Annotated in this window: 34 protein-coding genes and 1 tRNA gene (1 of these 35 cut by a window edge); 11 read left to right on the forward strand and 24 right to left on the reverse strand. The window is 64.1% G+C overall.

The features are described from left to right. Together BCL93_RS03555 and BCL93_RS03560 are read right to left on the reverse strand one after the other, a co-directional pair. Nucleotides 1–46, reverse strand: the start of a protein-coding gene (locus BCL93_RS03555; protein WP_112053740.1) for a 3'-5' exonuclease. 572 nt of this gene lie to the left of the window's left edge; only the first 46 of its 618 coding nucleotides appear in the window; the start codon lies at nucleotides 44–46; the stop codon falls past the left edge of the window. Nucleotides 47–60: 14 nt separating this feature from the next. Next, on the reverse strand, nucleotides 61–1,878 hold the full coding sequence (locus BCL93_RS03560) for a putative nucleotidyltransferase substrate binding domain-containing protein (protein WP_112053741.1): 1,818 nt from the start codon (nucleotides 1,876–1,878) through the stop codon (nucleotides 61–63). A gap of 669 nt (nucleotides 1,879–2,547) precedes the next feature. Between BCL93_RS03560 and BCL93_RS03565 the strand changes: the two genes are divergently transcribed. From BCL93_RS03565 to BCL93_RS03580, 4 genes are all read left to right on the forward strand, one after another. Further along, a complete protein-coding gene (locus BCL93_RS03565; RefSeq protein WP_112053742.1) occupies nucleotides 2,548–2,808 on the forward strand; it encodes a DUF4212 domain-containing protein in 261 nt (86 codons plus the stop codon). A 4-nt stretch (nucleotides 2,809–2,812) separates the two neighbouring features. Continuing rightward, complete coding sequence (locus BCL93_RS03570) at nucleotides 2,813–4,609, forward strand: sodium:solute symporter family protein (RefSeq protein WP_112053743.1); 1,797 nt, start codon at nucleotides 2,813–2,815, stop codon at nucleotides 4,607–4,609. 94 nt (nucleotides 4,610–4,703) lie between these two features. After that, nucleotides 4,704–5,219 carry a hypothetical protein gene (locus BCL93_RS03575; protein ID WP_112053744.1) on the forward strand — a complete coding sequence of 172 codons (516 nt, stop codon included), beginning with the start codon at nucleotides 4,704–4,706 and terminating at the stop codon, nucleotides 5,217–5,219. 240 nt (nucleotides 5,220–5,459) lie between these two features. After that, nucleotides 5,460–9,413, forward strand: coding sequence for a hybrid sensor histidine kinase/response regulator (locus tag BCL93_RS03580; RefSeq protein ID WP_112053745.1), 3,954 nt, complete (start codon nucleotides 5,460–5,462; stop codon nucleotides 9,411–9,413). 190 nt (nucleotides 9,414–9,603) lie between these two features. On the opposite strand, the gene BCL93_RS03585 is transcribed toward BCL93_RS03580, so the two are convergent. The 3 genes from BCL93_RS03585 to BCL93_RS03595 all read right to left on the reverse strand — a co-directional run bounded on the left by BCL93_RS03585 (nucleotide 9,604) and on the right by BCL93_RS03595 (nucleotide 13,240). Then, nucleotides 9,604–10,266, reverse strand: coding sequence for a response regulator (locus tag BCL93_RS03585; RefSeq protein WP_112053746.1), 663 nt, complete (start codon nucleotides 10,264–10,266; stop codon nucleotides 9,604–9,606). Nucleotides 10,267–10,557: 291 nt separating this feature from the next. Further along, complete coding sequence (gene acs / locus BCL93_RS03590) at nucleotides 10,558–12,507, reverse strand: acetate--CoA ligase (RefSeq protein ID WP_112053747.1); 1,950 nt, start codon at nucleotides 12,505–12,507, stop codon at nucleotides 10,558–10,560. A 157-nt stretch (nucleotides 12,508–12,664) separates the two neighbouring features. Next, a complete protein-coding gene (locus BCL93_RS03595) occupies nucleotides 12,665–13,240 on the reverse strand; it encodes a SprT-like domain-containing protein (protein WP_112053748.1) in 576 nt (191 codons plus the stop codon). 80 nt (nucleotides 13,241–13,320) lie between these two features. Here BCL93_RS03595 and BCL93_RS03600 point away from each other — a divergent pair, with 80 nt between their 5' ends. Then, entirely contained in the window at nucleotides 13,321–13,971 is a 651-nt protein-coding gene (locus BCL93_RS03600; RefSeq protein WP_112053749.1) for a YecA family protein, read from the forward strand. 17 nt (nucleotides 13,972–13,988) lie between these two features. Here the strand turns inward: BCL93_RS03600 and BCL93_RS03605 are convergent, their stop codons facing one another. Beyond that, nucleotides 13,989–15,110 (reverse strand): phospholipase D-like domain-containing protein, encoded by a 1,122-nt coding sequence (locus BCL93_RS03605; RefSeq protein WP_112053750.1) that lies wholly within the window; start codon nucleotides 15,108–15,110, stop codon nucleotides 13,989–13,991. Between the two features lie 253 nt (nucleotides 15,111–15,363). Between BCL93_RS03605 and plsB the strand changes: the two genes are divergently transcribed. Next, complete coding sequence (gene plsB, locus BCL93_RS03610; RefSeq protein ID WP_112053751.1) at nucleotides 15,364–17,901, forward strand: glycerol-3-phosphate 1-O-acyltransferase PlsB; 2,538 nt, start codon at nucleotides 15,364–15,366, stop codon at nucleotides 17,899–17,901. A gap of 71 nt (nucleotides 17,902–17,972) precedes the next feature. Here the strand turns inward: plsB and BCL93_RS03615 are convergent, their stop codons facing one another. The 6 genes from BCL93_RS03615 to ampD all read right to left on the reverse strand — a co-directional run bounded on the left by BCL93_RS03615 (nucleotide 17,973) and on the right by ampD (nucleotide 26,460). Next, nucleotides 17,973–18,752, reverse strand: a complete 780-nt coding sequence (locus BCL93_RS03615) for a class I SAM-dependent methyltransferase (protein WP_220086230.1) — start codon at nucleotides 18,750–18,752, stop codon at nucleotides 17,973–17,975. 41 nt (nucleotides 18,753–18,793) lie between these two features. Next, nucleotides 18,794–19,498, reverse strand: coding sequence for a tRNA (adenosine(37)-N6)-threonylcarbamoyltransferase complex dimerization subunit type 1 TsaB (gene tsaB, locus BCL93_RS03620; RefSeq protein WP_112053753.1), 705 nt, complete (start codon nucleotides 19,496–19,498; stop codon nucleotides 18,794–18,796). Nucleotides 19,499–19,657: 159 nt separating this feature from the next. Further along, a complete protein-coding gene (gene adk, locus BCL93_RS03625) occupies nucleotides 19,658–20,314 on the reverse strand; it encodes an adenylate kinase (RefSeq protein WP_112053754.1) in 657 nt (218 codons plus the stop codon). Nucleotides 20,315–20,585: 271 nt separating this feature from the next. Next, nucleotides 20,586–22,631 carry a pyruvate dehydrogenase complex dihydrolipoyllysine-residue acetyltransferase gene (gene aceF, locus BCL93_RS03630; RefSeq protein WP_112053755.1) on the reverse strand — a complete coding sequence of 682 codons (2,046 nt, stop codon included), beginning with the start codon at nucleotides 22,629–22,631 and terminating at the stop codon, nucleotides 20,586–20,588. 127 nt (nucleotides 22,632–22,758) lie between these two features. After that, a complete protein-coding gene (gene aceE, locus BCL93_RS03635) occupies nucleotides 22,759–25,446 on the reverse strand; it encodes a pyruvate dehydrogenase (acetyl-transferring), homodimeric type (RefSeq protein WP_112053756.1) in 2,688 nt (895 codons plus the stop codon). Nucleotides 25,447–25,899: 453 nt separating this feature from the next. Then, entirely contained in the window at nucleotides 25,900–26,460 is a 561-nt protein-coding gene (ampD, locus tag BCL93_RS03640) for a 1,6-anhydro-N-acetylmuramyl-L-alanine amidase AmpD (protein WP_112053757.1), read from the reverse strand. Nucleotides 26,461–26,627: 167 nt separating this feature from the next. Between ampD and nadC the strand changes: the two genes are divergently transcribed. Continuing rightward, complete coding sequence (gene nadC / locus BCL93_RS03645; protein WP_112053758.1) at nucleotides 26,628–27,482, forward strand: carboxylating nicotinate-nucleotide diphosphorylase; 855 nt, start codon at nucleotides 26,628–26,630, stop codon at nucleotides 27,480–27,482. A gap of 89 nt (nucleotides 27,483–27,571) precedes the next feature. Here the strand turns inward: nadC and BCL93_RS03650 are convergent, their stop codons facing one another. From BCL93_RS03650 to BCL93_RS03665, 4 genes are all read right to left on the reverse strand, one after another. After that, a complete protein-coding gene (locus BCL93_RS03650) occupies nucleotides 27,572–28,105 on the reverse strand; it encodes a GNAT family N-acetyltransferase (RefSeq protein ID WP_258395975.1) in 534 nt (177 codons plus the stop codon). Continuing rightward, entirely contained in the window at nucleotides 28,092–28,823 is a 732-nt protein-coding gene (mtnC, locus tag BCL93_RS03655; protein ID WP_112053760.1) for an acireductone synthase, read from the reverse strand. Before mtnC ends, BCL93_RS03650 begins: the two co-directional genes overlap by 14 nt. Further along, nucleotides 28,820–29,416 (reverse strand): 1,2-dihydroxy-3-keto-5-methylthiopentene dioxygenase, encoded by a 597-nt coding sequence (locus BCL93_RS03660; RefSeq protein WP_112053761.1) that lies wholly within the window; start codon nucleotides 29,414–29,416, stop codon nucleotides 28,820–28,822. Before BCL93_RS03660 ends, mtnC begins: the two co-directional genes overlap by 4 nt. A gap of 65 nt (nucleotides 29,417–29,481) precedes the next feature. Continuing rightward, entirely contained in the window at nucleotides 29,482–30,099 is a 618-nt protein-coding gene (locus BCL93_RS03665) for a methylthioribulose 1-phosphate dehydratase (RefSeq protein ID WP_112053762.1), read from the reverse strand. Nucleotides 30,100–30,219: 120 nt separating this feature from the next. Between BCL93_RS03665 and tsaA the strand changes: the two genes are divergently transcribed. After that, nucleotides 30,220–30,951, forward strand: a complete 732-nt coding sequence (gene tsaA, locus BCL93_RS03670) for a tRNA (N6-threonylcarbamoyladenosine(37)-N6)-methyltransferase TrmO (RefSeq protein WP_425339110.1) — start codon at nucleotides 30,220–30,222, stop codon at nucleotides 30,949–30,951. 220 nt (nucleotides 30,952–31,171) lie between these two features. Here the strand turns inward: tsaA and purC are convergent, their stop codons facing one another. The 4 genes from purC to dapA form a co-directional block, all read right to left on the reverse strand. Continuing rightward, nucleotides 31,172–31,885 (reverse strand): phosphoribosylaminoimidazolesuccinocarboxamide synthase, encoded by a 714-nt coding sequence (gene purC / locus BCL93_RS03675; RefSeq protein WP_112053764.1) that lies wholly within the window; start codon nucleotides 31,883–31,885, stop codon nucleotides 31,172–31,174. A 103-nt stretch (nucleotides 31,886–31,988) separates the two neighbouring features. After that, nucleotides 31,989–32,771, reverse strand: a complete 783-nt coding sequence (locus BCL93_RS03680; RefSeq protein ID WP_112053765.1) for an MBL fold metallo-hydrolase — start codon at nucleotides 32,769–32,771, stop codon at nucleotides 31,989–31,991. After that, on the reverse strand, nucleotides 32,771–33,712 hold the full coding sequence (locus tag BCL93_RS03685) for a hypothetical protein (RefSeq protein ID WP_112053766.1): 942 nt from the start codon (nucleotides 33,710–33,712) through the stop codon (nucleotides 32,771–32,773). Before BCL93_RS03685 ends, BCL93_RS03680 begins: the two co-directional genes overlap by 1 nt. Nucleotides 33,713–33,747: 35 nt before the next feature. Next, nucleotides 33,748–34,632 (reverse strand): 4-hydroxy-tetrahydrodipicolinate synthase, encoded by an 885-nt coding sequence (gene dapA / locus BCL93_RS03690; protein ID WP_112053767.1) that lies wholly within the window; start codon nucleotides 34,630–34,632, stop codon nucleotides 33,748–33,750. A gap of 337 nt (nucleotides 34,633–34,969) precedes the next feature. Between dapA and BCL93_RS03695 the strand changes: the two genes are divergently transcribed. Further along, nucleotides 34,970–35,443, forward strand: a complete 474-nt coding sequence (locus BCL93_RS03695; protein ID WP_112053768.1) for a peroxiredoxin — start codon at nucleotides 34,970–34,972, stop codon at nucleotides 35,441–35,443. A 53-nt stretch (nucleotides 35,444–35,496) separates the two neighbouring features. On the opposite strand, the gene BCL93_RS03700 is transcribed toward BCL93_RS03695, so the two are convergent. After that, a complete protein-coding gene (locus BCL93_RS03700) occupies nucleotides 35,497–36,597 on the reverse strand; it encodes an AI-2E family transporter (protein WP_112053769.1) in 1,101 nt (366 codons plus the stop codon). Then, nucleotides 36,594–36,845 (reverse strand): sulfurtransferase TusA family protein, encoded by a 252-nt coding sequence (locus BCL93_RS03705; protein WP_112053770.1) that lies wholly within the window; start codon nucleotides 36,843–36,845, stop codon nucleotides 36,594–36,596. Before BCL93_RS03705 ends, BCL93_RS03700 begins: the two co-directional genes overlap by 4 nt. Nucleotides 36,846–36,988: 143 nt before the next feature. Between BCL93_RS03705 and BCL93_RS03710 the strand changes: the two genes are divergently transcribed. Then, nucleotides 36,989–38,446, forward strand: coding sequence for a M48 family metalloprotease (locus BCL93_RS03710; RefSeq protein ID WP_112053771.1), 1,458 nt, complete (start codon nucleotides 36,989–36,991; stop codon nucleotides 38,444–38,446). Nucleotides 38,447–38,659: 213 nt separating this feature from the next. Here BCL93_RS03710 and nadA read toward each other — a convergent pair whose 3' ends face one another. Further along, complete coding sequence (gene nadA, locus BCL93_RS03715; protein ID WP_112053772.1) at nucleotides 38,660–39,688, reverse strand: quinolinate synthase NadA; 1,029 nt, start codon at nucleotides 39,686–39,688, stop codon at nucleotides 38,660–38,662. Nucleotides 39,689–40,150: 462 nt separating this feature from the next. Between nadA and BCL93_RS03720 the strand changes: the two genes are divergently transcribed. After that, nucleotides 40,151–40,372, forward strand: coding sequence for a glycine zipper 2TM domain-containing protein (locus BCL93_RS03720; protein ID WP_112053773.1), 222 nt, complete (start codon nucleotides 40,151–40,153; stop codon nucleotides 40,370–40,372). Between the two features lie 241 nt (nucleotides 40,373–40,613). Here the strand turns inward: BCL93_RS03720 and BCL93_RS03725 are convergent. Continuing rightward, nucleotides 40,614–40,689 (reverse strand) — tRNA-Lys (locus BCL93_RS03725). Nucleotides 40,690–40,691: the final 2 nt, after the last annotated feature.

The following is a 40,691-nucleotide window of genomic DNA, read 5'->3' on the forward strand; positions in this document are numbered from 1 at the left end:
CGGCCTGGCGACGACGATCGGTCACACGGCGCCACGCTTTTAACATCCTGCCTCCTGCCGTCAATATTCCAGATGAAAACGCTGGGTCAGACGCTGTTTGAAGTCCTTGACGATATGCAGCGCCTCACGCAGCAGGTCACGTTCCAGTGACGACAGCTGCTGCACGACGACCCGATTGGCGTCGCGCTCGGCATTGACGCCGTCCAGGTGCTCGAGCTGCTGCTTGAGGCGCAGCTCGGTGAACAGCGACAGAGCCTCGCCCAGATCCTCGGCGAAGCGCGCATCCAGGCGGCCATCGGCCACCAGGGCATCCAGCCGCTCCAGCGTCGACGTGGCGCGAATGCCCCGTTCCAACGCCAGAGTGCGCACCCCATGCACGATGGGGAAGATGCCCCCCTTCTTGATATCGATGCCGTGCTGGGGTTTCTTCAGGGTGCCAAACAGGCTCAGCGGCGTGGAGAACTGCAGCGCCGCTCGGGCGAAGTACGTCAGCAACAGCTCGTTACCCCCGCAGGCCTCGAACAACCCATCACGTACCTCGTCGAGCAGGGCCGAATTGCCGGCCACCGCATGGGCGTCGAGGATGATCGCAAGCTTCATCAGGCTTTCGCCGTCGCGGCGCTCGACCCACCGGATGATGCGCTCCCGCCAGTCCTTGACCCGCCCGACCCAGGCCGGGTTGGAGACCATGATATTGCCCAGGCAGCGCGGATAGCCGAGCGCCACCAGGGTCTCGGTGAAGTTCTCCATCTCGACGCTACAGTCGGGCCAGTCGGCGTCGTCGGCAAGGATCAAGCCGTTGTCCTGATCCGTCTTGAGAATCTGCTCGCCACGTCCTTCGCTGCCCATCACCATCAGGCAACTTTGATGCTGGCGCGCCTCATCGATCTTAAACACCCAGGCCTTGTGCATGATGCGACCGTTCAGCGCCGCCAGCAGGTCCATGGCGAAACGCAGCTTGACGCCCTGTACCATCAGCGCCTTCACAAGCTCTGGGGTGCGCGCGCTGGCCGCGGCAAGCTCCTCGAGGCTGTCCGCCTGCTCGACCTGCAGGCTGACCACATAGCTGCGGCTCGAGAAGTAGCTCAGCACGTCGGTGAGCTCGACCACCCCCACCGCCTGAGTGCCCTCGATCACCACCACCCTCGCCACCTCGTGGCGCGTCATATTGACCAGCGCCTCGAACAGATACTGATCGGGACGAGCACTGACCAGCGAGAAGTGAGCGATTTCGACCACCAGGCTTTGCTGATCGCCGCCGTCGATCACCAGAGCATTGAGCAGGTCGGTCTTGGTGACCATCCCCAGACGCGGCCCCTGGCGAACCAGCAGGCTGTCGGCACGGCTGTCGTTGAGGGTGCGCACCGCCGTGGCGATGCTGGTGTCTTCCTCGACCAGTAGCGGCGGTCGCATGCATTCGGCGATACGCGCCAGCATGAAGCCGGCCATGCTCACGCCACCCTCGGCACGTCGTTCGGTCATCAACCGCGTCTTGTCGGAGAGGCGCTGGCGGAAGAACTCGGCGAAAGCAGGGTAGCGCTCGCACAGTCGTTCGAAGAGCGTGTGCGGCAACAGGTAGCAAAGGCATTCCTGTTCGGCCTTGAAGCGGTAGCGGCTCTTACCGTTGAGAATGCTGATTGCGCCGAACAGATCCCCCGCCGTGTAGTGGCCGATGCGAGCCGTAGCACTGGGTTCGGAGGTATCCAGCTCGGCGACCTCACCCTTGTGAATCAGGTAGACGTATTCGCCGGGCTGGCCCGCGTCGAGCAGTACCTCGTCGCTTTCGTAATAAGCCAGATCCACGCCACGCCGCACCAGCTCACGCCCGTCATCATCGAGCAGCGAGAAAGGCGGTTGGGAGAGATCGACATCGACCATGGCGATGACCTCGTTGTGCGGCGGCCATGTCACCGCGGATAACGACTCAGCTCACCGGCCGCATGGCGCGACCTTCGTCTTATCTGTATCGAGAGCGAGTGCAAGCGCCTTTTCACGTCACGACAGTGATGGCTGATCTGACGGCGCCCGCCAAACATCATTTCACTGTCAGGCAGCATAGCAACAGCTTCTCACGGACCGACACCTAGACCATCGTTCAACCTTTTTCCTTTTGGATGATGTCGATCAAAACCGGGCTATACCATCGTCCTAACCGAACGACTAAAGACAGGTTAATAAAAACCACAATAAACAGTAAAACATTGAATTAAAAGGAATTTAGAAAAACCTTTCACAACGCCTGCGTGCCCTGATACCAAAGTCTGGGATTGTTTTTCCAGGGTTATTGACCAGTATCAGGGCTGATGAATGCAGTGACATCAGCGCGCATTCCACCAAAGACAAAGAAACAATAAACCAACGTCTTATCGAGGCACCGAGAGAAGGCCGATGATGAGGACAATTCTGATGACATCTCGCCCTAACCTCGCAATTTCATCCACGACTGGAAACGCGACTCGGGGTGATGCTCGAAGAATGATCGACCTGATACATCGCGCTTAATGTCGGTACAACAACTCAACCCTGGAACATCCGGAGAGCATGACTATGGCAGATGAAAAATCCAATGCTGCTGCTTACTGGTCGGCCAACGTGCGTCTAATCACCGGCTGCCTGATCGTCTGGGCGCTGGTGTCCTATGGCTTCGCCATTCTGCTGCGTCCGCTGCTGGCGGGCATTCCCGTGGGCGGGACTGACCTGGGCTTCTGGTTCGCTCAGCAAGGATCGATCCTCACCTTCATCGGCATCATCTTCTTCTACGCATGGAAGATGAACCGCCTCGACAAAAAGTTCGGTCTCGGGGAGTAATCGCATGAGTCAATTTGCCATTAACCTGCTATTCGTGGGCGCTTCCTTCGCCCTGTATATCGGGATCGCGATCTGGGCCCGAGCGGGTTCCACCAAGGACTTCTACGTCGCTGGCGGCGGGGTACATCCGGTCACCAACGGCATGGCCACGGCCGCCGACTGGATGTCGGCGGCATCATTCATTTCCATGGCCGGCCTGCTGGCTTCTGGCGGCTACGCCAACTCCACCTTCCTGATGGGCTGGACCGGCGGCTACGTCATCCTGGCGATGCTGCTGGCCCCCTACCTGCGCAAGTTCGGCAAGTTTACCGTGCCGGACTTCATCGGTGACCGCTTCTACAGCAACACCGCGCGCCTGGTAGCGGTGATCTGCCTGATCGTGGCCTCGATCACCTACGTCATCGGTCAGATGACTGGTGCCGGCGTTGCCTTCTCGCGCTTCCTCGAAGTCAGCAACACCTGGGGAATCTGGATCGCCGCCTTCATCGTGTTCCTGTATGCGGTCTTCGGCGGCATGAAGGGCATTACCTACACCCAGGTGGCCCAGTACGTGGTGCTAATCATCGCCTACACCATCCCGGCGGTGTTCATTGCGCTGGAACTGACCGGCAATCCCATTCCCGGGCTCGGCATGTTCAGCACTCACACCGCATCCGGTGTGCCGCTGCTCGAGAAACTGGATGATGTGATCAATGCACTGGGCTTCCGCGACTACACGGCAGACGTCGACAACAAGCTGAACATGGTGCTGTTCACCATGTCGCTCATGGTCGGTACCGCGGGCCTGCCCCACGTCATCATCCGCTTCTTCACCGTGCCCAAGGTCGCCGATGCGCGCTGGTCCGCCGGCTGGGCACTGGTCTTCATCGCCCTGCTCTACCTGACCGCCCCGGCCGTGGGCTCCATGGCACGCCTGAACCTGATGACCACCGTCTATCCGGACATGGCCGGCCAGGTCGAGAGCTACGAGGACGCCGCCAACAACCCGATCCTCTATGCCGACCGTCCCGAGTGGATCAAGACCTGGGAAGAGACCAATCTGATCACCTTCGACGACAAAAACGGCGACGGTCGCATCCAGGTCTACAACGACAGCAACGCCGACTTCGCCGAGACTGCCGCACAGCGTGGCTGGAACGGTAGCGAGCTCAACGTCAATAACGACATCCTGGTACTGGCTAACCCGGAGATCGCCAACCTGCCCGGCTGGGTCATCGGCTTGATCGCTGCAGGTGGTATCGCGGCAGCCCTGTCCACGGCCGCCGGCCTGCTGCTGGCCATCTCGTCGGCGGTCAGCCATGACCTGATCAAGACCATGATCAACCCGCAGATCACCGAGAAGGGCGAGATGCTGGCGGCACGCATCTCGATGGCCGGTGCCATCCTGCTGGCGACCTTCCTGGGCTTGAACCCCCCGGGCTTCGCGGCGCAGACGGTGGCCCTGGCCTTCGGCATCGCCGGTGCCTCGCTGTTCCCGGTGCTGATGATGGGCATCTTCTCCAAGCGGATGAACAACCATGGCGCCGTGGCCGGCATGCTCTCGGGCCTGGTCGCCACCCTGCTGTACATCTTCACCTACCTGGGATGGTTCTTCATTCCGGGCACCAACACTCTGCCTAATACTCCGGATAACTGGATCCTGGGCATCTCGCCGCTGTCCTTCGGTGCGGTAGGCGCGATGATCAACTTCGCCGTGGCCTTCAGCGTCTCCCGCGCCACCAAGGCGCCGCCGCAGGAAATCCAGGACCTGGTGGAAAGCGTCCGCTATCCGAAGGGTGCTGGCATGGCGGTGGATCACTAAGTCATAATGCACGCCTGACAGCGCCACCCGGCGCCACGGCATCACCCAATCGGGCTTCCAGCAGGAAGCCCGATTGCTTTGAGGAAACCCGAATATGATGTGGCACCTGATCGCGGCGGTCTTCGCCGGTCTCGGCGCGGCGGGCATCGCCCTGCTGCTGAGAAAGCTCAGCGGCAAGCGGCTGCCGCGCTGGATCATCCCGGCCTTTGGCGGACTCGGCATGCTGGCCTACCAAATCCATGCCGAATACAGCTGGTTCGATCACAAACAGCAGCAGCTGCCGCCCTCGGCCAAGGTGGTATCGAGCGAAAAGAGCGAGGTGTTCTGGCGGCCCTGGACCTATTTCTTCCCGATGACGACAGCCTTCCAGGTCATTGACCGGGAGAACCTGATCCGTCGCCAGGCAGGTGATGATCAGCTCGTCGAGTTCATTCGCTATCGCTTCGAGAAACAGGCCATTGACCATGTCACCACGCGGTCCTACCTGATGAACTGCACCACCCGCGAGCGGCTGCCGCTTGACGAGTCTACCGGCGAACCGAAGCTTGACGAACTCGTACGCCTCGAGACCGACGACCCGGTCTTCAAGGCGGTCTGCACCGCCTCCTGAGGGCCATACCAGTCGTCCCCGCCACTCCATCTGCCGTCCAGGCCCCACCGGGGCCTTTCCTGCACTGATCGACTGCCAAGCGCTCCATATCTTGAGCTACCGAGCCTGTGAGCCTCATCGAGACTTATGCTCGACGGAGGGCCTGGTCCTCGGACCATTGGCCTGATCCGATGCCCCTCACCGGCTGCCTTCCGGGGCGGCATTGCCCTAGAATGGGTCGACATTCGAGGGAGAGCAGGCATGTTCCACGGCTGGCTACTGATCGCCATATCGCTTCTGTATATCATCGTCCTCTTCGCCATTGCCTGGCGGGGCGACCGTCATGCCCAGCAGCATGGGCCAAGCCAACGACGCCCAATCATCTACAGTCTGGCGCTGGCCATCTACTGCACCTCCTGGACCTTCTATGGTGCAGTGGGTGAGGCCGCCACCTCGGGCTGGTCGTTTGCCAGCATCTTCGTCGGCCCGATCCTGACCTTCCTGCTGTTCTGGCCGGTGCTGGCCAAGATGATCCGCGTCGCCAAGCATCAGAACGTCACCTCGATCGCCGACTTCATCGCCTCCCGCTACGGCAAGACCCAGTCGCTTGCCGCCTTTGCAAGCCTGGTGGCGCTGATTGGCACCCTGCCCTACATCGCCCTGCAGCTGAAGGCGGTAGCGGCCGCCTTCCAGGTGCTCACCGACAGCACCGACGTGACCCGCGCCCCGCTGTTCGCCGACACCGCCTTCTACGTAGCGGCGGTGATGGCGCTGTTCGCGATCCTCTTCGGCACCCGCCATACCGATGCCACCGAACATCACGAGGGCCTCATCCAGGCCATTGCCTTCGAGTCACTGGTCAAGCTAGCGGCCTTCCTGATGCTCGGCGCCTACGTCACTTGGGGGCTCTTCGACGGCCTGGGTGACCTGCTGGCACGGGCCGACATCCAGCTCGAGCTGCAGCGCCAACTGGCCGAACAGGACTTCGGCAACGGCTTCTGGGCGCAGACCCTGCTGGCGATGCTGGCGGTCTTCTGCCTGCCGCGTCAGTTTCACGTTGCCGTGGTCGAGAACACGCACCGCGACGATGCGCGGCGCGCCCGCTGGCTGTTCCCGCTCTACCTGGTCGCCTTCGGGGTCTTCGTGCTGCCGCTGGCCGCCGCCGGCCTGACGCTGTTCGCCGGCACCAACATCGAGCCCGATACCTATGTGCTGGCCATTCCCATGGCGGCCGACAATGTGCCGCTGACGCTGCTGACCTTCATCGGCGGCTTCTCGGCGGCCACCGGCATGGTGATCGTCGCCACCGTGGCGATCTCGATCATGATCTCCAACGAGATCGTCATTCCGCTGCTGTTCCGCCTGCGCTGGTTCGATACCAAGGCTCGGGACTATGGCCGACTGGTGCTGCGCGCCCGCCGCGTCACCATCGTGATCATCCTGGGGCTTGCCTACGGCTTCTATCAGCTGACCGCTGAATTCAGCACCCTGGCCTCCACCGGCATGCTGTCGTTCGCCGCCGCCGCCCAGTTCGCCCCGGCTCTGCTCGGCGGCCTGTACTGGAAGCGCGGCAATCGTCTGGGCGTGATCGTCGGCATGAACATCGGCTTCGCCATCTGGGCCTACACGCTGCTGACGCCTGCCCTTATCCAGGCCGGGGTGCTGCCCGGCGATTGGCTCGCCGGCGGGCCGCTGGGCATTGGCTGGCTCTCGCCCACTGACCTGTTCGGCCTCAATGTCAGCGATAACTTCACCCACGGCGTGATGCTGTCACTCGGCCTCAACCTGTTCGGTTATATCTTCGTCTCGCAGATGACCCCGCAGCGGGTGGTCGAGCGCATCCAGGCGTCACTGTTCGTCGACAGCGTCGAGACCCGCCAGACACCGGTCAACAGGCCCTGGGCGGGCGCCACCACGGTGGGCGATCTCAAGGTACTGTGTGAGCGCTTCCTCGGCGCCGATCAGGTGCAGCGCGCTTTCGATGACTACGCCCGGCGCAACGGCAAGAACCTCGAGGACCCGCAGCGCGCCTCCATCGATATCATCCAGTTCACCGAGCGCTTCCTGGCTTCGGTGCTCGGCGCCTCCTCGGCGCGCATCGTCGTCAACTCTGCACTGCAGGGGCGCGGTATCGGTATCTCGGACGTGATCTCGATCGTCGATGAGGCCTCCCAGGTGCTCGAGTTCAACCGCGCCCTGCTTCAGGCCACCATCGAGAACATCAACCAGGGCATCAGCGTGGTCGACCAGAACCTGCGCCTGGTGGTGTGGAACCAGCGCTACCTGGAGCTGTTCCGCTTCCCCGACCATCTGATTCGGGTCGGCGCTCCCTTCGACAAGGTACTGCGCTATAACGCCCACAACGGCGAATACGGCCCGGGCGATCCCGAAGAGCATGTCGAGTTGCTGGTCGACAACATCCGCGAGGGTCAGCCCCACCGCTATGTGCGCTATCGCCAGGACAGCACCGTGCTCGAGGTGCAGGGCATGCCGATGCCGGGGGGCGGCTTCGTCTATACCTACCAGGACATCACCCGCCAGAAGCGCACCGAGGAAGCGCTGATCCGCTCGGAGAACAACATCCGCATCTACACCGACAACGTGCCGGCGTTGATCGCCTACTTCGACAAGGAATGTCGCTACCTCTTCACCAACCGTGCCTATGAACAGGTCTTCGGCATCGACCGCAATGCGGTGATCGGCAAGCGCTTCGAGGAGGTGATGCCGCGGCACGTCGCCGACGAGGGCCTGCCCTGGATGCGCCGCTCACTGTCCGGCGAGCGGGTCAGCTTCGAGATTTCCCAGCGCGATGACGAGGGCGGCACCCGCTACCTGCTGGTCACCTATACGCCGCACTTCGGCGACAGCGGCACCATCCTCGGTTTCTTCGCCCTCTATCAGGACATCACCGAACGCCGTCTAGCCGAGATTGCCCTCAAGGAGACCAACGAGAACCTCGAGGAACGAGTGCGCGAGCGCACCCTGGCGCTCTCGGATGCCAACGCCGCCCTGCGCCAGGAGAACCGGGTACGCGCCGAGGCCGAGCAGGCCCTGCGCCAGGCCAAACAGGTGGCCGAAGATGCCAACGCCTCCAAGACCCGCTTCCTGGCGGCGGCCAGCCACGACCTGCTGCAGCCCTTGAACGCCGCGCGCCTGTTCACCTCGGCACTGGCCCAACAGGACGACGCCGAAGACCTGTCACGCACCATCGGCCATATCGACAACTCGCTGCAGGCGGCCGAGGAGCTGCTCAGCACCCTGCTCGACATCTCCAAGCTGGACGCCGGGGCCCTGACCCCGCGCCGCAGCCACTTCGCACTGGCCGATGTCTTCCGTCCGCTGCGCGCCGAGTTTGAAGTAATGGCCGAGGAGCGGGGCCTGGACCTGGTGGTGGTTGCGACCGAACAGTGGGTCGACAGCGACGCCCAGATGCTCAGGCGCATCGTGCAGAACTTCCTCTCCAACGCCATCCGTTACACCCAACAGGGTCGGGTGCTGCTGGGCTGTCGCCGCCGCGAGGGACAGCTGGTCATCGAGGTCTGGGATACCGGCCCCGGCATTCCCGAGGCCAAGCAGGCCGAAATCTTCCAGGAGTTCCGCCGCCTCGATCAGGCCTCGCGGCACAAGGAAAGCGAGAAGGGACTGGGCCTGGGGCTGTCGATCGCCGACCGCATGAGCCGGGTGCTGGACCATCCGATCCGGGTGCGTTCCTGGGAGGGCGTCGGCACCGTCTTCTCGGTGGCCGTACCGATGGTGGCCGCCCAGCAGGTAAGCACTCAGGAAGAGCCCTCTCCGCGGCGCGCCGGCAACAAGCTCGCCGGCACGCGCGTAGTCTGTATCGACAACGAGACGCTGATCCTCGAGGGCATGAAGGCCATGCTCACCGGCTGGGGCTGCGAGGTTTTCACTGCCACCTCGATCGGCGGCGCCAAGTCGATCCTGCGCCACCTGCAAAGTGATCCAGATGCAATACTCGCCGACTATCATCTGGACAACGAGGTGACCGGCCTGATGGCCCTGGACGCCCTGGCCGAACGCAGCGAGGGCCCGGTTCCCGGCATCGTGATCACCGCCGATCGCACCGAAGAAGTCGCCGAGGAGATCAAGCGAGCGGGCTACCAGCTGCTGCTCAAGCCGGTTCGCCCCGCCGCCCTGCGCGCGCTGCTGACCCGCACCCTGCAGGCCAACCGCGCCAGCAGCCGCCACGAGAGCTGATCAGCGCCCCCGTTTTCGGGTCATCCGAGCCTTCAGCAATAAAACGAGCATTAACCAATAAAAAAAGCCCGCCGAGATGGCGGGCTCTTTCTTGTCGGGAAGACCGGCGAGGACGGCCTGTCGGCGACACGCCTGGCGGGGCTTCGGTGCCGCTCTCAGACGCTGGTCTCAGGAACGGCCTGGCCGGCGATCAGGACTCGACCTTGGGCGGCTCGACCTCGAGCTTCTGGGCAGCGATCACCGCCTGGGTGCGGGAGTGAACGCCGAGCTTGCGCAGGATGGCGGTCACATGCGCCTTGATGGTCGCCTCGGAGACATTCAGCTCATAGGCGATCTGCTTGTTGAGCAGCCCTTCGGTGAGCATGTTGAGGACCCGAAACTGCTGCGGCGTCAGCGACGCAATGGCCTCGGCGAAGCGCGACTCTTCCTCGTTGGCCTCGCCGAGCACGTCAGCAAGCTCGGCGGGCAGCCACACTTCACCGTCGAGAATCTCACCCACCGCCTCGGCGATCAGCGACAGAGAAGAAGACTTGGGAATGAAGCCGGAGGCGCCGTAGTCGATGGCGCGACGCACCACATAGGGTTCATCGCTGCCGGAAACGACCGCCACCGGCACATCGGGATTCTGGCCGCGCAGCTGGATCAGCCCAGAGAAGCCATGGGCACCCGGCATGTGCAGGTCCAAAAGGATCAGGTCGGCATCCGGGTGGCGAGTCACCACCTCGGTGGTGGCTTCCATGGTGTCGGCTTCCACGATCTCGGCCTGGGGCGCCAGCTGCCTCAGCGCTTGAGTGAGGGCAGCGCGGAACAGCGGATGATCATCGGCGACGATGAATTTCTGGGCAAAGGCCATTGAGACTCCTCCGGATCCTCTTGTCAGCGACCAACGTACCGGTAGACGCTGGTGAGTTCGCCGTTGTTTTACGGCATGTTACCCCATGGTAGCGGGTATTCCCAAGCTTACCGGGGAATTGTCGACATTTACTTGCCACAGCACAAAAAACCGGCCCGAAGGCCGGTACAAGACAGGAAAGAACCCCGGGCTGGCGTGTCCCCTGACCCCGCGGATCCCGGCAGGCAGCAACGCCTGCCAAGCTCCGACGACGGGTCGGCGTTCCTCCCTGATACGTCGGTTCAGAAGACGTCAATTGGCCGCGCGATTGGCGATCAACTCCTCGACCACCGAAGGATCGGCAAGCGTGGAGGTATCGCCCAGGCCATCGGTCTCGTTAGCGGCGATCTTGCGCAGGATGCGGCGCATGATCTTGCCCGACCGCGTCTTGGGCAGCCCCGGCGCCCACTGGATCACGTCCGGCGAGGCGATCGGCCCGATGTCCTTGCGCACCCACTGGGTCAGCTCCTTCTTCAGGGCGTCGCTTGGGTCAATGCCATCGTTCAGGGTCACGTAGATGTAGATGCCCTGGCCCTTGATATCGTGGGGGAACCCGACCACCGCGGCCTCGGCCACCGCATCGTGGGCCACCAGCGAGGACTCGATCTCGGCGGTCCCCATGCGATGCCCGGAAACGTTGAGCACATCATCGACACGGCCGGTGATCCAGTAATAGCCGTCCTCGTCACGACGACAGCCATCGCCAGTGAAGTACATATTGTCGTAGGTCGAGAAGTAAGTCTGCACGAAGCGCTCGTGATTACCCCAGATCGAGCGGGCCTGCCCCGGCCAGGAGTCGAGGATCACCAGGTTGCCGTCGGTCGCGCCTTCCAGCACATGGCCTTCATTGTCGACCAGCGCAGGCCGCACGCCGAAGAAGGGCCGCGTGGCAGAGCCCGGCTTGAGGTCGGTGGCGCCAGGCAGCGGCGAGATCATGATGCCGCCGGTCTCGGTCTGCCACCAGGTGTCGACGATCGGACACTGGGAGTTACCGATCACTCGGTAGAACCATTCCCAGGCCTCTGGGTTGATCGGTTCGCCCACTGACCCCAGCAGGCGCAGGCTGTCGCGCTTGCTGGAGGCCATCACGTCGTCACCGTGTGCCATCAGCGCCCGCACCGCGGTGGGCGCGGTATAGAGAATGCTGACGTTGTGCTTGTCGACGATCTCGCCCATGCGCCCGTGGGTCGGGTAGCTTGGCACGCCCTCGAACATCAGGGTGATGGCGCCATTGGCCAGCGGACCGTAGACGATGTAGCTGTGGCCGGTCACCCAGCCCACGTCGGCGGTGCACCAGTAAACCTCGCCTTCTTGATAGTCGAAGACGTACTGGTGAGTCATGGCCGCATAGGTCAGGTAGCCACCGGTGGTGTGCTTCAGGCCCTTGGGCGTGCCGGTGGAACCGGAGGTATAGAGGATGAACAGCGGATCCTCGGCGTTCATCTCCTCTGCCGGGCAGTCGGTGGACTGACCATCGACACGCTCGTGGAACCAGACGTCGCGACCCTCGTGCCAGTCGATGTCGCCGCCGGTACGCTTGACCACCAGCACCGACTCGGCCACCTCGGCACCCTTGCGGGTCAGGGCCGCATCGACGTTGTCCTTGAGCGGCACCTGCTTGCCGCCGCGCACCGACTCATCGGCGGTGATGATCAGCTTCGACTCGGCATCGATGACACGCTGGGCCAGGGCGTCCGGGGAGAAGCCGCCGAACACCACCGAGTGGACGGCGCCGAGGCGCGCACAGGCCAGCATGGCCATCGCCGCTTCGGGAATCATCGGCATGTAGAGGGTGACCACATCACCCTTCTTCACGCCCATCTCCTTCATGGCGTTGGCCAGCTGACAGGTGCGGGCATGCAGCTCGCGATAGGTCAGGGTCTTGGACTCGCTGGGGTCATCGCCTTCCCAGATGATCGCCGGCTGATCGCCGCGGGTCTCGAGATGACGGTCCAGGCAGTTGGCACTGACGTTGAGCGTGCCATCCTCGTACCAGCGGATGTCGACATTGTCTCTGGCGAACGACGTATTCTTGGCCCGGGTCGGCGCCTTGATCCAGTCGAGCCGCTTGGCCTGCTCGGCCCAGAACCCTTCCGGATCGTCTACCGATTGCTGATACATGGCCAGGTATTTGGCGTTATCGATCCAGGCGTTGGCGGCGATATCATCGCGCACCGGATGGACATGTGGCTGTTCGGTCATTGAGGAACCTCGTCCAGAAGAGTGCCAGAAATGGAGTGTCGCCGGCCGCGGTTTACCTATCGCCGCCGACCCGGAAAACTAGTCCAGCATATACCCGTGCTTGCGGCCGCGCCTTTTAGACATTGGTAGACACTCAATCTTATTGAATAACAAAGGCTTACTGGCTTTTCCCGAATGCCTGCGCGGATTGATAGACCAAGGTCTCGGCACATTGTCGACAGCGATACGCCTGGCCGCGCATGGCCCGGCGGTGCCGACGCAGGCTGAAGAAGTGCGCCTGGCAGCCACAAGCATAGCGATAAGGCGCAGGGCTCGCCCGGGCCACATCGAAACGATGGGTGGTGCTGGGCGAGAGCCCAAACAGCTGGCGCATCACCGTCTTCCACTCATGGCCATGGGGGCGCAGGCGAGGGCCTTCGTCGAGGTGCCAGACCAGCCAGTGCGCCATCTCGTGGGGCACCACCTCGACGAGGAATGCCTGACGGTTCTCGGCGAAAAGTTGGGCATTGAAGCGCAGACCGCCGCGGCCGAAATGCGCCTGGCCGGCGCTCTTGCCACGCAGGTCGAGCCACACCTTTGGCCGAGGCAGGCCAGGATGGACCTCTCGACACAGTTGCCAGGCGGCCTCGACCCGCCGATGAAGACACGCCTGGAGCGCAGCGGCATCCAGCGGCTCTAGCTCCTCGGGGGCCGGGGTTGGCAGAACGGGAGCGGAAGAAGATGGGGTGGTCATGGGATGCTAGAATGGCGCGCCATGGCAGGCGCGTAAAGTGCCTCTTATTCTCCCTGGCGAGACCGACGACGAGATTTCCGATGTCCGAGACCCCCGTTCCCACGCCCCTGATCGACGACGAGGCACTCGACCGCCTCGATGACTTCCTCGAATCCGAGCGCGTCGATGCCGACGCCCTGGATGTGATTGGCGCCCACGGCTTTCTGGTGGCCCTGGCCGTCGCCCCCCGCGAGACGCCCGCCACCACCTGGGTCGGCGAGCTTTTCCACGGCGAACCGGACTTCACGGACAGCGCCGAGCGCGACGAGATCCTGGGGCTCCTCGAGGCCCTGAAGGCGAATGCCATCTCGACCATGGAGCAAGGTGGTCTGCCAGAGCTGCCCTTCGACCTGGAGCTTGGCGGCATCGCGCCCGCGGAAACGCCGATCGGCGACTGGTGCGCGGCCTTCATGGAGGCGGTATTCCTCGACGAGACCGCCTGGTTCGAGGGTGACGAAGAGAGCGCCGCCACCCTGCTGCTGCCTTTCATGGCGCTATCGGGGCTGTTCGACGACGAGCCGGACATGGCGGAGCTGGCAGGCGACGAGGCGCGCCTCGAGTCACTGGTGCGCCAGCTGCCCGAGCTGGTGCTGGATCTCTACCTCAACTATCGAGTACCGCCGGAAACCGCCAAGCCGACCCCGCGCAAGAAGAAGCCGGCCGGCAAGGGCGGCAAGGGGCGCCGCCGCTAGCGGGCGGACAGCGAGGCTCAGCGTAGCCGGGTGAGCAGAGAATCCACGCTGCCCCACAGCCATTCGCGCAGCCGCTGCAGCCTCGGGCGCTCTGCCCAGCGCTGGGCATCGACCTCCTGGCTTGCCAGGAAGTTGCGCTCGAACAGCGCCTGTACTTCGCCGGCAAAACGGACGTCGCGCACCTCCTGATTGGCCTCCAGATTCCACTGCAGGTTCCAGTGGTCGAAGTTGCAGGAGCCGATCGCGCTCCAGTTGTCCGCCAGCGAGAACTTGGCATGGATGAAACTTGGCTGGAACTCGAAGATACGCACCCCGGCGCGCAGCATACGGCCGTAGAAACGCTGGCCGGCATAGCGCACGCCGGGGTGATCATGGCCCACTCCCGGTAGCAGCAGGCGCACGTCCACACCGCGGCGCGCCGCCCGCACCAGGCGGTTGCGCAGACTCAGGGTAGGCACGAAATAGGGCGTGCAGATCCAGACCCTGTCCTGCGCCGACTTCAGCTGCGCAAGCAGCGAACGGCGAATCGCCTGGTAGCGATAGCCCTGCCCCCAGACCACCCGCCCCAGCATGCCGCTCGCTCCGCGGTCTTCCTGCGGTGCCACGCGCAGCCCCCGCACCAGGGCAGCTTCTCCCTCGCCGCGACTCAACGACGAATCCCAAAGCTTCGAGAAGAGCCGCACCCAGTCGGCGACCACCGGCCCTTCAATACGCACTGCCACTTCGTACCAGGCGCCGAGGAAGGCATCGACCGACCCGAAGCCCCCGGTGAAGGCCACCTCACCGTCGATCACCAACAGCTTGCGATGATCACGAGTCAGATTGTGGGCAAGCGACCGCCAGGCGAGAGGGTTGAAGTAACGCATCGCCACGCCGCGCTCGGCGAGTCGCTGGCGATCGGCGGTCTCGAGCCCCATGGCACCGTAGTCGTCGAGCAGCAGCAGCACCGTCACGCCTCGCTCCGCGGCCGCTCCCAGGGTCTCGATCAGGGATTCGGAGAGCCGCCCTGACTCCATCAGGTAGAGCTCGAGGATCACCGACTCCCGGGCAGACTCGATGGCCTTGAACATCTCGGGAAGAAACTGCTGGGCCTCTGCCAGCAGCGTGAAGCGATTGCCGTCGCGCCAGTTGCCTTGCATGCTTGCATCCTTTTCGCGTGTGTCGTGTCACACCCTGTGCTTGCTTACCGGTGAGGCAGCGAGTGTCGCCCTCGACCTACACAGTGCCTGTCCCCGCTTATTTACCCACCCCTTGCCACCGCTTTGCGCCCCTTCCGCGACTCCTTCTAGCGACGGCAAGCGGGTCGGCACCTGCATCTTGGAGCGATGCGGGCGCTCAGATCGGCGCCACCGGCGCTATACTAGGCCCTCTCATATTGCATAAGGTAAGGGAATGCCCTGGACTTCAGCCCTTGCCGGCCTCCTGTGCCGCCCCGTTCGGGCCCTTATTCGCGCCTGGGTCGAGGTGCGCCTGACCGAACCTGATCCGGCATCGCTTGGGCTGTCCCCGACGGCAGCGACGGTCTATGTACTGCCGCATCCGGCACTCTCGGATCGCTTGCTGCTCGAAACCCTGTGCGCGCGAAGGGGACTGCCCGCACCGACCCTGCCCCTGAGTGAACATCACCCGACGCTGCCACGCTGCGTGGCCCTGCCGGGACGGCGCCGAAAAGCTCAGGCGCCCTTCCTTAGCTACCTCGAGTGGCTACATGACCACCCCGAGCAGGATCTCGAACTGCTGCCGGTCAGTGTCTTCTGGGGACGCGCGCCGGGCAAGCGCTTCGGGCTCTGGTCGCTGCTCACCGCCGATGACTGGGCGCTGACCGGCCGTCTCAGGCGTGCCCTGGCGGTGCTGGTACACGGGCGCAGCGTCGAGGTGCACTTCGGGGCACCGCTGTCGCTGCGCGGGCTGCTCGAAAGGCGACCCGATGCTCTTACCAACCGCAAGGTAGCGAGGCTATTGAGAGTGCACTTCCGGCGCCAGCGCACCCGGGTGCTGGGTCCCGACCTGTCCCACCGGCGCACCCTGATTGACGGCGTGGTGGCAAGCCCGACGGTGCGCCAGGCCATCGCCGAGACCGCCAAGTCCGAACGCCTGAAGACGCCCCGCGTGAAGGCGCGAGCCCGACGCTACGGTCGCGAGATCGCCTCCAACATGACCTATCCGGTGCTGAGGCTGCTCGACGGACTGCTCGAACGGCTATGGACACGGCTCTACGACGGCGTCGACGTTCAGGGTATCGAATCGGTCAAGGCCCTGGCCGGCGACCATACACTGGTCTATGTGCCCTGCCACCGCAGCCATATCGACTATCTGCTGCTGTCCTACGTGCTCTTTCATGAGGGGCTGATGCCGCCGCATATCGCCGCCGGTCGCAACCTCAACATGCCTCTCGTTGGGCCGCTGCTGCGGCGCGGTGGCGCCTTTTTCCTGCGCCGCAGCTTCAAGGGCAACCGCCTCTACCGCGCGGTCTTTCAGGAGTACCTAGAGCGCCTGCTGTCCCGCGGTCATTCGCTTGAGTACTTCATCGAAGGGGGCCGCTCGCGCAGCGGGCGTCTGCTCGACCCTCGCCCAGGCATGCTGGCGATGACGCTGCGCTCTCATGCCCGAGGGCTGAAAGCGCGCGGGCACTCGGGACGACTGGCGTTTATCCCGGTGGCCATTGGCTACGAGCGGATCATCGAGAGCGACAGCTACCGGGCAGAGCTTGCCGGCAAGCCCAAGCGACGGGAGACACCGCTTGGCCTGTTCAGCGTCCTTGGCCGACTGCGCCAGCCCTTCGGCCGGGTTAGCGTAACCATTGGCACACCGCTGCCACTGAGCCCCTTCCTCGATGCCGAGACACCCGAATGGCGCCAGGCCAGCGACGAGCGCTGGCAGCAGCGCGCGGTGCCGCGACTGGGCGAAGAACTGGCGCGACGCATCAATGCCGCCGTGCCGCTCAATGCCGTCAACCTGATCGCCCTGGTGCTATTGGCGACCCCGCACCGCGCCATCGAACGCGACCTGCTCGAGCGACAACTTGAGCTACTGGTCAACCTGGCCCAGAGGACATCGGTGAACCCGGACGACCCAGGCAGCCTGAGCGCCGCTCAAGGGCTCACCGGCTCACCCGCGGCATGGATCCCCCACGTCGAGTCGCTGGGCTTCATCGAGCGGCGTGCCCAGACGCTCGGCGAGCTGGTGCTGGCGAGCCCCGAGCAGACGAGCCTATTGAGCTGGTATCGCAACAATGTGCTGCATCATTTCGCGCTGGCAGGCCTGGTGGCCTTCGCCTTTCGCAACAATGCCCGCTTCACTGAGGAGGAACTGCACGCCGTGCTGGCACCGGGCTGGCCGGTGCTGGTCCGCGAGCTGTATATCACCCCGCCCAAGGACCTGGCCGCGGCGATAGGCGCTACGCTCTATCAGTTGACCCGCGAGGGGCTACTCGAACGTGGCACACCGACGGACGCTGGCCAGAACCGCACGCCACGCTGGCAGCGCCCTGCGGCGAGGCTTGCTGCCCGCGAACAGCTGCATCTGCTGGGCCGGCTGGTCCAGCCATCACTCGAGCGGGGCTACCTGCTGCTGACCAGCCTGTTGCGCCTGCCAAGCGCCAGCCTGACCCGAGAACAGCTCGCCGAGCAGAGCGGGCTGCTGGCCGAGCGCCTGGCGCTGCTGTCGGGGCTGGACGCACCGGAGTTCTTTGATCGGCGGCTTTTCGCCGGGCTGGTCGCGAGCCTGGAAGCCGATGGCTGGGTATGGCAGGACGAGGCCGGGCGGCTCTGCTACGGCGCCGCATTGACGGCGACCGCCGATCATATCCACACCCTCTTCGACCCGGCGCTGCGCCACCGCCTGCAGCAGCTCGCCACCCCCGCCATCACGCCCTCGCCCTCGCCCACGGCCGACACAACGCCGACCACGCCGCCGGCCGACGGTGCCTAGCACATCAGCCACGATAGGCAGAGTGATGAAGAAGCACTCGGGAAGGTACTTGGCCATTTCCTGACAAGCGGTTAGAGATCGCGCAGCGAGCGGTGCACGTAGAGATCGTAGCGGCTGGTCTTGCCCTCGAGAACATGGTGCGGAGCGGGGCCCTCGATTGGCGGCGCCTTGCGCGGACGCTTGACCACCACCCGGTGGCTGGCGACGTCCAGGGCGGCTTCGAGAAGCCTTGGCGCATCCTCATCGTCGCCGGCCAGCTCACGAAAGAGCCGCATTTCCTTTTTTACCAACGCCGACTTGTCGCGGTGGGGGAACATCGGATCCAGGTGAATCACCTGAGGCGCGTGGCGGGTGTCGGCGATGGCCTCGGCAAGCCCCCGGCTGGCATCAACGTGGGCGAGCAACAGCCGAGCGGCGATTGGCGCGACCTCTGCGTCGAGCCGGGCCCGGACCAGTGCATCTTCGAGCAGCGCATAGATCGCCGGCACCCGTTCGAGCATCAGCACCCGGGCGCCAAGGCTTGCCAGCACGAAGGCGTCGCGGCCAAGCCCTGCCGTGGCATCGACGATGCTCGGCGTGGTAGCCCCCTGGCCCTTTCCAGTCCCCTTCCCTGTCCCCAGGCCGCAGGCCTTGGCGATAAGCTGGCCACGCCCACCGCCGAAGCGGCGGCGGTGGGCGGCCTTGCCGGCCACGAAGTCGGCGGCCAGCGGCTTGCCATACAGGCGCTCGTCGCCGGCCAGCACCAGTTGGCCATCGTCGTCCATGAGCGTCAGCCGAGGCCCAGGCGCCTTTGCCAGCGGCAAGCCAAGGCGTGCGGCGAGCCCGGCAAGAGCGTCGCCGCAGACGACCACCGAGGGTTCTTCATGCACCGCCTCTGTCGATCGATCTTCGCTCACCGGCTCTTCTGCCAGGCCACCTGATCGCGAAGATAGACCGGCTGGGCGAGATGCGGCGCCTCGCCGCCGCCCGCCTCCAGGGTCTGGGCCGCCAGCAGCACCATCTCCTCGGCCGCCGGCTGCATGTCAGGCAGATGCTGGCTGACGCCTGCCTGCACCGTCACCGGCAGCGTCTCCCATTGCTCCCATCCCGAACCTACGCCGACCCAATCGGCCTCTTCGTGGCCGGCGGGTAGGCTCAGCCGCTCGGGCGACAGCAGCGCTTCGTCGGCGAGCCGGGTCAGTTGGCCAGCATGGCAGCGGTAGGCGGCGGTGTAGAGCTCGCCCATGCGGGCATCGATGACTGGCAGCACATGACGCAGGTGAAGCCGACGATGGCCGGCCAGCGCCAGCGCCTCCAGGGTAGAGACGCCGATCAGCGGGATCTCGAGGCCGAAGGCCAGCCCTTGGGCGACGCCTGCGGCGATGCGCAGGCCGGTAAAGGAGCCGGGACCGCGCCCATAGGCCAGCGCGTCCACATCGGCGAGCGTCAGGTTGGCCTCGCTGAGCAGCTCGTCGATCATCGGCATCAGCCGGCGCGTATGTTCGCGGGGCGCCAGCACGAAGCGAGACAGCAATTGATCATCATGGCCGTCGCGGCGGCGAAGCAGCGCAGCGGAACAGGCGCTCGAGGAGGCATCCAGGGCCAGCAGGGTCGGCATAGCGGTATCGGGGTCAGGAGATGTGGGCGGCATTATACGCCGCGGCTCAAGGGCGGGGAAAGGTACGGGGCGTGCGGCGGGCACCGCTCTCAGCTGACGGCCACCAGAACGACCGAGGGCCCGCCATGGCGAGCCCTCGGGGGAAGCAGCGAAAGGCGATCAGCCCTCAAGCGCATCGATCACCTGGCGGGTGATGTCGTCGACGCTGCCCACACCCTCGACCCGGTGGTAGGTCGGGGCGACGTCGGCGTCTTCCTTGGCCCACTGCTGGTAATAATCCACCAGCGGCGCGGTCTGGTCGTGATAGACCGACAGACGATTGCGCACCGTGGACTCCTGATCGTCCTCGCGCTGGATCAGCGCTTCGCCAGTGACGTCATCCTTGCCGATTTCCTTGGGCGGATTGTATTCGACGTGATAAACCCGGCCAGAGCCCGGGTGAACGCGACGGCCCGCCAGGCGCTTGACGATTTCTTCGTCGTCGACGGCGATTTCCAGCACGTGATCGATCTTCACGCCGGCGTCCTTCATGGCATCGGCCTGCGGCAGAGTGCGCGGGAAGCCGTCGAACAGGAAGCCATTGGCGCAATCGGGCTGGCTGATGCGCTCTTTGACCAGGGCGATGATGATGTCGTCAGACACCAGGCCACCGGTGGTCATGATTTCCTTGACCTTGATGCCCAGCTCGCTGCCTTCCTTGACGGCGGCGCGCAGCATGTCGCCGGTGGAGATCTGCGGAATGCCGAAGCGCTCGCAGATGAACTGGGCCTGGGTGCCCTTGCCGGCCCCGGGGGCGCCCAACAGGATCAAACGCATCAGAATGACTCCTTGAATGACTTCGCGTTATAGAGTGAAGAGAAAAATGTGATGACCGCAGACAATACCGGGGCCACGCTCGTGAAACAAGCGACGCCCGATCAGGGCCGTCCTAATGCTGACAGGGATCATCCTCACCGGCTTGGCTCGTCTTTCCCAATAGCACTTTGGTCGGGTTTACCCAAGACTCTGCTGGCACCAACACAAAAAAACGGCGCCCGCAGGCGCCGTTTCGGTAGCCGGCAGACGCCGGCGGGTCATGCAGACCGGATCACAGCAGCATCCGGCGGATGTCGGTCAGCGCCTGAGCCAGGAAGGCCGTGAAGCGTGCCGCATCGGCACCGTTGACCGCACGGTGATCGTAGGACAGCGACAGCGGCATCATCAGACGCGGCTCGAAGTTGCTGCCGTCCCACACCGGCTTCATCTGCGCCTTGGAGACGCCGAGGATGGCGACTTCCGGCGCGTTGACGATCGGTGTGAAGGCGGTGCCACCAATCGACCCGAGGCTCGAGATGGTGAAGCAGCCACCGGTCATCTCGTCGCGCTTGAGCTTCTTGGTCTGTGCCTTCTTGGCCAGTTCCACGGATTCCTTGGCCAGCTCGATCAGCGACTTCTGGTCGGCGTTGCGGATCACCGGCACCATCAGGCCGTCCGGGGTATCCACGGCCAACCCGATATGCACGTACTTCTTGTGCACCAGGGTCTCGCCGTCGCTCTTCAGGCTGACGTTGAACTGCGGGAACTTCTTCAGCGCGAAGGCGCAGGCCTTGATCATGAACGGCAGCGGGGTCAGCTTGGCGCCCTGCGCCTCGGCCTCGGCCTTCATCGACTTGCGGAAGGCCTCGAGCTCGGTGATGTCCGCCTCGTCGAACTGGGTCACATGCGGAACGTTGAGCCAGCTGCGATGCAGGTTGGTCGCCCCCATCTTCATCAGGCGACCCATCGGCTTCTCTTCCACTTCGCCGAACTGGCTGAAGTCCTGATCCGGGATCGGCGGGATGCCGGCACCGCCGGCTGCCGCCGGTGCCGCGGCAGGAGCCGCCTTGCCCTGGGACTGGGACATCATCTGCTTGACGTAGCCGTGCACGTCTTCCTTCAGCACCCGGCCCTTGGGACCGGTAGCCTTGACCTGTGACAGGTCGACGCCCAGCTCACGCGCCAGCATGCGGACCGCGGGGCCGGCATGCACACGCTTGCCGTCGCTGACCGGTTCGGCCGCTTCGGGAGCGCTTTGAGGCTTGGATGGCGCAGCGTCCTGCTTCGGCGCTGAGGCCTCTTTTTTAGACGCTGAGGGCTCTTTTGCCGGGGCTGAAGGCTCCTGCTTCGATGCCGCCTTCTTGGGTGCGGACTTCGCACCGGCTACCTCGACATAGCCAATCAGATCGCCCTCGGAGACGGTATCGCCTTCCTTGACGGCGAGCTCAACAAGCTTGCCCTTGAAGGGACTCGGCACGTCCATCGAAGCCTTGTCGGACTCCAGCGTGATCAACGCATCTTCTTCGTTGATCTCGTCGCCCTCGGCAACCGCGACCTCGATGATCGGCACGTTCTCGCTACCGCCGATATCGGGAACGCGGATCTCCTTGCGCTGAGGCTCGCCTTCACCGGCATCCTGTGAGTCGTCGTCCTCGCTCTGCTCAGACGCGTTGTCGCTGCTGTCATCGGCAGCCGGTTCGGATGCCGACTCGGACTCGCCGTCATCCTCGCCATCTTCACCCGCGATTTCCATGGTGCCGATCAGGTCGCCTTCAGAGACGGTGTCGCCTTCCTTGACCGCCAGGGAGACGAGCTTGCCGCTATACGGGCTCGGCACGTCCATCGAGGCCTTGTCGGACTCCAGCGTGATCAGCGCATCTTCTGCGTTGACCTCGTCGCCTTCGGCAACGGCCAGCTCGATGATCGGTACATCTTCGCTGCCACCGATGTCCGGCACCTTGATCTCGACAGTGCGTTTGCCGCCCGGGGCTTTCTTGGCCGGCTTGTCATCGCTCTTGGGCGCAGCAGTGTCCTTGCTGGCCGACGCCGCCGGCTTCTCGTCTTCGTCCTTGGAGGCTGTCTTTTCGTCCTCGCCGCCGCCTTCGGCTTCGAGTTCGAGAATGTCGTCGCCTTCGGAGACGGTATCGCCTTCCTTGACCAGCACCTTGACGACCTTGCCGCCCTTGGGCGCCGGGACATCCATGCTGGCCTTATCGGACTCGAGAGTAATCATGGTGTCCTCGGCGGCGATTACATCGCCTACCGACACCGCGATCTCGATGATTTCGACATCGGTGCTGCCACCGATATCGGGGACTTTGATGATTTCGCTACTCAAGGTCGCGCTCCTTTCCTAATCATGCTCGCCGCAGGCGCAAAATGGGTCAGGCGGGCGAGCCAACGAGCGGTGATCCTGCCTAGCCGTCGTCGCTCGCCCTTCACCTGATCAACCCGTTACGGGCGCCTCAGGAATCCACCGGATTCGGCTTTGTCGGATCGATGCCATACTTCTTCATGGCATCCGCAACGACCTTGCGGTCGATCTCACCACGCTCGGACAGCGCTCGCAGCGCGGCCACGGTGACGTAATAGCGGTCCACTTCGAAGAAGCGACGCAGCTGCTCTCGCGTGTCGGAGCGACCATAGCCGTCGGTCCCCAGGACGTGGAAGTCAGTGGGCACCCAGGCACGAACCTGGTCAGCGTAGAGCTTCATGTAATCGGTCGACGCGATCACCGGGCCTTCGCAACCTTCCAGCTGCTGAGTGATCCAGGGCTTCTCGCGCTTGTCGTCCGGCTCGAGGAACTGGTTGCGATCATAGTCGAGCGCTTCGCGACGCAGTTCGTTGAAGCTGGTCACGCTCCAGACGTCGGCGACGACGCCATGCTCGTCGGCCAGCATCTCGGCGGCGGCCTCGACTTCGCGCAGGATGGTGCCACTGCCCATCAGCTGAACACGCGACGCCTTCTTGCTGCTGGCCTTGCCTTCCTGCAGACGGTACATGCCGCGCACGATGCCTTCTTCGCTGCCTTCCACCATCTCGGGATGAGTGTAGTTCTCGTTCATCACCGTGATGTAGTAGAAGCAGCTTTCACGATCCTCATACATCCGCTTCATGCCGTCCTGCAGGATGACCGCGACTTCGTGGCCATAGCAGGGGTCGTAAGAGCGGCAGTTCGGCACGGTCGACATCAGGATATGGCTGTGGCCGTCCTGGTGCTGTAGGCCCTCACCGTTGATGGTCGTGCGACCGGCGGTACCACCGATCATGAAGCCACGGGCCTGCTGGTCGCCGGCTGCCCAGACCAGGTCGCCGATACGCTGATAGCCGAACATCGAGTAGTAGACGTAGAACGGAATCAGCGTCATGTCGTGGTTGGCGTAGGCGGTTGCCGCCGCGATCCAGGCGGCCATGGAGCCGGCCTCGGTGATGCCTTCCTCGAGGATCTGGCCTTTCTTGTCCTCGCGGTAGTACATGATCTGGCCGGCATCGACCGGATCGTACTTCTGGCCGCCGGAGGCGTAGATGCCCAGCTGGCGGAACATGCCTTCCATGCCGAAGGTACGCGCCTCATCGGGGATGATCGGCACCACCCGCGGACCCAGCTGCTTGTGCTTGACCAGGCCGTTGAGCACCCGCACGAACGACATGGTGGTCGACACCTCACGGTCGCCCGAGCCCTTGGTCTGGGAGGCGAACATCTTGTCGTCGAGGCCGGGGATCTCGAGGGTCTCGTACTCGGTGCGCCGCTTGGGCAGGAAGCCGCCCAGCTTCTCGCGCTGCAGGAACAGGTACTTCATCTCCGGGCTGTCTTCGTCCGGACGATAGTAGGGTACCTCACCGTTCTCGAGCTGCTTGTCGGAGATCGGCACACCGAAGCGGTCGCGGAATTTCTTCAGCGCCTCATGTTCCATGGACTTGATCTGGTGGGCTTCCATGTCGGCCTCACCGCTGCCGCCGCCCATGCCATAGCCCTTGACGGTATGCGCCAGGACCACGGTCGGACGACCGTCGGCGTTGTTGACCGCCTCATGGTAGGCCGCGTAGACCTTCTGCGGATCGTGACCACCCCGGTTGAGACGGAAGATGTCCTCGTCGGAGTAATCTTCGACCAGCTTGCGGGTCTCTTCGTACTTGCCGAAGAAATGCTCGCGGGTATAGGCGCCGCCGTTGGCCTTGTAGTTCTGGTACTCGCCGTCGACCGCCTCGTCCATGCGCTTTTGCAGCATGTCGTGCTTGTCGCGTTCGAACAGCGGGTCCCACTGACCGCCCCAGACCACCTTAATGACGTTCCAGCCGGCACCGCGGAACACGCCTTCGAGCTCGTCCATGATGCGCGAGTTACCGCGCACCGGGCCGTCGAGGCGCTGCAGGTTGCAGTTGATCACGAAGATCAGGTTGTCGAGATTCTCGCGGCTCGCCAGATGCAGGGCACCGAGGGATTCCGGCTCGTCACACTCGCCGTCGCCGAGGAATGCCCAGACCTTGCGGTCGCGCATGTCGGTCAGCTCACGGGAGTCCAGGTACTTCATGACGTGGGCTTGGTAGATCGCCTGGATCGGCCCCAGCCCCATGGAAACGGTCGGGAACTGCCAGTAATCCGGCATCAGATAGGGGTGGGGATAAGACGGCAGGCCGCCACCCTCGGCTTCCTGACGGAAGCTGTCCATCTGCTCTTCGGTGAGCCGGCCTTCCATGAAGGAACGTGCATAGATACCCGGGGTCACGTGGCCCTGGATATAGATCAGGTCGCCCTTGTGTTCGCCATCGTCGGCGCGGAAGAAGTGGTTGAAGCCCACTTCGTACAGCGTCGCACAGGACTGAAAACTGGCGATGTGCCCGCCAAGCCCCTTGTGCTTCTTGTTGGCACGCAGGACCTGCGCCATGGCGTTCCAGCGAATCGCCGAACGCAGCTTGCGCTCGATGAACATGTCACCGGGGATCTTCGCCTCGCGATGCACCGGAATGGTGTTGCGATGTGGCGTATTAACAGAGAACGGCGGAATGCGGCCATCGCGACGCAGGCGATCAGCCAGACGACTCAATAAGTACTGAGCACGCTCCTCGCCTTCCCGATCAACGACCGATGCCAGGGATTCCATCCATTCCTTGGTTTCGGTCGGATCGAAATCTTCTCTTGCCTCCAGACTCATAGACGTCTCTCCGAATGAAGATATTGTGTCGGTCTGCCCTCACCCGGGAGGAGGGAGGGGCGTGTGGCGCTCTTCAGTGCGGGCGTGATCTTCTATGGATCACGTCTCCAGAATAGTGGGCATGTAGTGTCGTTACAGATTGATACGCGCAATGCCCGGAATCAGGCCACGAAGATACCGCAAAGACCAGCCCCTGCCAATTCCGGCAAAAATGGAAAGCCTTTCCAATTTAAATATTGCATTGCAGCACAAGGGCCTAGCGCACCACTCCCCTGCAGCCTAGCCGAAAGCTCGCACTCTGTAACCGGGCTACAAACGGGGCGTCCAACGCTCACATTTCGGCGCCGCGTAAACCTGCAGTTTTTTCCGTTGGAAAGCCCGCCTATCGGCGGCTCAGCTACCGATGATTCAACTACCGACGATTCAACTACCGGTGATTCAACTACCGACCGCTCACAGACCGTCCGCCAGGCACTGCCGAAAATAGGCCCAGTCGAAGGCAGGACCAGGGTCGGTCTTGCGCAGCGGCGCAATGCGGGCATGGCTGGTGATGCGCTCAGGGGTCAGCGCGGGATAGTGGTCCAGCAGGTCCTGGACCACGCTTGCCAGGGTGGCGTACTGGGCCGCGCTATAAGGGCTCTGCTCGTCACCCTCGAGCTCGATGCCAATCGCGAAGTCGTTGAGCTCTGCGCGCCAGGCGACGCCATCGAACCAGCATGAACGGCCGGCGTGCCAGGCGCGCAGCTCGAAGGGCACGAACTGCACGGCTTCACCATCGCGGCGAATCAGCAGATGGGCGGAAACGCGAAGCGCAGCGATCTGGGCGAAATAAGGATGAGCGGCGGGGTCGAGGCGGTTGGTGAACAGCCGCTCGATGGCATCGCCCGCGAAAACACCCGGCGGTAGGCTGATCGAGTGCAACACCAGCGCCGACACCTCGCCTTCGGGGCGAGCATTGTGGTTGGGTGACGGCAGTTGACGAGCCTGTGCCCAGAGGCCCTGTTCGATGCTCATGCGTCGTGCCTCATTCGACTTCTCTCTGGTCATGGCCTGGTCACGGCTTGCACCATGTGACGCGCTAGGCGTGGATTCCCTATAATGGAGCATTGTCGCATCGTTTCATCCTTCAGGCACCGCTGCCCCGAGCCGGTGCTGCCCACGCCAGGGAGCCCAGGCACGCCATGCATTATCACGAAGCACTCGCCGAAGAGATCCGTACCAGCGCCGCCCGGCTGTTGGCCGAAGACGTCGGCCCTGGCGACATCACCGCCCAGCTGATTCCCGAACGCCAGTGGGCCAGCGCCCGGGTCATCACCCGCGAGGACGCCGTGCTGTGCGGCGTGGCCTTTGTCGACGAGCTGTTCCGCCGCCTGGATTCCCGCGTGACGCTTAACTGGCAGCATGCCGACGGCGACCGGCTGGCGGCCGGCGACACCCTGCTCGAGCTCGAGGGCCCGGCCCGCAGCCTGTTAACCGGCGAACGCGCCGCCCTGAATCTCTTGCAGACACTCTCCGGCACCGCCACCCGCACCCGCGCCTATGTCGACCTGATCGAGGACACCGGTGTGCGCCTGCTGGATACCCGCAAGACCCTGCCCGGCCTGCGCCTGGCCCAGAAATACGCAGTGACCTGCGGCGGCGGTTACAACCATCGGATCGGCCTCTATGACGCCTTCCTGATCAAGGAGAACCATATCGCTGCCTGCGGTGGGATCGCCGCGGCGGTCAAGGAAGCCCGCGACATCGCCAAGGACCTGCCGGTCGAGGTCGAGGTCGAAACCTTCGAAGAGCTCGATCAGGCGCTGGCGGCCAGTGCCGACGTGGTGATGCTCGATAATTTCTCGCTGGATGATCTGCGCGAGGCGGTGCGCCGTGGCAGCGGCCACGCCACCCTGGAAGCCTCGGGCAACGTCAGCGACGCCACCCTGCGCTCGATCGCCGAGACCGGCGTCGACTGCATCTCCAGCGGCGCCCTGACCAAGGACGTGCAGTCCATCGATCTGTCGATGCGCATCCTGAAAACCGAGACCCGTTGAGCCGGCCACCCCGTCTCTAACGAACCCCGCCCGAAGACGACAACAGCGCCTCCGGGCGGGCACTTGCGCATCGACCATTGAGGCGTCCGCTAGGTCTCGACCAGATCCAGCCGCTTGACCAGGCGGATCCGCGGCAGTTGCTCGCCGCCACGCTCTACCCACTCTTCCCCTTCCTGGGACCAGCCGCGCTGGATCAGGCGCGGCGCCAGCATCAGGCTGGCATCGATGCGCACCCGCGCAAGCCCCTGCTCCCGAAACACTCGCTCCGCATGCACCAGCAGGGTGCTGCCGATGCCCCGGCGAGCCAGCGACGGCCAGACATAGAGCGTCTCGATGCGCCCCTCGCCATCGCCGCCCTGCCCAATTTCCAGAAAGCCCACGCAGCGCCCGTCGCAGGCCGCCACCAGGGTCGGGTGAAGCAGCTGGCGAGCCGCCCAGGCACTGCCCTCACGGGGCAGCACCGACGCCCAGGCACGACGCTGCTCGACGCTGTAGTGCTCGGCCGCGCCCTGCATCACCGCATGATGGAAGACCTCGGCCTGATCGGCGCCGTCATCGGGCAGCGCGTCGCGATAGACGATGCGCGCCTTGCCGGCGCGGGGACTGCTATCAGCGGCGGATATCAGTTCCTCCTGATGCGAAACGGGCTTGATCGAGATTCAACGTATCAGAGCTCACTTCATCAAAGCTCGCTGCCAGCGGATGTTCGCCGGTAGTCATGCCGGGCTCACGCACCAGCTGGCAGGTAGCGAGGCCGGCCGCCCGGGCGGCGTCGAGTTCGGCGACGACGTCCGACAAAAAGAGAATCTCCTCCGGCGCCCTGCCGATCGCCTCGACGATCCGCCTATAGCTCTCGGCCTCACGCTTAGGGCCGGTGGTGGTATCGAAATAACCAGAGAACAGTGGCGTGAGATCGCCAAGATCGCTATGACCGAACAGCAGCCGCTGGGCCTGCACCGAGCCCGAGGAATAGACGTAAAGCTCGCACCCTGCCGCCTGCCAGCGCATCAGCGCCTCGGCGGCGTCGGGATAGACGTGGCCGGTGAAGTCCCCGGCCTGATACCCGGCCTCCCAGACCATGCCCTGCAACGCCTTGAGCGGCGTGGCCTTGCGGTCCTCTTGAATCCAGCCCTCGAGAATGGCGATCAGCCGCTCAAGGTCCGCGTCGGGTTCAGCGGCCTCCTCGCGGGTCGCCTCGAGCTGCCTGGCGACCTCGGCCTGCTGGTGGTGATGGCGAACGAAATCACCCAGCTGCCGGCGAGCATAGGGGAAGAGCACCTCATGGACGAAAGCGATCGAGCCGGTGGTACCCTCGATGTCGGTGACGATGGCGCGAATCATGCCACGCTCCCCGATTCCGACTGAGCGGCATCTCCCCTGCCGGTCGGCAGGGCCTCGAAGCGCGGGAAGCGTGCGGCGATGGTCTCACCGGTAAAGTTCGCCACCCAGCCCTCGGGATTAGTGAACAGGCGGATGGCAGTGAAGTGCGGCGCCGGCCCCATATCGAACCAGTGCGGCGTGCCCGCCGGCACCGACATCAAATCGCCCTCGGTGCAGCCCACCGCATAGACCCGCGCGCCCAGATGCAGGTAGAAGACCCCTTCGCCGCGCACGAAGAAGCGTACCTCGTCCTCGCTGTGGCGATGCTCGTCGAGGAACTTGGCGCGCAGCGCATCTTTGTCCGGGTGCTCAGGCGTCAAGCCGATCACGTCGGCGGTGGCAAAGCCGTTGTCGGCCTTGAGGTGCCCGACCTCCTCAGCGTATGCCGTCAGCACCACCTCGGGGTCAGCGTCGGGGGCCAGGTCGGCCTTGGTGGCCCAGCGCTCGAAGCGAATACCGTGAGCCGCGAGTTCGGCGGCGATGCGTTCACCGTCGTGAGTGGTCAGCAGCGGCTGGTCCGGGTCATGTTCGTGGTAGACGTTAAGAAAGCTCATGGCAGTGCTCCATCGGGCAAGGCGAGCGGGCAGGCCGCGACCTGCCGTATCGTGGGCCGCCCCGCTCAGCGGGTGCGGCGCATCATCAGTTCACAGTCGAAGAGGAAATCCAGCGCCTCGGCCTGGCGCAGGCAGCCGGCCATGTCTCCCGCCCAGGTGTAGAGGCCGTGACCGCGGATCAGGTAGGCGCGGGTGTCGAGACCTCGCAGGCGCACGCGCACCCTTTCCGCCAGCGCGGCGATGTCTTGGTCATTGTCGACGACGGGCACCGCCAGTGCCGTGTCGTGGCGGGTCACGCCCTCGATCGCCTTCTGCAGCTCGAACCCCTCGAGCCACAGGGTATCGCCCTCGATCAGGCGCGACAGCACGGTGGCGGCCCGGGAATGGGTGTGCAGCACGGCGCCGGCCTCGGGCCAGTCCTGGTAGAGCTGGCCATGCAGGCGTGCCTCGTCCGACGGCTTCTGTGGGCTGCCAAGCGGCGTAACGGCGAAGTCGGTGACCATGACATCAGCCGGCACCAACCGCCCCTTGTGGCGCCCCGAGGCCGTCACCGCCATGTGAGTCTCATCCAGGCGCACCGAAAAATTGCCGCCGGTGGCCGGCACCTGGCCGGCCCGGTACAGCTCGTCACCGGCGGCCACGATGGCCTGCTGGGCGCGGGCCAGTTGCTCGAGATCGATCACCGCTGTGTCTCCCGTGAATATGCCGCCAGCCTACCGAAGGCTCGCGTCGCCGCCAATCCTCATGACAGCGCAAAATGGAGCACCGTGCGCCGCCCACACAGGCACGGCATAATGGCGGCCATGAATCCTCCTTCTGCACCCAACGCCGACACCTTCGCCCTCTCGCCCATCGGGCGCATCGAGAGCGACTACCCGGACAAGTTCGGCATCCCCCGTCAGCCGGGACTGGCGCCGGCCGCCCACGCCCGCCTGGTGCTGCTGCCACCCTATGACGACCCGCTCACCGTGCGCGGCCTCGAGGCCTTCAGCCACCTGTGGCTGACCTTCGTCTTTCACCATAGCCCCGAGCGCTGGTCGCCGCTGGTGCGTCCACCGCGCCTGGGTGGCAACGCCAAGGTCGGGGTCTTCGCCAGCCGCAGCACCCACCGCCCCAACCGCCTGGGGCTGTCGCTGGTCGAACTCAAGGGCATCGACACCGACAACGGCGTGGCACTCGAGCTTTCCGGCCACGACCTGCTCGACGGCACCCCGGTACTCGACATCAAACCCTACCTGCCCTGGGCAGAGGCGCGCCCCGAGGCCAGGGCCGGTTTCGCCCCCGCCGCCCCGCCCCAGTGCCCGGTCGACTTTTCCGCAGAGGCCGAGGCGATACTGGCCCAGCGCGAAGACGCCGCCTCGCTGCGCGCCCTGATCAGCCAGGTCCTGGCCCAGGACCCCCGCCCCGCCTATCGCAAGGGGGCCGAAGAGCGCCTCTACGGGGTGCGGCTGCGCGACGTCGACGTGCGCTTTCGCGCCCTGGCCAATGAGGCAGGCGAGACGCGCCTGGAGGTCGTCAAGATCGTGGCGGTATAGCGTTCGCCATGGTGGTCTGGCCCGTCGCCACGACGTCGCGAGGGCGCTATGAACCCATCCCTGGGCGCTACTTTTGCCATCCCTGGCAAAAGACCCTCGCGCCGCCTGGCCCCAGCTCGCCCCGGCCCGACCCGGCGCTGATTGTTCGTATCGCTAGCCATGTGCAGAAACGACGAAGGGCCCCGTAAGGCCCTTCGTTCAGCATGGAGTGTTGGCCGTCTCAGTCGAAGCTGATACCGATACGACGGCCTACTTCCTCATAGGCCTCGATCACACCGCCAAGGCCCTGACGGAAGCGGTCCTTGTCGAGTTTCTCGCGAGTCTTGGCATCCCACAGGCGGCAGCCGTCCGGCGAGAACTCATCGCCGAGCACGATCTGGCCCTTGAAGACGCCAAACTCGAGCTTGTAGTCGACCAGCAGCATGCCGCCCTCGTCGAACAGCGCCTTGAGCACATCGTTGACCTTGTAGGTCAGCGCCTTCATTTCCTTGAGCTGCTCGGGAGTGGCCCAACCGAAGGTCTCGGCCAGCGACTCGTTGATCATCGGGTCGTGCTGGGCATCGTTCTTCAGGAACAGCTCGAAGGTCGAGGGCGTCAGCGCCTGGCCTTCCTCGACGCCAAGACGCCGGCACAGGCTGCCGGCGGCGATGTTACGCACCACGCACTCCACCGGCAGCATATCGAGCTTCTTGACCACGCACTCGGTGTCCGAGAGCAGGCCGTCGAAGTGCGTCGGAATGCCGGCTTCTGCCAGTTTGCCCATGATGAAGGCATTGAACTTGTTGTTGACCATACCCTTGCGCGCCAGGGATTCCATGCGCTCGCCGTCGAAGGCACTGGTATCGTCGCGGAATTCGAGGATCAGGCGATCCGGGTCGTCAGTGTGATAGACCGACTTGGCCTTGCCGGCATAGAGCTCTTGACGCTTTTCCATGAGGGGTCTCCGAATGGGGGGGTAACGGACAGAGGTGATAACAGGGTCGTGTAAACAGGTAACGGATGACGTGGCGGTGCGACAAACGGGGGCTAAACAAAGCCTAGCGGATGGTCTGCCAGTCCAGGCCCTGATCCTGGGCGGCGACCACCAGCCGTGACTCATCGCCATCAAGCAGCGGCACCAGCGCTTCCAGCGCAAGCTCTGGGCGGTTGTTATGTTCCGACAGGTGCGAGCAGACGATCCGCTGCAGCCGGTCGAGCCCGACCCCCGCCAGCAGCGTCGCCGCCTGCGGGTTGGACAAATGCCCCCAGTCGCCCCCCACCCGGCGCTTGAGACGCGGCGGATAAGGTCCATCGGCCAGCATCTGCCGATCATGGTTGCACTCGAGGATCAGGGCATCGCAGCCGGCGAAGGCCTGGATGACATGGGCGCTGGGATGGCCAAGATCGGTCACGACACCCAGCCGCCGACCATGGGCGCTTAAGTGAAATTGTACCGGTTCTCGGGCGTCATGGGGCACGGTCACCGGCATGATCTCGATCCCGCCAATGGCCAGCATCGCCTGAGGGGTGATCCACTCATGGCGCGGCACTTCCTTTAGACGACCCGACAGCCAGGTCCCCGGCGTCAGATAGACCGGCATGCCATGGCGCCGTGCCAGGGCGCCGACGCCACCGATATGATCGCCGTGTTCATGAGTCACCAGCACCGCAGCGAGTTGCTTCGGGTGCAGCCCCAGCCGGGCGAGCCGCCGCTCGGTATCGCGCAGGCCGAAGCCGCAGTCGATGAGCAGGTGAGTCTCGCCGTCGCTGACCAGGGTCGCATTACCCTTGCTTCCGCTGCCCAGCGACGCGAAGTGCAGGGCACGTGCCGCTGGCGGCATCAACGCAACAGCGAGGACAGCCGGCCCAGCAGGTCGCGCACGCCGGCATCGTCCAGCGCCGGCTCACCGACACTCGTCACCGTCAGGCGCGCTTGGCCTTCGGCCGCCGGCACCACGTTGAGTCGCGCGCGACGGGGCGTCTGGTCGCTGAACAGCCGGTCGATCATGCCCGCATGGCGCTCGGCCAGCGGCAGATAGGCAATCTGGAAGTCGCCGCCTGCGGCGTCCTGGTCCAGAAGCTGCTGCTCGGGCTGGTCGAAGTCGCGCTCAAGCAGGTGGCTGAGTTCCGCCCAGGCCTGCTCGGCGTCGGCATCGATCAGCAAGGCCCGATCGCCCTCACCGCCAACCAGGCGCGCCGCCGCGGCGCCAGAGGCCTCGCGGCGGGACAGGTTCGAGGCCATGGCGGTCTGGCCGCGGGCGTTGAGATAGCCGGCCAGGGCGTTCAGGCAACCGTCGAGAGCGCTGGCGTTTTGCTCGCAGCGCACCTCGCTGGTGGCGCCCAGGCCATCGCTAACGGCAATCACGCCTTCGGGAGTCGTCAGGCGGCGTGCCATATCATCGCGATCAGTGACGCTCAGCCGTTGGCGCTCGCCGAACTCAACGACACGTGGCCAGACCACGTCCGGCGGGTCGTTGACCGCGAGCCAGCGGGCATCGCCCATGCTCCGGCGCTCGACGTAATCGCGCTCCGCGACCGACGGCTGAGGCCTTGGTGCAGTGAACTCGTCATCCACCTTCCGGTAGGGCCGATTGGCCTTGGGTACCGGCATCGCGTCGCGGGTCTCATAGAGCTGGCTGCCGGCCGGCAGGATCAACGGCTCGGCGCTCTTGGCCTGCGAGTAGGCTTCACTACGATCATCGTAGTAGCCGCCGCTGGAACAGCCGGCCATTGCCAGGGCAACGGCCGCTACCAGCGGCATCCAGTTCATGGCAGCTTTCATGCATCCACCTTGATTATCGGACAAGCGAGAGGCGTTCAGTCGTCGCTGACGCCGGCCAGCTGCAGCGCCTCGCTAACCGTTGAATGGTATTTCTCGGACAGCCAGGTCAGCGGCAGGCGAATGCCCTGCTCGGCGTAGCCCATGTAATTCAGCGCCCACTTGACCGGAATCGGATTGGCCTCAATGCCCAGTTGCGTATGCAGCGGCATCAGCCGGGTGTTGATCTGGTGCGCCTTGTCGGCATCGCCGGCCACGGCAGCCGCGCACAGCTCGTGCATGGCGCGGGGCACCACGTTGGCGGTCACCGAAATGTCGCCGTGGCCACCCATCAGCATGAAATCGCAGGCGGTGGCGTCATCGCCGGAGTAGAGCATGAAGTCGGAGCCCTTGAGGCGCTCGATCAGATCCTCGGCGCGCTCCAGGTTACCGGTGGCGTCCTTGAGGCCGATGATGTTGTCGACCTCGGCCAGGCGCAGCACGGTCTCGTTGTAGATGTCCGAGCAGGTGCGGCCAGGCACATTGTAGAGAATCACCGGCAGATCGCTGGCGTCGGCGATGGCCTTGAAGTGCAGGAACAGGCCTTCCTGGGTCGGCTTGTTGTAGTAGGGTGCCACCGTCAGGCAGTAGTCGGCGCCGACTTCCTTGGCGTAACGGGTCAGCTCGACCGCCTCGGTGGTGTTGTTCGAGCCGGTGCCGGCGATGACCGGGATACGGCCATTGACCTCTTCCACCACGGTGCGGATGACATCGAAATGCTCGGCAAAGGACATGGTGGTCGGCTCGCCGGTGGTGCCGGCGGCGACGATGGCATCGGTGCCATGCTCGAGATGGAAGCTGACCAGGCGGCGCAGCGCCTCCCAATCGATCTCTCCGTTCGCCTTCATCGGCGTCGCCAGGGCGACGATACTGCCTGTGATCATCTTCTTTCCTCTACAAACGCCTGTGCATCAGCCGCCGCAGAAGGTGGCGCTGATGGTTCAACCGGGATATGAAGCCGTATATGAAGCCAGGGCCTAGATGGTACTCAGGCCGCCAGAGCCTGTACAGAACCCAACGCAAGGACTTTTGTCCGGGCCTCGTCGTCTTGGACACGGCCTTTACAGCGCCGCGGCGCTGACGTGTAATCCTTGCACAACGTAGATGCTCGGCACTCGGGTGCCGGCAGGTCATTCGAACCAATGCTGAATGCAGAAACTTTGAATTCAAAAGCTGTGAAATCAAAACCGATGAATTCAGCTACTACCCAAGGAGCGTCCCATGAGCGTTAGCCTCGGCAACCCCGTCCCCGACTTCACTGCCACTGCGACCGGCGACACCACCGTGACCCTGTCAGAGCTCAAGGGCAAACAGGTGGTAATCTACTTCTATCCCAAGGCCAGCACCCCGGGCTGCACCACCGAAGGCGGTGACTTTCGCGACCACAAGGATGCCTTCGATGCCGCCGACACCGTGATTCTCGGCGTTTCTCGAGACGGCATCCGCGCCCAGGAAAACTTCAAGGCCAAGCAGGACTTCAACTTCGAGCTGATCTCCGACAAGGACGAAGCGGTCTGCAAGCTGTTCGATGTCATCAAGCTCAAGAAGCTTTACGGCAAGGAGCACCTGGGGATAGAGCGCAGCACCTTTCTGATCGATACCGAAGGCAAGCTCGCCCGCGAATGGCGAGGCGTCAAGGTCAAGGGCCATGTCGAGGAAGTGCTCGAAGCGGCCCAGGCCCTGCACGCCAGCTGACAACCAAGCCCGCCCATGCCGACCGCCAGGGGCGGCGTGGGCGAGCCCGTGTTTCAGGATTTAGGCAGCTCGCCCCTCACCGGCTGGTCGGCGAGCTCCTTGATTCCACGCGGCCAGGCATAGACCAGCGCCTTGAGCAGCGTCGCCAGCGGAATCGCGAAGAAGATTCCCCAGAAGCCCCAGATGCCGCCGAAGAACAGCACCGCCAATATGATCGACACCGGGTGCAGGTTGACCGCCTCGGAGAACAGAATCGGCACCAGAACGTTGCCATCCAGTGCCTGCAGCACGCCGTAGGCCAGGATCACGTACAGGAACTGCTCACCGATGCCGAAGTGGAAGCCCGCAACCGCCGCCACCGGCAGCGTGGCCACCGCGGCGCCGATGAAGGGAATCAGCACCGATAGCCCCACCAGCATGCCCAGCAGCGCCGAATACGGCAGGCCGAAATAGGCGAAGGTCAGGAAGCCGGCACTGCCGACGATGACGATTTCGATGAACTTGCCGCGCACGTAGTTGGCGATCTGGGCATCCATCTCGTGCCAGATACGGGTCATCAGGTCGCGCTTGCGCGGCATCAGCCATAGCGTGAAACCGACCAGCCGCTCCCGATCCTTGAGCATGAAGAACACCAGGATCGGCACCAGCACCAGATAGATGATCAGGTCCATGAGATTGCCAAGCGAAGCCAGCGACAGGGTCAGCGCCCGCTGCCCGAACTGGGTCAGCTCGCGACCGGCGGCGTCTATCCAGCCCTGAATCTGATCCGGGGTGACCAGATTGGGGTAGCGCAGCTGAACCTCGTCGAGAAAGCGCTGGCCGCTGGCGAACATGCGCGGAATCTCCTGCACCAGACTGACCAGCTGATTCCAGATCAGCGGCATGACGATCAGCGCCATGGCCAGCAGAATGCCGAGAAAGCCCACGAACACCAGCAGCACCGCCACCAAGCTCGGCACATGGCGTCGGATCAGCCAGTTCACCGCCCCCTGAAGCAGGAAGGCGATCACCAGTGCGGTGAGAAAGGGAGCGAGCATGCCACCCAGCAACACCACCGCGGTGGTGCCAACAATCAGCAGCACCAGCAGGATGACCGCTTCCTCGTCGGAGAAGTAGCGTTCCAGCCAGCCCGAAAACAGTGCCTTCAGCGTCATGCCGAACGCTCCTTATCGCCCTTGCGCAGCCAGTAATGGTAAACCTCGCCGCGCGTTTCCCGCGCTGGCATCTCGTGGCCGCTCTGGGCAATGTAGGACTCGAAGTCCCGCCAGGAGCCGGCATCGGTGGCAATCACCTCGAGCACCTGCCCCACCGCCAGCCGCGACAGTGCCTGCTTGGCCTTGAGCAGCGGCAGCGGGCAGGGCAGGTCTCGGGCATCGAGTACATCGTCTGGTTGCAAGGTCATGCCGTCTCCCGAAACAATGGGGATGAAGAATGGAGATGAAAATCGGACCGTCAGGCGGCCCTCAGTACACGGCACTTTAGCGGATCGGCAGCGGTCGGAGAAGAAGGCGCGCCTCGCCCGGGCGCTCATGCACGAGGAACATCATGCCATTACCCCGGAAGGCTTGGCGACACGCCACCATCGCGCTGGCCCTGGTCGGCGCCCTGACCACGACGCCGGTTCAGGCCGTTGAGTTCGACCTGCCGCAGCTGGGCTCAGCCACCAGCGGTGTCAATCCGAGCGAGGAATACCGCCTGGGCCGCACCTGGCTACGCCAGTTTCGTGCCCGAGCACCGCTATGGCAGGACCCGATCAGCCAGGACTACGTCGACACTCTGATCGCCCGCCTGCTGCCCGACAGCGGCGTCCAGAGCAACCACCTGCTGGTGACCCTGGTCGATAGCCGGGTACTCAACGCCTTCGCGGTGCCAGGGGGTGTGGTGGGGGTCAACGCCGGCCTCTTTGCCTTCGCCAAGGACGAAGCCGCCCTGGCCTCGGTGCTGGCCCACGAACTGGGCCACCTTTCACTGCGCCACTACGCTCGCCAGCAGGCCAGAGCCGAAGAGACCCAGCTGCCGACCATGGCCGCAATGCTGGCCGGCATGCTGCTCGCTGCCGGCGGCGGAGGCGATGCGGGAATTGCCGCAGCCATGGGCTCTCAAGCCGCCTTCTTCCAGGACCAGTTGGCCTATTCGCGGCGCTACGAGCAGGAAGCCGACCGGCAGGGCCTGCAGGTAATGCGTGACGCCGGCTACGATCCTCAGGCGATGGTCGACATGTTCCGCGCCATGCAGCGCCAGGCGGCCTTGCAGGGCGGCAACCCACCGGAGTTTCTGCTCACCCACCCGCTCACCGAGTCGCGCATCAGCGATATTCAGGCCAGGGCCATGGGCCTGGGAACCGGCACGATCCGCACCCCGGACCCGCAATATGACATGGTACGGGCCCGCGCGCTGCTGACAATCCACCAGGACGCCCCCGGCCAGGCCACCAGCCTGCTCGCTCAGAGCGATCCCGCTCCAGCCGCCAAGCGCTACCTGGCGGCCTTGATCCGCGCTCGTCAGGGCGACCTGTCCGGCGCTCTTTCGGCTCTCGATGCCCTGGCACGAGAATGGCCGGACCTGCCGTTGATCCCGACCAGCGCCGCCGAACTGGCCCTGGATGCCGGCCAGCACGGCGAGGCCCTGTCACGCAGTCAACGCCTGCTGCGGCTGATGCCTGACTATCTGCCGGCAAGAATGATCGAAGCGGAAGCCCTGCTGCAGCAGGACCCCAAGGCCGCCTTCGACACGCTGCGCGACCTTGCCGAGCAGCGCCCCGAAGACCCCGGAGTCTTCAACCTGCTCTCAGAGGCCGCCGGACGCAGCGACCGCGAGGCCTGGAGCCACCTGGCCCGCGCCGAATATCTGCAGCTGACCGGGCATATCACTCAGGCGATTCGCCAGCTGGACATCGCCGAGGACGTGGCCAAGCAGGAGAGTGACGTCGGCATTACCGGTCGCATCGAGGAGCGCCGCGAAGCCTTCGAGACCTACCGCGAGGACCTCAAGGACTTTCAATAGCCGACGACGCCTCGCTATTGACGTGACGTCTCGTTCCTTACCAACACAAAAAAGCGGCCCGCCCCATGCTGGGGCGGGCCGCCTTTCTATGCGATCAACTCACTGTCCTATCAGCTCACTTTCCGATCAACTCACTATCCAATCCACTCATCGCCCCGTTCAACGTAAGCGACAAGTGCACCGCATCTATCGGGTCAGTTGAAGGCCGGCGGACTAGCGCTGGAAATTGAGCATCCGCTCCAGGGGTTTCAACGCCTTCACGCGGAGCGCGTCGTCCACCTGAATCTCGCCGCTCAGCTCGCGCAGGGCGCCGGCCAGGTTGTCCAGGGCGTTCATGGCCATCCATGGGCAGTGGGCGCAGCTCTTGCAGGTCGCGCCACGCCCGGCTGTCGGCGCCTCGAAGAGGGTCTTGTCCGGTACCGCCTGCTGCATCTTGAAGAAGATGCCGCGGTCGGTGGCCACGATCAGCTTGTCCTGGGGCAGCTCCTTGGCCGCCTTGATCAGCTGCGAGGTAGAGCCCGTCACGTCGGCGAGTTCGACCACCGCCGCCGGTGACTCCGGGTGCACCAGCACCGCAGCGTCAGGATAAAGCGCCTTCAGATCCTCGATGCCCTTGGCCTTGAATTCCTCATGAACGATGCAGGCACCGTCCCAGAGCAGCATGTCGGCACCGGTCTGCTGCTGGATGTAGCCACCCAGGTGCTTGTCGGGCGCCCACAGAATCTTCTCGCCGCGCGCCTTCAGGTGCTCGATCACGTCGACGGCAATCGAGGAGGTCACCACCCAGTCGGCGCGCGCCTTCACCGCCGCCGAGGTGTTGGCATAGACGACTACAGTGCGATCGGGATGGGCATCGCAGAAGGCCGCGAACTCATCGGCCGGGCAGCCCAGATCCAGCGAACAGGTCGCCTCCAGGGTCGGCATCAGCACACGCTTTTCCGGCGACAGAATCTTGGCGGTCTCGCCCATGAAGCGCACGCCAGCCACCACCAGGGTCGAGGCCTCATGGCGGGCACCGAAGCGGGCCATTTCCAGGGAGTCGGCCACACAGCCGCCGGTTTCCTCGGCAAGCTGCTGGATGGCGTCGTCGGTATAATAATGCGCTACCAGCACGGCATTACGCTCGTGCAGCAGGCGTTTGATTTCATCAATGCGCGCCTCATCCTCGGCGGGAATGCGCGTCGGGCAGTAGGCGCGGGCCAGATGCTCGCGCACCTCGGCTCGGGAAGTCATGATCGTCATCGTGTCTACCACTGTGACTGGCAGGGGCTCCCCCTGCATGGCACCAGATGCATCGGCCGCTGTGCTCTCTGCACGCGCCGAGGCTCCAGAGGGCGTTGACGGTACGGCTCCCGCACCGTCTGCCCAACTGACATTTTAGCTCGAATCGAGGCGCTTGTCGTCGCTAGAACACTCAACACGGCGTAAAGCGCCTGCCATGCGCGACGCCGGTAGTGATATCGCCCACTTCCAGGAGGCCTCGTCCACCCCGCTGCTCGCCCTGGCATGCGGCCGCCCTGGCATGTGGAAGCGCTGCCATCAGGCACTGCCCTGTTTATCGGCCCGCGTATCGCCCCTGGGAGGCGACGGGCTTTTCATCCGCACTGCCCCGCCCAAGCTCAGAGATCAACTACACTGAGAGAGTGAAGTCGCGATTTGGCTTCATCCCTCACCGTGTCGCGTTCGCGACAGGAAGTTAGTCCCATGAACACATTGCACGGGCCTGCACTCACTATCGGGATAGCAGTATTGCTACTCACTCTCTCGGGCTGTTCCGGCATGTCGGCACAGGACAGGAACACCGCCCTTGGCGCGGGCGCCGGCGCTATCGGTGGTTCGGTGCTGACGGGTGGCAGCACAATGGGCACTATCGGCGGCGCCGCCGTCGGCGGCGTCATTGGTCACGAAGTCAGCAAGCCTGACTGAAACAACACGACCATCAAGGAAGCGTGTTGTATCTCACCAAGGAGCAATAAAACATGAATAATATCGTCTATATCATAGGCGCCGTCGTGATCGTGCTGGCCATCCTGTCATTTCTCGGCTTTCGCTAGGCTGGCACCTGGGCGTTCAGCATTTTGTTGGCACAGAAAAAATGTCAGCACAGACAACCCACGCATAGCAAAACGCCCCGACCTCAGGGAGGTCAGGGCGTTTCGGCATAATTTGGTGGGTCGTGTAGGATTCGAACCTACGACCAATTGGTTAAAAGCCAACTGCTCTACCAACTGAGCTAACGACCCGC

It is taken from the genome of Onishia taeanensis (assembly GCF_003268885.1).
Lineage (GTDB): Bacteria > Pseudomonadota > Gammaproteobacteria > Pseudomonadales > Halomonadaceae > Onishia > Onishia taeanensis_A.

Coding starts and splice junctions, on each gene's coding strand:
- BCL93_RS03570 (WP_112053743.1), top strand. CDS start 2,813: ATGAGTCAATTTGCCATTAACCTGCTATTCGTGGGCGCTTCCTTCGCC.
- BCL93_RS03560 (WP_112053741.1), bottom strand. CDS start 1,878: ATGGTCGATGTCGATCTCTCCCAACCGCCTTTCTCGCTGCTCGATGAT.
- BCL93_RS03585 (WP_112053746.1), bottom strand. CDS start 10,266: ATGGCCTTTGCCCAGAAATTCATCGTCGCCGATGATCATCCGCTGTTC.
- nadC (WP_112053758.1), top strand. CDS start 26,628: ATGCATTATCACGAAGCACTCGCCGAAGAGATCCGTACCAGCGCCGCC.
- BCL93_RS03605 (WP_112053750.1), bottom strand. CDS start 15,110: ATGCAAGGCAACTGGCGCGACGGCAATCGCTTCACGCTGCTGGCAGAG.
- mtnC (WP_112053760.1), bottom strand. CDS start 28,823: ATGATTCGCGCCATCGTCACCGACATCGAGGGTACCACCGGCTCGATC.
- tsaA (WP_425339110.1), top strand. CDS start 30,220: ATGAATCCTCCTTCTGCACCCAACGCCGACACCTTCGCCCTCTCGCCC.
- BCL93_RS03565 (WP_112053742.1), top strand. CDS start 2,548: ATGGCAGATGAAAAATCCAATGCTGCTGCTTACTGGTCGGCCAACGTG.
- BCL93_RS03720 (WP_112053773.1), top strand. CDS start 40,151: ATGAACACATTGCACGGGCCTGCACTCACTATCGGGATAGCAGTATTG.
- BCL93_RS03695 (WP_112053768.1), top strand. CDS start 34,970: ATGAGCGTTAGCCTCGGCAACCCCGTCCCCGACTTCACTGCCACTGCG.
- adk (WP_112053754.1), bottom strand. CDS start 20,314: ATGCGTTTGATCCTGTTGGGCGCCCCCGGGGCCGGCAAGGGCACCCAG.
- BCL93_RS03710 (WP_112053771.1), top strand. CDS start 36,989: ATGCCATTACCCCGGAAGGCTTGGCGACACGCCACCATCGCGCTGGCC.
- BCL93_RS03660 (WP_112053761.1), bottom strand. CDS start 29,416: ATGAGCTTTCTTAACGTCTACCACGAACATGACCCGGACCAGCCGCTG.
- BCL93_RS03705 (WP_112053770.1), bottom strand. CDS start 36,845: ATGACCTTGCAACCAGACGATGTACTCGATGCCCGAGACCTGCCCTGC.
- nadA (WP_112053772.1), bottom strand. CDS start 39,688: ATGACGATCATGACTTCCCGAGCCGAGGTGCGCGAGCATCTGGCCCGC.
- purC (WP_112053764.1), bottom strand. CDS start 31,885: ATGGAAAAGCGTCAAGAGCTCTATGCCGGCAAGGCCAAGTCGGTCTAT.
- BCL93_RS03700 (WP_112053769.1), bottom strand. CDS start 36,597: ATGACGCTGAAGGCACTGTTTTCGGGCTGGCTGGAACGCTACTTCTCC.
- acs (WP_112053747.1), bottom strand. CDS start 12,507: ATGACCGAACAGCCACATGTCCATCCGGTGCGCGATGATATCGCCGCC.
- plsB (WP_112053751.1), top strand. CDS start 15,364: ATGCCCTGGACTTCAGCCCTTGCCGGCCTCCTGTGCCGCCCCGTTCGG.
- dapA (WP_112053767.1), bottom strand. CDS start 34,632: ATGATCACAGGCAGTATCGTCGCCCTGGCGACGCCGATGAAGGCGAAC.
- tsaB (WP_112053753.1), bottom strand. CDS start 19,498: ATGCCGACCCTGCTGGCCCTGGATGCCTCCTCGAGCGCCTGTTCCGCT.
- BCL93_RS03680 (WP_112053765.1), bottom strand. CDS start 32,771: ATGCCGCCAGCGGCACGTGCCCTGCACTTCGCGTCGCTGGGCAGCGGA.
- BCL93_RS03685 (WP_112053766.1), bottom strand. CDS start 33,712: ATGAAAGCTGCCATGAACTGGATGCCGCTGGTAGCGGCCGTTGCCCTG.
- ampD (WP_112053757.1), bottom strand. CDS start 26,460: ATGAGCATCGAACAGGGCCTCTGGGCACAGGCTCGTCAACTGCCGTCA.
- BCL93_RS03595 (WP_112053748.1), bottom strand. CDS start 13,240: ATGACCACCCCATCTTCTTCCGCTCCCGTTCTGCCAACCCCGGCCCCC.
- BCL93_RS03580 (WP_112053745.1), top strand. CDS start 5,460: ATGTTCCACGGCTGGCTACTGATCGCCATATCGCTTCTGTATATCATC.
- aceE (WP_112053756.1), bottom strand. CDS start 25,446: ATGAGTCTGGAGGCAAGAGAAGATTTCGATCCGACCGAAACCAAGGAA.
- BCL93_RS03575 (WP_112053744.1), top strand. CDS start 4,704: ATGATGTGGCACCTGATCGCGGCGGTCTTCGCCGGTCTCGGCGCGGCG.
- BCL93_RS03600 (WP_112053749.1), top strand. CDS start 13,321: ATGTCCGAGACCCCCGTTCCCACGCCCCTGATCGACGACGAGGCACTC.